The 53,812-nt window shown below is 64.0% G+C and carries 51 protein-coding genes, 1 tRNA gene and 3 pseudogenes; 42 read left to right on the top strand and 13 right to left on the bottom strand.

What is annotated here, in order from left to right; all coding sequences use genetic code 11:
- The 4 genes from L610_RS20350 to L610_RS10285 all read left to right on the top strand — a co-directional run.
- Positions 1–198, top strand: a 198-nt coding sequence (locus tag L610_RS20350; RefSeq protein WP_210246009.1) for a hypothetical protein, incomplete at its 5' end; no start/stop codon positions are given.
- Between the two features lie 561 nt (positions 199–759).
- A complete protein-coding gene (locus tag L610_RS10295) occupies positions 760–1,104 on the top strand; it encodes a hypothetical protein (protein WP_144704736.1) in 345 nt (114 codons plus the stop codon).
- Between the two features lie 479 nt (positions 1,105–1,583).
- Entirely contained in the window at positions 1,584–1,904 is a 321-nt protein-coding gene (locus L610_RS10290; RefSeq protein WP_024847390.1) for a hypothetical protein, read from the top strand.
- Between the two features lie 373 nt (positions 1,905–2,277).
- A complete protein-coding gene (locus L610_RS10285; protein ID WP_024847389.1) occupies positions 2,278–3,483 on the top strand; it encodes an SRPBCC family protein in 1,206 nt (401 codons plus the stop codon).
- On the opposite strand, the gene L610_RS10280 is transcribed toward L610_RS10285, so the two are convergent.
- Positions 3,478–3,819 carry a YnfA family protein gene (locus L610_RS10280; protein ID WP_210246008.1) on the bottom strand — a complete coding sequence of 114 codons (342 nt, stop codon included), beginning with the start codon at positions 3,817–3,819 and terminating at the stop codon, positions 3,478–3,480. The genes L610_RS10285 and L610_RS10280 overlap by 6 nt on opposite strands.
- 89 nt (positions 3,820–3,908) lie before the next feature.
- Here L610_RS10280 and L610_RS10275 point away from each other — a divergent pair, with 89 nt between their 5' ends.
- Complete coding sequence (locus L610_RS10275) at positions 3,909–4,406, top strand: GNAT family N-acetyltransferase (RefSeq protein WP_024847387.1); 498 nt, start codon at positions 3,909–3,911, stop codon at positions 4,404–4,406.
- Here the strand turns inward: L610_RS10275 and L610_RS10270 are convergent.
- Positions 4,407–5,824 (bottom strand): annotated as a pseudogene (locus tag L610_RS10270) (aminotransferase).
- Positions 5,825–6,070: 246 nt separating this feature from the next.
- Between L610_RS10270 and L610_RS10265 the strand changes: the two are divergent.
- From L610_RS10265 to L610_RS10225, 9 genes are all read left to right on the top strand, one after another.
- Complete coding sequence (locus L610_RS10265) at positions 6,071–6,988, top strand: ABC transporter permease (protein WP_024847385.1); 918 nt, start codon at positions 6,071–6,073, stop codon at positions 6,986–6,988.
- Positions 6,985–7,797, top strand: coding sequence for an ABC transporter permease (locus L610_RS10260; RefSeq protein ID WP_024847384.1), 813 nt, complete (start codon positions 6,985–6,987; stop codon positions 7,795–7,797). The genes L610_RS10265 and L610_RS10260 overlap by 4 nt, the downstream gene beginning before the upstream one ends.
- 7 nt (positions 7,798–7,804) lie before the next feature.
- The gene (locus L610_RS10255; RefSeq protein WP_024847383.1) at positions 7,805–8,878 is read left to right on the top strand and encodes an ABC transporter ATP-binding protein; all 1,074 of its coding nucleotides are present in this window, start codon (positions 7,805–7,807) and stop codon (positions 8,876–8,878) included.
- A 57-nt stretch (positions 8,879–8,935) separates the two neighbouring features.
- Positions 8,936–9,517: a 5-formyltetrahydrofolate cyclo-ligase gene (locus L610_RS10250; RefSeq protein ID WP_024847382.1), complete on the top strand. Its 582-nt coding sequence runs from the start codon at positions 8,936–8,938 to the stop codon at positions 9,515–9,517.
- 8 nt (positions 9,518–9,525) lie between these two features.
- Positions 9,526–10,347 carry a YmdB family metallophosphoesterase gene (locus L610_RS10245; RefSeq protein WP_024847381.1) on the top strand — a complete coding sequence of 274 codons (822 nt, stop codon included), beginning with the start codon at positions 9,526–9,528 and terminating at the stop codon, positions 10,345–10,347.
- Positions 10,348–10,482: 135 nt separating this feature from the next.
- The gene (locus L610_RS10240) at positions 10,483–11,505 is read left to right on the top strand and encodes a MotA/TolQ/ExbB proton channel family protein (RefSeq protein ID WP_144704730.1); all 1,023 of its coding nucleotides are present in this window, start codon (positions 10,483–10,485) and stop codon (positions 11,503–11,505) included.
- A gap of 1 nt (position 11,506) precedes the next feature.
- Positions 11,507–12,538, top strand: coding sequence for a peptidoglycan -binding protein (locus L610_RS10235; RefSeq protein ID WP_024847379.1), 1,032 nt, complete (start codon positions 11,507–11,509; stop codon positions 12,536–12,538).
- Between the two features lie 94 nt (positions 12,539–12,632).
- On the top strand, positions 12,633–14,120 hold the full coding sequence (locus L610_RS10230) for a carboxypeptidase M32 (RefSeq protein ID WP_144704727.1): 1,488 nt from the start codon (positions 12,633–12,635) through the stop codon (positions 14,118–14,120).
- 82 nt (positions 14,121–14,202) lie between these two features.
- Positions 14,203–15,351: an amidohydrolase gene (locus tag L610_RS10225; RefSeq protein ID WP_144704724.1), complete on the top strand. Its 1,149-nt coding sequence runs from the start codon at positions 14,203–14,205 to the stop codon at positions 15,349–15,351.
- 3 nt (positions 15,352–15,354) lie between these two features.
- Here L610_RS10225 and L610_RS10220 read toward each other — a convergent pair whose 3' ends face one another.
- Positions 15,355–17,157: an ABC transporter transmembrane domain-containing protein gene (locus L610_RS10220; protein ID WP_144704721.1), complete on the bottom strand. Its 1,803-nt coding sequence runs from the start codon at positions 17,155–17,157 to the stop codon at positions 15,355–15,357.
- Between the two features lie 190 nt (positions 17,158–17,347).
- Here L610_RS10220 and rpmE point away from each other — a divergent pair, with 190 nt between their 5' ends.
- Positions 17,348–17,569, top strand: coding sequence for a 50S ribosomal protein L31 (gene rpmE / locus L610_RS10215; protein ID WP_024847375.1), 222 nt, complete (start codon positions 17,348–17,350; stop codon positions 17,567–17,569).
- 120 nt (positions 17,570–17,689) lie between these two features.
- A complete protein-coding gene (locus L610_RS20205; RefSeq protein ID WP_156941751.1) occupies positions 17,690–17,845 on the top strand; it encodes a glycine zipper domain-containing protein in 156 nt (51 codons plus the stop codon).
- Between the two features lie 84 nt (positions 17,846–17,929).
- Here L610_RS20205 and L610_RS10210 read toward each other — a convergent pair whose 3' ends face one another.
- Entirely contained in the window at positions 17,930–18,676 is a 747-nt protein-coding gene (locus tag L610_RS10210; protein ID WP_024847374.1) for a YebC/PmpR family DNA-binding transcriptional regulator, read from the bottom strand.
- A 190-nt stretch (positions 18,677–18,866) separates the two neighbouring features.
- On the opposite strand from L610_RS10210, the gene L610_RS10205 reads away from it, so the two are divergent.
- Together L610_RS10205 and L610_RS10200 are read left to right on the top strand one after the other, a co-directional pair.
- A complete protein-coding gene (locus tag L610_RS10205) occupies positions 18,867–19,691 on the top strand; it encodes an MBL fold metallo-hydrolase (RefSeq protein ID WP_024847373.1) in 825 nt (274 codons plus the stop codon).
- A gap of 2 nt (positions 19,692–19,693) precedes the next feature.
- A complete protein-coding gene (locus tag L610_RS10200) occupies positions 19,694–20,263 on the top strand; it encodes a hypothetical protein (protein WP_144704718.1) in 570 nt (189 codons plus the stop codon).
- A gap of 5 nt (positions 20,264–20,268) precedes the next feature.
- Here the strand turns inward: L610_RS10200 and L610_RS10195 are convergent, their stop codons facing one another.
- From L610_RS10195 to L610_RS10175, 5 genes are all read right to left on the bottom strand, one after another.
- Complete coding sequence (locus tag L610_RS10195) at positions 20,269–21,042, bottom strand: TerC family protein (RefSeq protein WP_034329479.1); 774 nt, start codon at positions 21,040–21,042, stop codon at positions 20,269–20,271.
- A 104-nt stretch (positions 21,043–21,146) separates the two neighbouring features.
- The gene (locus L610_RS10190) at positions 21,147–21,938 is read right to left on the bottom strand and encodes an inositol monophosphatase family protein (RefSeq protein ID WP_144704715.1); all 792 of its coding nucleotides are present in this window, start codon (positions 21,936–21,938) and stop codon (positions 21,147–21,149) included.
- Between the two features lie 107 nt (positions 21,939–22,045).
- Complete coding sequence (gene efp, locus L610_RS10185) at positions 22,046–22,609, bottom strand: elongation factor P (RefSeq protein ID WP_024847369.1); 564 nt, start codon at positions 22,607–22,609, stop codon at positions 22,046–22,048.
- A 100-nt stretch (positions 22,610–22,709) separates the two neighbouring features.
- Positions 22,710–23,672 (bottom strand): SEL1-like repeat protein, encoded by a 963-nt coding sequence (locus tag L610_RS10180; RefSeq protein WP_186441419.1) that lies wholly within the window; start codon positions 23,670–23,672, stop codon positions 22,710–22,712.
- Position 23,673: 1 nt separating this feature from the next.
- The gene (locus L610_RS10175; RefSeq protein WP_024847367.1) at positions 23,674–24,327 is read right to left on the bottom strand and encodes a thiamine phosphate synthase; all 654 of its coding nucleotides are present in this window, start codon (positions 24,325–24,327) and stop codon (positions 23,674–23,676) included.
- 200 nt (positions 24,328–24,527) lie between these two features.
- Here L610_RS10175 and L610_RS10170 point away from each other — a divergent pair, with 200 nt between their 5' ends.
- The 20 genes and pseudogenes from L610_RS10170 (at position 24,528) to serA (ending at position 46,262) form a co-directional block, all read left to right on the top strand.
- Positions 24,528–25,298 (top strand): sulfite exporter TauE/SafE family protein, encoded by a 771-nt coding sequence (locus L610_RS10170; RefSeq protein ID WP_024847366.1) that lies wholly within the window; start codon positions 24,528–24,530, stop codon positions 25,296–25,298.
- A 50-nt stretch (positions 25,299–25,348) separates the two neighbouring features.
- The gene (locus L610_RS10165; RefSeq protein ID WP_024847365.1) at positions 25,349–26,989 is read left to right on the top strand and encodes an acyl-CoA synthetase; all 1,641 of its coding nucleotides are present in this window, start codon (positions 25,349–25,351) and stop codon (positions 26,987–26,989) included.
- A 348-nt stretch (positions 26,990–27,337) separates the two neighbouring features.
- On the top strand, positions 27,338–27,868 hold the full coding sequence (locus L610_RS10160) for a DUF1465 family protein (RefSeq protein ID WP_024847364.1): 531 nt from the start codon (positions 27,338–27,340) through the stop codon (positions 27,866–27,868).
- Between the two features lie 71 nt (positions 27,869–27,939).
- Positions 27,940–28,461: a crossover junction endodeoxyribonuclease RuvC gene (gene ruvC / locus L610_RS10155; RefSeq protein ID WP_024847363.1), complete on the top strand. Its 522-nt coding sequence runs from the start codon at positions 27,940–27,942 to the stop codon at positions 28,459–28,461.
- Between the two features lie 14 nt (positions 28,462–28,475).
- Positions 28,476–29,093: a Holliday junction branch migration protein RuvA gene (ruvA, locus tag L610_RS10150; RefSeq protein WP_024847362.1), complete on the top strand. Its 618-nt coding sequence runs from the start codon at positions 28,476–28,478 to the stop codon at positions 29,091–29,093.
- Positions 29,094–29,160: 67 nt separating this feature from the next.
- On the top strand, positions 29,161–30,198 hold the full coding sequence (gene ruvB / locus L610_RS10145; RefSeq protein WP_144704708.1) for a Holliday junction branch migration DNA helicase RuvB: 1,038 nt from the start codon (positions 29,161–29,163) through the stop codon (positions 30,196–30,198).
- The gene (ybgC, locus tag L610_RS10140) at positions 30,195–30,656 is read left to right on the top strand and encodes a tol-pal system-associated acyl-CoA thioesterase (RefSeq protein ID WP_024847360.1); all 462 of its coding nucleotides are present in this window, start codon (positions 30,195–30,197) and stop codon (positions 30,654–30,656) included. The genes ruvB and ybgC overlap by 4 nt, the downstream gene beginning before the upstream one ends.
- A gap of 263 nt (positions 30,657–30,919) precedes the next feature.
- A complete protein-coding gene (gene tolQ, locus L610_RS10135; RefSeq protein WP_024847359.1) occupies positions 30,920–31,636 on the top strand; it encodes a protein TolQ in 717 nt (238 codons plus the stop codon).
- An 11-nt stretch (positions 31,637–31,647) separates the two neighbouring features.
- On the top strand, positions 31,648–32,094 hold the full coding sequence (gene tolR, locus L610_RS10130; protein WP_024847358.1) for a protein TolR: 447 nt from the start codon (positions 31,648–31,650) through the stop codon (positions 32,092–32,094).
- Between the two features lie 5 nt (positions 32,095–32,099).
- Entirely contained in the window at positions 32,100–33,161 is a 1,062-nt protein-coding gene (locus L610_RS10125; protein ID WP_024847357.1) for a hypothetical protein, read from the top strand.
- Between the two features lie 43 nt (positions 33,162–33,204).
- On the top strand, positions 33,205–34,515 hold the full coding sequence (gene tolB / locus L610_RS10120; RefSeq protein ID WP_144704705.1) for a Tol-Pal system beta propeller repeat protein TolB: 1,311 nt from the start codon (positions 33,205–33,207) through the stop codon (positions 34,513–34,515).
- Positions 34,516–34,770: 255 nt separating this feature from the next.
- Positions 34,771–35,283, top strand: coding sequence for a peptidoglycan-associated lipoprotein Pal (pal, locus tag L610_RS10115; protein WP_024847355.1), 513 nt, complete (start codon positions 34,771–34,773; stop codon positions 35,281–35,283).
- Between the two features lie 171 nt (positions 35,284–35,454).
- Positions 35,455–36,357, top strand: coding sequence for a tol-pal system protein YbgF (gene ybgF, locus L610_RS10110; protein ID WP_024847354.1), 903 nt, complete (start codon positions 35,455–35,457; stop codon positions 36,355–36,357).
- An 8-nt stretch (positions 36,358–36,365) separates the two neighbouring features.
- A complete protein-coding gene (gene tilS / locus L610_RS10105; protein WP_144704701.1) occupies positions 36,366–37,709 on the top strand; it encodes a tRNA lysidine(34) synthetase TilS in 1,344 nt (447 codons plus the stop codon).
- A 67-nt stretch (positions 37,710–37,776) separates the two neighbouring features.
- Positions 37,777–39,767, top strand: a pseudogene (locus tag L610_RS10100) (ATP-dependent metallopeptidase FtsH/Yme1/Tma family protein).
- 287 nt (positions 39,768–40,054) lie between these two features.
- Complete coding sequence (glmM, locus tag L610_RS10095) at positions 40,055–41,407, top strand: phosphoglucosamine mutase (RefSeq protein ID WP_024847351.1); 1,353 nt, start codon at positions 40,055–40,057, stop codon at positions 41,405–41,407.
- 150 nt (positions 41,408–41,557) lie between these two features.
- A complete protein-coding gene (locus tag L610_RS10090) occupies positions 41,558–42,349 on the top strand; it encodes an outer membrane protein (protein WP_024847350.1) in 792 nt (263 codons plus the stop codon).
- 191 nt (positions 42,350–42,540) lie between these two features.
- The gene (locus L610_RS10085; RefSeq protein ID WP_024847349.1) at positions 42,541–43,230 is read left to right on the top strand and encodes an outer membrane protein; all 690 of its coding nucleotides are present in this window, start codon (positions 42,541–42,543) and stop codon (positions 43,228–43,230) included.
- Between the two features lie 175 nt (positions 43,231–43,405).
- Entirely contained in the window at positions 43,406–44,581 is a 1,176-nt protein-coding gene (locus L610_RS10080) for a phosphoserine transaminase (RefSeq protein WP_144704698.1), read from the top strand.
- A 79-nt stretch (positions 44,582–44,660) separates the two neighbouring features.
- The gene (gene serA, locus L610_RS10075) at positions 44,661–46,262 is read left to right on the top strand and encodes a phosphoglycerate dehydrogenase (RefSeq protein WP_144704695.1); all 1,602 of its coding nucleotides are present in this window, start codon (positions 44,661–44,663) and stop codon (positions 46,260–46,262) included.
- 66 nt (positions 46,263–46,328) lie between these two features.
- Here serA and L610_RS10070 read toward each other — a convergent pair whose 3' ends face one another.
- A complete protein-coding gene (locus tag L610_RS10070) occupies positions 46,329–47,231 on the bottom strand; it encodes a DMT family transporter (protein WP_144704692.1) in 903 nt (300 codons plus the stop codon).
- 228 nt (positions 47,232–47,459) lie between these two features.
- On the opposite strand from L610_RS10070, the gene L610_RS10065 reads away from it, so the two are divergent.
- Positions 47,460–48,758, top strand: a complete 1,299-nt coding sequence (locus L610_RS10065) for an adenylosuccinate synthase (protein WP_024847345.1) — start codon at positions 47,460–47,462, stop codon at positions 48,756–48,758.
- Between the two features lie 69 nt (positions 48,759–48,827).
- The gene (locus tag L610_RS10060) at positions 48,828–50,369 is read left to right on the top strand and encodes a hypothetical protein (protein WP_144704689.1); all 1,542 of its coding nucleotides are present in this window, start codon (positions 48,828–48,830) and stop codon (positions 50,367–50,369) included.
- 89 nt (positions 50,370–50,458) lie between these two features.
- Here L610_RS10060 and rpoH read toward each other — a convergent pair whose 3' ends face one another.
- Together rpoH and L610_RS10050 are read right to left on the bottom strand one after the other, a co-directional pair.
- Entirely contained in the window at positions 50,459–51,367 is a 909-nt protein-coding gene (gene rpoH / locus L610_RS10055; RefSeq protein WP_024847343.1) for an RNA polymerase sigma factor RpoH, read from the bottom strand.
- Positions 51,368–51,546: 179 nt separating this feature from the next.
- A complete protein-coding gene (locus tag L610_RS10050; protein WP_024847342.1) occupies positions 51,547–52,578 on the bottom strand; it encodes an RluA family pseudouridine synthase in 1,032 nt (343 codons plus the stop codon).
- Positions 52,579–52,603: 25 nt separating this feature from the next.
- Here L610_RS10050 and L610_RS10045 point away from each other — a divergent pair, with 25 nt between their 5' ends.
- Positions 52,604–52,984, top strand: a complete 381-nt coding sequence (locus L610_RS10045) for a hypothetical protein (RefSeq protein ID WP_024847341.1) — start codon at positions 52,604–52,606, stop codon at positions 52,982–52,984.
- Between the two features lie 136 nt (positions 52,985–53,120).
- Positions 53,121–53,195, top strand: a tRNA-Glu gene (locus tag L610_RS10040).
- Positions 53,196–53,705: 510 nt separating this feature from the next.
- Here the strand turns inward: L610_RS10040 and L610_RS20515 are convergent.
- A pseudogene (locus L610_RS20515) lies at positions 53,706–53,812 on the bottom strand (recombinase zinc beta ribbon domain-containing protein); the annotation flags it as partial.

The raw sequence follows: 53,812 nt of genomic DNA, 5'->3' as shown, positions 1-53,812 counted from the left end.
GAGCCTCTGCCGCCCACGTTTCTCTTTCTTCGCTATTCAGTTGTCAAAGATCAGACACAAAACAGTGTCCCGGGCTCCATCACCATCGGCTTCAGCCCGACGAGGTTCGCTCACGCGGCTCGCTTGAATGTCGTCCAACTCGCGGATCACAAGAGCGAAGCTCTTCGCCGCCAGCAGCGCCGCCGCCGTCGTTGGTGAGGCGTATATAGGCTCCACTCCCCAACCATGTCAACGACATTCTGCAGGATTTTTTCGTCCCAACGCACTTTTTCCCGCATGCCCAAACCTTGCGCAAAATCAAGGCTATGGTCGAAAAATGGGCGGACGGGGAACCGGGTCGAAAGCTGCCTCTAGGGAAGCCAAAAGCTCCCCCGCAGTGAAGGGCTTCTAAGGCGCCTTCCCAGCCCTGAAACTGCGACGGGAGCAGGACGACCCCAGCTCAGATGCGATACCTCGAGCATGGAGACGCACGCCTAGGTGCGGGATGGATCTTTAGCGAGGACGCCGTGAGACCGCCTCCCGCGACTTCACAACCCGTCTGAGACCGCCCCACATATATAGGGAGAGCGATGATGAGGACCTTTTACCGGAGGCGCTTGACGGTGCCACCACTGTTCGCGAGCGTTCAGCTACCCCACCTTCCAGCGACCACACGAAACGCTATTCATCGCCTGTTGGGCATCGGGTTCCCGCGAGGAACCATGCCAACTGCTTCTGGTTTTGATCAGGACCTGCTGATAAAAGGCCGGTGGAGACCTTTTGAAGATGCGACACACGGCAACTCTCTTCGCCACCTTTCTCGCGTTCGGCCTTGCCGGCTGCGTGCGCACGCCGGACGGTAGCCTCGAGCCGCGCTACGTCCCGGAAGTGAAATCGGTCGGCAAGGTGCCTGTGGTTGCGCTGAAGCCGAACCGCCAGGAGCCGGAACAGATCTTCCCGCGCCGCCCGGCATCCGCTCCGCCACCGCAGCTGGTGGAGGTGCCGGATGCTGTAGTGCGACGCAGGCCGGTGAGCCGTGTCATGCCACCGCCACCACGCGAGGAAACCGTGACCTGCCGCCAGGTGCAGAGTGCCGACGGCCGCGTGCGCATGGACTGCAGCTGATCCGTCAGGCATGCAGTTGATGCATGCCTCGCATGACAAATGTTGCGTTGCACAATCGTCAGCCACGGACTACATAAGGGTCATCAACGTTCCTCCTCCTCCCAGAACGTTGATGACGAATGCAGCGATCCTCCTCCCTCGTTGCATTTCAGATTGAGCCCGCCGATCCTCCTCCCTCGGCGGGCTTTATCTTTTTTTCTGGCGCCGCTTAACGCGCCTGAGAAAAAATTCCTCCCGGCCCTTTCATAATTCGTTAACCCTACCCATATAGGGTTCAACACATCGCCGCCGGCCTGACCACGGATGTACTGGCAGGTCGTCGAGGCGCTGGGACTGGCAATGAGCCGGTCGATGAGAAGGTCGGGTCTTTCCCGGCCTTTTTCTTTGCGCCCCGCTCAGGCCTGCGACCCTCGCGGAACCAAGCCATTCCCCGCCCGTTCCTGCCTCATCTTGCCAACCATGATGACACGGAGCCTGCCATGGCATTTTTCTCGCACGACCAAACGCCCGGTGACGTCCATGAAGAGATTGCGGCCCTGCGGCGGGACCTGGCGCGACTCGGTGCCGCCCTGTCGAAGCAGGGCGCGGCAACGCTGAGGGATACCGGCGAGCGCACCTATGATTTCGGCAGTGAGCTCGCCGAGCGCGCCGTTGCCGCGCTGCCCTCGCTGCGCCGGCGCGCCAGCATGCTGGAAGATTCCATCCGGGAAAATCCAGGCCGTTCGGCAGCCATTTTGGGACTTGCTGCGCTTACGGTTGCAGCTGCGGTGCTTTTCTCGGGAAGCAGCTCGCGACGGTAAGCATCCTGTTGCGGCAGAAGGGCGTTCTACTTGCGCTTCCGGCGGGACCATACTGGCAAACTGCGACAAATTGGACGCCTCACTTGCGCGGCGACTTAGCCGATCCCAGATACAGCACATCAGCTTTCTTTCCTCCTCCGGATTGCTGATTTGGACGGCTGTCCCTCCCCGGCCGTTTCCCGCAAAAAACCCGCTGCTTCCCCCGGCAGCGGGTTTTTCTTTGCCTCGGCCAAGTGCCGGAAATCGCGGAGGATTCTCTGCGCCGGCCCCGGTCGTATACAGGCGTCAAAGAATCACAGTCTCCACAACACGTTGCCTTTAATAGGAAAAAATGATCTGATTGAATGATCATTCAACAAATTCGGATGCCGCCATGAGCCACCCGCTGCGTGACGTACGGATTCCGAGGAACTGGGACCGCAGGGGCCTGTCAGCCTGGAGCTATCACAGCCAGGCCCTGTTCGAGCTTGAGCTCGAGCATGTGTTCCGCCGCCACTGGCAGATTGCCGGGCACATCTCCGACATTCCCCAAAGTGGCCACTACTTCACCTTCGACATCGCCGGCGAGCGGGCGCTGATCCTGCGCGGCAGGGATGGCGTCGTGCGCGCCTTTCACAACATGTGCCGGCACCGCGGCAGCCGGGTGGTGGCGGACGAGCGCGGCCATTGCCGCAACGCCCTCGTCTGTCCGTTCCATGGCTGGGTCTACAATCTAGACGGGACATTGCGCGGCGCCGCGCAACCCGCGACCTTCCCGGACCTCGCCCATGAGGCATTCCGCTTGAGGCCGCTCGATCTCGAAATCTGGATGGGCTTCATCTTCGTCCGTTTCAAGGAAGGGCCGCAGCCTGCGGTGCGCGAGCTGATGCAGCCCTTCGCCGAGGAGTTTTCGCACTACCGGCCGGAGACGGTTGTGCCAGCAAACGGCTTCTGGACGCAGGTAAGCCCCGTCAACTGGAAGTCGGTGCGCGACGTCGACAATGAGGGCTACCACGTCGCCATGGCGCATCCCGCGCTGCAGGATCTCTACGGCACGACCTACTATGACGAGCCGTTCGTCAACGGCGTCTCGCGCTCCTATGCGAGCTACAATCCGCATGCGGGCCGGCGCTGGAGCGTGCGCCACTATGTGCGCATCGCCGAGGAACCGGAGCACCTGCCGCCTGACCTGAAGAAGGCCTGGGTCTATTACGGGCTGTTTCCCAACGCGGTGATCGCGACGACGCCGGAGTCGATCCAGTTCTACCAGGAAGTGCCGCTGTCGCCGTCACGGACGATGCTGCGCGGGGCGATCTACCATTATCCGAACGAGACGCGGCGGGCGCGCGCGGCGCGCTATCTTGCCTCACGCATCGACCGCGACACCACGGCCGAGGACGTGCAGCTCACCATCTGGTCGAACGAGTCGATGCTGTCACGCGCCTTCGAAGGGTTTTTCCTCTCCGACCTCGAATATGGCGTACGCACCCACCACGACCACCTGCGCAAGGTCCTGCCGGTGCTGGATCAGGAAACCGCACCGCCGGAGGAGGAAATGGCAGCGCTCAATGCCGCGCTGCTGGCCGCCACCGCGTCATGATCCGGCCGCGCGCGGCGCAAACAGGATGATACCGGCGGCCATGATCGCCAGCGCACCGCCGGCAAGATCCCAGCCGTCCGGCCTCTGCCCCTCCGCCAGCCACAGCCACAACAGCGACGCGCCGATATAAACGCCGCCATAGGCGGCGTAGGCACGTCCGGCATGATCGCTTGGCGCGAGCGTCAGCAGCCAGGCAAAGGCAGCAAGCGAGACCAGCCCCGGCACCAGCCACAATGGCGACTGGCCGTTGCGCAGCCAGGCCCAGAACGCGAAGCAGCCGGCGATCTCCGCCAGCGCGGCGCCGAAGTAGATCGCATAGGCGGCAAGCGTGGTCATGCGCATGTCCATGGAAGTTGCGGGCAGGAACGCGCATGCTTGCGCGAGCCGGCCGAAATGGTCAACGCTGGCGCAAAGCGGAGGCGCACATGCTGATACGTGAAGAAAACAAGGGAGACGTCGCCGCGATCCGCGCGATCACCGAGGCGGCGTTCGAGAACCATCCCCACAGCATTCAGACGGAGGGCCGCATCATCGGCGCCCTGCGCGAGGCGGGCGCGCTTGCGCTGTCGCTGGTTGCCGAGGACGGGGGCAAGGTGATGGGGCACGTCGCCTTCTCTCAGGTGACGATCGAGGATGTGGCAGGCGACTGGTATGCGCTTGGCCCCGTCTCGGTCGCACCCGCCCTGCAGCGCATGGGCATCGGGGGTGCGCTGATCCGCCAGGGGCTTGAGCGGCTGAAGCAGGCGGGCGCGGCAGGCTGCATTCTCGTGGGGGATCCGGCCTATTACCGCCGCTTCGGCTTCGTCGCGGACAACGACCTTACCTGGCGCGACCTGCCAAAAGGCTACCTGCAATATTTGTCGTTCTCGGGCGACGTGCCGCGCGGCGAGGTCCGGTTTCATCCGGCCTTCGATGTCGCGTGATCAGCCCTGCCAGAGCCCTTCGCGGCGCAGGTCTTCCATCGTCCGGCTGATTCCCTCGCGCAGAATCGCGACCATGTCGTCGACCTGGCTGCGGTTAATGATCAGCGGCGGCGACATCACGCACATGTGGATCAGCGGCCGCACCAGCAGGCCGAGTTCATGACTGTGGGCATCGATCCGCTTGCCGACCTCCATGTCGAGCGCGAGCGGATTGCGGCTTTCGCGATCTGCGGCGCATTCGACGCAGGCCATCAGACCGACCCCGCGCACCTCGCCGACCAGGGGCAGTTCCTCCAGCGTCTTCAGCTGCGCCTGGAAGTAGGGACCGACGGCACGAACATGCTCGAGCAGACCATCCTCGAGCAGGTCGAGGTTCTTGAGGGCCGCCGCGCAGCCGATCGGATGGCTGGAATAGGTCAGGCCATGCGCGAACATCGCATCTGCATGATCGGAGCTGCGGATCGCCTCCATCAGGGCCGATGAAATGACGACACCTCCAAGAGGAAAGTAGCCGGAGGTCACGCCCTTGGCGAAAGTGATCATGTCGGGCTCGATGCCGAACACATCCTTTGACGCGAAGACGTGGCCAAGGCGGCCGAAGGCGGTCACCACCTCGTCGGCGATGAACAGGATGTCGTTCTGCCGGCAGAGCTCGCGGACACGCGGCAGATAGCCCTCAGGCGGGAGAATCACACCGCCCGATGCCATCACGGGCTCGGCAACAAAGGCGCCGATCCGCTCGGCCCCGACGCGTTCGACAGTACGGGCAAGCTCGTCCACCAGCTGGTCGCAGAAGGCTTCGACGCTCATGCAGGCGGCCCGGCGAAACGGGTTGGGACAGGAGAGCTTGATGACGAGGTCATCGGCACCATCCATCCAGTCGCGGTCGCGCGGCCGTCCGTTGAGCGAGGCAGAGAGATATGTCGAGCCGTGATAGGCGTCCTCGCGGCTGAGGATCAGCTTCTTCTCCGGCTTGCCGCGGACATTGTTGCAGAATTGCATGAAACGCAGCGCCGTCTCGACCGCCGACGAGCCGCCGGTCGTGAAGAAGACATGGTTGAGGTCGCCCGGCGCATGTTCGGCGATCCGTTGCGCCAGCCTCGCGGACTGCTCGTTCATCGTGTACCAGGGCGAGTTGTAGGAAAGGCTCATCGCCTGCTCGTACATCGCCTCGGCAATCTCGCGCCGGCGATGTCCGACATTGGTGCACCACATGCCGGCCGGCCCGTCGATCAGCCGACGGCCCTCGCCGTCGGTGATGTAGATGCCGTCACCCTCGCCAATCAGGCCGCGCGCTTCCGCACCGATCGAGCCTGCACCGGCCAGGGCTGGATGAGATGATCGCGCGCCGCGAGCCCCACATCCGGCCGTTCGTTGGTAACCGGTCTCTGCTGCAACTGCCTCCGGATCGCTGCCATCGCCGTCTCCGTCTGCAAGATTCTGCGCCTTGACCTACAAGTGACGGATTAGGCGCGTCTTTCTGCCAACAAATTGAATGTCCGTTCAGCCAATATCCCAGAGAAAATGCTTGATTTCAACCGCCGACTTCAAGCAACATGCAGAGGACGGAGCGGGCGGCTCCTGCTAGAATGCACAAAAAGAGGAACTCGGGCCATGGCCAGTATGCATACGCCTGCCACCCATCCAGCGCCGGGCGCACTGTAATGACAGTCGCCGCCGAACGCATTGATGCCATTGTGCACGAGCGGGCGAGGCGGCAGTCATTTCACCAGTCCGAGCAGTTCCGTGGGCTGGCGCTCATCAGCCCGACCTTTCTCTACGCATTCATCTTGTTGCTGCTGCCGATCGTCGTCGTGATCGCGCACTCGTTCTGGACCCAGAACTATCTCACCATCGACCGCACGCTGACGCTGGCGAACTACCGCACGGCGCTGACCGACCCGATGTATCTCGACCATTTGATGCGCTCGCTCGGCATATCGCTGGCCGTCAGCATCGCCACGGTCGTCCTCGCCTATCCCATCGCCTACTACATCTCGTTCCACGGCGGCCGGCACAAGAACCTGTGGCTGTTCGTGATCATGGTGCCGTTCTGGACGAGCTACCTGCTGCGCGTCATGGCGTGGAAGGTGATCCTCGGCTACCAAGGCGTGCTCAATACCGGTTTGATCGGCCTTGGGCTGATCAGCGAGCCGTCGAGCGCGCTGCTCTACAACACGCCGGCGGTGGTCATCGCATTGACCCACGCCTGGGCCGCTTTCGCGATCCTGCCGATCTTCGTTTCGCTGGAAAAGGTCGACCGCTCGCTGCTGGAGGCCGCGCGCGACCTCGGCGACGGGCCCGTCCGCGCCTTCGTGCGCGTGACGCTGCCGCTGTCTATGCCAGGCGTCATTTCGGCGCTGCTAATCGTGATGATCCCGACCGTCGGCGATTACATCACGCCGCGCCTCGTCGGCGGCACCGAAGGCGTAATGATCGCCAACGCCATCCAGACCCAGTTCGGTCGCGCCGCCAACTGGCCGTTGGGCGCGGCGCTCTCCGTCACCACCATGGTCGCCGTCACCGCCGTGGCCGGCCTTGCCGTCCTTGCGCTGCGCGCTCTTGCGAGGGCGATGCGATGACGAGGCGTCCTGCCAGCTGGCTTCCGATTTACGCGGCGCTCTACGTCGCCTTCCTCTACGCCCCGGTGCTGCTGCTGCCGCTGTTCTCGGTCAACAATTCGGCGACGCCAACCCTGCCGCTCGCCGGCTTTACCTGGAAATGGTACCAGCAGCTCGCCGGCAATCGCGAGCTCGTCAGCGCCGCCTGGAACAGCCTTGCGGTCGGCCTCGCAACTGCCGTGCTGGCCACCCTTCTCGGCATCTGCGGCGCGCGTGCCGTCACCCGTTACCGCTTCCGCGGCAAGCGGCCGATGAGCGGACTGATCATGGCGCCGCTGGTTCTGCCTGAGATCATCGTCGCCATCTCGCTGTTGCTGGTCATGCTGGCGTTCGGGCTGAACCTGTCGCTTGTCACCGTCACGCTCGGCCACGTCCTCATCTGTCTGCCCTATTCGATGGTGGTGCTGATGTCCGGCTTTGACGGTTTTGGCCTAAGCCTCGAGGAAGCCTCCGCCGACCTCGGCGAAACGGCGTTCGGCACCTTCCGGCGCGTGACGCTGCCGATGGTGGCGCCCGCAATCCTGTCTAGCCTGCTCGTTTCCTTCACCATCTCGTTCGACGAGTTCATCGTCGCCTTCTTCCTGTCGGGCACCGACCCCACGCTGCCGATCTACATCTGGGGGCAGCTGCGCTTTGCCTCCCGTCTTCCTGCGGTTCTCGCCCTCGGTACGATCATGCTGATCGGCTCGTTCATCTTGGTCACGATCGCTGAAATTCTGCGCCGCCGCGCCGTTCGCCGCACTCAAACCGATGGATGTCTCTTTGTCTGAACGGCCGATGATCGAGCTTCGCAACGTCACGCGCAGCTACGGTGCCTTCAAGGCGCTCGACGCCGCGCAGCTGACGATCCAGGAGGGAGAATTCTTCTCGCTGCTGGGCCCCTCAGGCTGCGGCAAGACCACGCTGCTGCGCATGATTGCCGGCTTCGACACCCCGACCGAGGGCTCGATCCTCATCGACGGGCAGGACATGGTCGGCACCCCGGCCAACCGCCGCCCCACCAACATGGTGTTCCAGAGCTACGCCATCTTCCCGCATCTCAACGTCGAGCAGAACGTCGCCTACGGCCTCAAGCGCCTGAAGCTCAGTCAGACGGAAGAAAAGCGCCGCGTGGATGAAGCGCTCGCAATGGTCGAGCTCCGCGGACTTGGCAAGCGCGCGGCGCACGAGCTTTCCGGCGGCCAGCGCCAGCGTGTTGCACTCGCCCGCGCGCTCGTCATGCGGCCGAAGGTGCTTCTCCTCGACGAGCCGCTGTCGGCGCTCGACAAGAAGCTGCGCGAGCAGATGCAGGTGGAGCTGCGCCACCTGCAGAAGTCGGTCGGCATCACTTTCGTGTTGGTCACCCACGACCAGTACGAGGCGCTCGCCATGTCCGACCGCATCGCGGTCATGTTCGGCGGCAAAATCGCGCAGGTGGACACGCCGCAACACATCTACCAGCACCCGGTGAACCGGCAGGTCGCCGATTTCCTCGGCGGCATGAACTTCATCCGCGCAAAAATCGTCGGCGAGGACGAGCGCGCAATTCTTGTCGAGACTGCCGGCTTCGGCCGCGTGAAGACCGACAAGCCTGGGCATTTCCGCTCCAACGGTGGTTCGGCAACGCTCGGCATCCGCCCCGAGCGCCTGCGCGTCCTTTGGGACGACGAGCAGTCCCGGCACGAAGTCGCCGGCACCGTCGTCGACCGGCACTATTTCGGGGAGGTAACGCATCTCGTTGTCGAAATCCCCGGCTTCGAGGCGCCGCTCTCCGTCATCGAGACCAACAATTTCGGCGCTGACGACATTCCGGTCGGCGCGCCGATCCGCCTTGCCTACGATCCGGATGCGCTGGTCGCGCTCGCCGACTGAACCTTGCGGCGGGGGGCGCTGTTGTGCGAATGACATGCCCCGCACAGGACCTGCCGCATGACCTCACGAGAACTCAAAAAGCAGCTGCGCCTCGAGGCGCTTGCCCGCCGCGACGCGCTTCCCGTTGAATGGCGCATCGAAAAGTCGCTCGACATGGCCGCCATTGCCGACGAACTCGCCATCGAGCCCGGCACCGTCGTATCCGGCTTCTGGCCCATCCGCTCCGAGGTCGACGTGCGCCCAATAATGTACGCGCTGATGGATCGCGGCGCGCGGCTCTGCCTGCCGGCCATCATCGACAAGACCACCATCGTCTTCCGCGAGCTGGTGCGCGGCGCGCCTATGGTCGACATGGGCTTTGGCACCTACGGCCCGGACGAGAGCGCGGAGGTGCTCGACCCAACCGTCATGCTGGTGCCGCTCGCAGCCTTCGACCATCTCGGCGACCGCATCGGCTATGGCGCCGGCTTCTACGACCGCGCGATCAGCAAGCTGCACGCCCGCGGCCTCTACCCGCGCCTCATCGGCATCGCCTTTGACTGTCAGCTGATCGAGGACGTTCCCGACGAGGATCACGACGTAAGGTTGCACGAACTCCTGTCGGAAAGCGGCTTGCGTCGCTTCCCGCTGTCTTTATAGAAAGCTCCATGAGGCTCTTGTTTCTTGGCGATATGGTCGGTCGCGCCGGCCGCACAGCGGTTTGGGAAAAACTTCCCGGCCTGATTTCGGATTTCCGGCTCGACTTCGTCATCGTCAATGGCGAGAACGCGGCGGGCGGCTTCGGCATCACCGAAGAGATTTTTCAGGCAACGATCGCCGCGGGAGCCGACGTCGTCACCACCGGCAACCACGTCTGGGACCAGCGCGAGGCGCTGACCTTCGCGCCGCGTGAGCACCGCTTCATTCGTCCCGCCAACTTCCCGATCGGCACGCCCGGCCGCGGCACCGGCCTGTTCGAGGCCCGCAATGGTGCCCGCGTGTTCGTCACCAACATCATGGGCCGCGTCTTCATGCATCCGGAGCTGGACGATCCGTTCCAGGCCGCCGAGCGCGAACTGTCGGATTGTCCGCTGGGCGAGGTCGCCGACGCCGTCGTGATCGACTTCCACGCCGAGGCCACCTCCGAGAAAATGTGCATGGGCCACTTCGTCGATGGCCGCGCCAGCCTGCTCGTCGGCACCCATACGCACCAGCCGACCGCCGATCACCAGATACTCAATGGCGGCACCGGCTACATGTCGGATGCAGGCATGTGCGGCGACTACGACTCCTCGCTCGGCATGGAAAAGGAAGAGCCGCTTAACCGCTTCCTGTCGAAGGTTCCGAAGGGCCGCTTCGAGGCAGCGAGCGGCCCGGCCACCATCTGTGGCGTCGGCGTCGATATTTCGGACCGTACCGGTTTGTGCGAGCGCATCGCGCCGCTGCGCATCGGCCCACGGCTCGAAGAGACTGTGCCGTCGTTCTGGTAAGCGGACGGGGCACTCCAATGGCCACCTCCACCCGAAACAACTGCCTGTTCCGGCTCACTCATCCTTTCAATTTCGTCACAATTCCGTTTAGAGTCGCGTCCAACGTCATGACGATAGGGAATCCGGGGCGCGCAGATGGCATTTCTGAAATCGCTGGGAGCTGACGAACTCGTCGCCGACGAGGGATACGATCCCCGAAAGCTCTCCAGCCCGCAGGTTTTCCTGCTTTCGATGCTGATCTTCCTGGCGATTGCAGGCTTTGTTGCGGCAATACTTTACCGACAGATTTCCACCGCCTTCCAGACCAATCCGGGCCTCAACGGCCTGATCATCGGTGTGATGCTGGTCGGCATCCTGCTCGCCTTCGGCCAGGTGCTGCGCCTGTTTCGCGAAGTCCGCTGGGTCAATTCCTTCCGCGCCGGCAACCCAGCCAAGGACCCGATCCTGCTGGCGCCGATGCAGGCGATGATCGCCCGCTCGTCGACCCGGATGCTGTCGACCTCGTCGATGCGCTCGATCCTTGAATCGATTGCCAACCGCCTCGACGAAACCCGCGACATCTCGCGCTACCTCACTGGCCTGCTGGTCTTCCTCGGCCTGCTCGGCACCTTCTGGGGCCTGCTGCAGMCCATCGGCTCGATTGGCGACACCATCCGGTCGCTCGATCCGGGCACCGGCGAAACCAACGACGTGCTCGCCATGCTGAAGTCGGGCCTGTCGACGCCGCTCGCCGGCATGGGCACGGCGTTCTCGTCGTCGCTGTTCGGCCTGTCAGGGTCGCTGATCCTCGGCTTCCTCGACCTTCAGGCCGGCCGTGCGCAAACGCGCTTCTACACCGAGCTCGAAAACTGGCTCTCTTCCGTCACCGATCCCGACTCGGACTTCGCCCGCGGCCCCAAGGGCGATACCTCGGAGGAGCTGAAGGCGATCTCCGAGCGCATGCGCGCGCTGCAGGAGCACGAGGGCGCCACCAACCCGCGCATTGCCGCCTCGATGGCATCGCTCGCCGACGGAATCGCCGGCCTCGTCAAGAACATGCGCTCCGAGCAGCAGCTGATGCGCGACTGGGTCGAGGCGCAGGCCAACGAGCAGAAGCAAATACGCATCACGCTCGACAAGCTGGCCGAGGCCCTGCGCCAGCAGCAGGAGAAGAACTGACATGGCACTGTCGCGCGGAAGGCGCGGGCAGCGCAGCGTCGATTACTGGCCGGGCTTCGTCGACGCCCTGTCGTCGCTGCTGCTCGCCTTCATGTTCCTCTTGTCGGTGTTCGTCATCGCCCAGTTCGTGCTGTCGCAGGAAGTGTCGAGCCGCGACGAGGTGCTGAACCGCCTGAATTCCCAAATCAACGAGCTCACGCAGCTGCTCTCTCTCGAGCGCTCCAACACTCAGGACCTCGAGGACGCGCTTGCCAACATGCAGGCCTCGCTCGCCGTCGCCGAAAACGAAAAGTCGCGGCTCGAGCAGCTGCTCGCGGCGGGCTCAGGCGCAGGTGCCGAAGCCACCGCCCGCGCAAATGCGCTTGCGGGAGAACTCGACACCGAACGCCAGATCAGCCAGCGGGCGCTGAGCCAGGTCGAGCTCCTCAACCAGCAGATCGCGGCGCTGCGCAGCCAGATCGCGGCCCTCGAGGACGCACTTGAAGCCTCCGAACAGCGCGACCGCGAATCCAACACCAAGATCGCCGACCTCGGCCGGCGCCTGAACGTCGCGCTCGCCCAGCGCGTGCAGGAGCTGAACCGTTATCGATCCGACTTCTTCGGCCGCCTGCGCGAAATCCTCTCCGATCGCGAGAACATCCGCATCGTCGGTGACCGCTTCGTGTTCCAGTCGGAAGTGCTGTTCCCGTCCGGGTCCGACATCATCAACGAGGCCGGGCAGGAAGAGATGCGCAAGCTTGCAGGCGCGATCCTCGAGCTGCAGCGCGAGATCCCGCCGGAGATCAACTGGGTGCTGCGCGTCGACGGCCATACCGACAACGTGCAACTTTCGGGCTCCGGCCGCTACCGCGACAACTGGGAGCTGTCGGCTGCGCGCGCGATCTCGGTTGTGAAGTTCCTGATCGCAAACGGTGTGCCGTCCAACCGTCTGGTGGCCGCGGGCTTCGGCGAATACCAGCCGCTCGACAATGCGGATACGCCCGAAGCCCGCAACCGCAATCGCCGCATCGAGCTGAAGCTCACCGAGCGCTAGGGCCATCGCTACCCGCGACGAGGATTTATACGCCGACATGGCCGAAGGCCTGATCTATTGGCAGGACGCATTCAAGCACCGGAACCGTTGAATCATGTCATTTGAAAAGCTCGATTCCCTTGGCCGCCGGCTCCAAGCGCTCGAACACGCGCTCGCAATTCTTGGCGCCGACGAGGCAACGCACATGGCTGTTGGCGGCGGCGAACAGCGCGCCGAGGCAATGGCGACGCTCGCCGGCATGGCCCACCGCATGGCAACCGCCTCTGAAGTCGCGGACTGGATCGAGGCAGCCTCCAACGAGGCGCTGAACGAGGATCAGGCAGCGGCGCTGCGCGAGTTCCGCCGCGTGCACACCAACCTCACCTGCCTGCCGCCGGAGTTCGTCGAGCGCCAGACGCGCACCCGAATGCGCTGCGAGCAGCTGTGGCGCGACGCCCGCGCGAAGAACGACTGGGCGACGTTCCAGCCGGCGCTCGAAGGCGTCGTCGCCATGGTCCGCGAGGAGGCGCAGATGCGCGCCGACGTCCTCGGCCTCGCGCCCTACGACGCGCTGATGGAGCAGTACGATCCCGGCAATCGCGTGGCCGACATCGCGCCGGTGCTGGGGGAGCTGAAGACCTTCCTCGTCGACTTCGTGCCGAAGGCGCTTGCCGTGCAGGAAGAGCGCCTGGCACAGCGGCCCCTGCGCCCGCTCTCCGGCTCCTACCCCGTCGAGAAGCAGCGCGAGCTCGGCCTTGCGATGATGGCCGCCGTTGGCTTCGACATCACCCGCGGCAGCCTGTCTGTTTCGCACCATCCGTTCTGCGGCGGCGTGCCGACCGACGTGCGAATCACCACCCGCTACCGCACCGACGAGTTCCTGTCGTCGCTGATGGGGATCCTGCACGAGACCGGCCACGCGCTCTACGAGCAGGGCCTGCCGCAGGAATGGGCGCACTGGCCGCTCGGCAAGGCGCGCGGCATGGCGATCCATGAAAGCCAGAGCCTGTTCGTGGAGAAGCAGATTGGCCGCAACCCCGCCTTCTGGCGCTGGGCACTACCCGTCGTAGAACGCCATCTCGGCGAGGCCTGGAGGCTGGACGACATTCTTCCGCACGTCCACCGCGTCGAACGCGGCCTGATTCGCGTTGACGCCGACGAGGTCACCTATCCGCTGCACGTCATCCTGCGTTTCGAACTCGAGCAGGAGCTGATCGCCGGCAAGCTGGAAGTCGCCGACCTGCCTGATGCGTGGGACGCGCGCATGCAGAGCTATCTGGGCCTCTCGACCATCGACAACCCGGCCGACGGCCCGATGCAGGACGTCCACTGGCCGAGTGCCGCGTTCGGCTATTTCCCGTCCTACACGCTCGGCGCCATGATCGCCGCGCAGCAATGGGCGGCGATCGAACGCGAGCATCCGGGCGTCGAGGAAGAGTTCGCCAAAGGCAACTTCGAGACCGTCAACGCATGGCGGCGTGGGCGCATCTGGTCGCAGGGCTCGCGCTTGTCTACGCCAGAGCTGATCGAGAAGGCGACCGGGGAGCCGCTCAACGCGGCGCACTTCCGCCGCCATCTCGAGCGCCGCTACGGCACGGCCTGAGTTCTGGACCAGCACCATTCCCTTGATGCCGGCGCCCATCCGGCCAACAGTGGCAAAACGCCGGCATCAAGGGAGAAGCTTTGTGACGCTGACCAACCAGGACATCGAGGATCTTGTCGCCTTCCGCCGCGAGCTTCACCGGCACCCGGAAATCTCCGGCGAGGAGGAACAGACGGCAAAGCGCGTCGTCGCCTTTGTCAGCGAAACGAAACCCGACCAGATCCTGACGGGTCTCGGCGGTCACGGCGTCGCCACAGTCTATGACAGCGGCAAAGAAGGCCCGACGCTGCTTTTCCGCTCGGAAACGGATGCTCTGCCGATCGAGGAAATCTCGTCCGCGCCGCATCGTTCGACCGTTCCAGGCAAGTCGCACATGTGCGGCCATGACGGCCACACCGCGATCCTTGCGGCACTCGGGAGACAGTTCGGCCGCGAGCGCCCGGCGCGCGGCCGGGTCGTGCTGATGTTCCAGCCGGCGGAGGAAACCGGAGCCGGTGCCGCTGGCGTCGTCGCCGACCCGCGCTACGACTCGATACGGCCGGACTTTGCCTTCTCGCTGCACAACCTGCCCGGCACGCCGCTTGGTCACGTGCGGATCAAAGAAGGCGTCGTCAACTGCGCCTCGCGCGGCATCCGCATCGTCCTCGATGGAAAGACCGCTCACTCATCCATGCCGGAAACCGGCACCTCACCGATGCTGGCGATCAGCCGGCTTATGCCGGAACTGGCGAAGCTCGGCGGCGGCAGTTTCACCGAGGACGATTTTGCGATGGTGACCCTCACCCATGCGGAGATGGGCGAGGCCGTGTTCGGCATCGCACCTGGCCACGCGGAGGTCTGGGCGACGCTGCGCACCCGCCTCGATGACCGGATGGCGGCACTCTGCTCTGCCGCCGAGGAACTTGCGATCGGCATTTCCCGCGAGCACGGGCTGCAGCTGTCGATCGATTATCACGAGATCTTCGTCGCCAGCATGAATGCGCCGGAAGCGGTCGCGCATCTGCGCGCAGCGCTCGATGCCGAAGGCATCACCCATGACGAGGAAGAACTGCCTATGCGCGCATCGGAGGATTTCGGCATCTTCGGACATAGCGCGAAGTCAGCGATGCTGTTCCTGGGCGCTGGCGTGGACACCCCTGCCCTGCACAATCCCGACTACGACTTTCCGGACGACCTGATTCCGATCGGCTCGCGCATCTTCATGCGCACCGCTCGCAATATCCTGGGCTGACGCCTATTCCGCGGCGCTGTCGAGGAACTCGGCGCCGCGGTCGAACTGCAAGCGAGCAAGGCGCGCATAGACGCCGTCCTGCCGCACCAGGGTCTGGTGTGTACCTTCCTCGACGATCCGCCCCTCGTCCATGACCAGGATCCGGTCGGCCTTCAGCACGGTCGCCAGCCGGTGGGCGATGACGATGGTGGTGCGGCCCTTCATCAGCCGCTCCAGCGCGGTCTGCACCAGCGTCTCGCTTTCCGCGTCGAGGGCCGAGGTCGCTTCGTCGAGCAGCAGGATAGGCGCGTCGCGCAGGATCGCACGGGCAATCGCCACGCGCTGGCGCTGGCCACCGGAGAGGGTCACACCACGCTCGCCGAGCTGCGTGTCGTACCCGTCCTCAAGCTGTGAAATGAACTCGTGGGCATGCGCATCCTTTGCTGCCCGCTCGATCGCCGCGCGGTCTGCACCGGGACGGCCAAAGGCGATGTTCTCGGCAGCCGAGGCGGCAAAGATCGTCACGTCCTGCGGCACGATCGCGATTCGCTCGCGCACATCCTCCGGGTCCGCCTGCTTCACATCGACGCCATCCACCAGCACCGCGCCGGTGGTCGGGTCGTAGAAGCGCAGGAGCATCGAGAACACGGTGCTCTTGCCAGCGCCCGACGGGCCGACAATCGCGACCGTCTCGCCGGGCTTGATGGAGAAGGAAAGTCCCTGCAGCGTCTGCTGCCCCGGCCGTGTCGGGTAGATGAAGGAAACGTCGCGGAACTCGACCGCGCCGCGCGCGGGCTTCGGCAGCGGGATCGGATTGGCGGGCGCGCGGATCGCCGGCTCCTCATCGAGGAGTTCACCCAGCCGCTCGGCAGCACCGGCAGCCTGCGAGAGCTCGCCCCACACTTCCGAAAGCGCGCCGAGCGCACCGGCGGCAAACACCGCATAGAGCAGGAACTGACCAAGCGTGCCGGCCGAAATCGCGCCCGACAGCACGTCGTGCGAGCCGATCCACAGCACGGCGACAACCGAGCTGAACACGGTGACGATCGCAAAGAAGGTCAGGAACGACCGCGCGAGCACCGACGACTTCGCCGCATTGAATGCGGCCTCGACGGCATTCGCAAATCGCTCGGTGACCAGCACCTCGTTGGTGAAGGCCTGCAGCGTGCGGGKCGAGCCGATCTGCTCGGCCGCATAGGCGGTCGCTTCTGCAAGGGTATCCTGCGCATAGCGCGAGCGGCGGCGCACCGAACGCCCGAAGGCAACCAGCGGCAGCACGACGATGGGAATGACTGCAATGACGATGCCGGAGAGCTTCGGGCTCGTGACGACCATCATCGCCATCGCGCCAAGGCCCATGATGAGGTTGCGCAGCGCCACCGACGCGGTTGCCCCCACGGTGGACTTGATCTGGGTGGTGTCGGCCGTCAGCCGCGAGACGATCTCGCCCGACTGGGTGCGATCGAAGAACGCCGGCGACAACCGCGTCACATGCGCGAAGACGTCGCTGCGGATGTCAGAAACGACGCGTTCGCCGAGCGTGATGACGAAGAAGTAGCGCATGGCCGATGCCGCCGCGAGCAGCACCGCCAGCACAATCAACATCGAGAAATAGCTGGTGATGAAGGCCGAGTTGGAATCGCTGAACCCGTGGTCGATCATGCGGCGCACGGCAAGCGGCAGCGTCAGCGTCGTCAGCGCCGCCATCAGCAGCGAGATGCCCGCGCCAATGACGAGACCGCGATAGCGGAACATATAGGGCAGGATGCGGCGCAGAGGGTTCAGCGTGCGTGTGCGCCGTGTGCCGTCTCGTCCGTTATCGGCCATTTCTTCATCCTGATTTCCGCTGGGCGCCGAATTTCCGGCGACTCCACTTGTGAATTCGTGCTGGCTCCTGTATAGGCCAGCCGACCGTTTTTGAAGCTGTGGCACTCAATAGCTGCGGCTTCAGGTTTTGACAGTGGGCGCATCGCCGCAGCGTAGCGCCGCAGAACGCCCATAAGCCAGGACGACACCGATGAAAGCTGATATCCATCCCGATTACCACACCATCAAGGTCGTCATGACCAATGGGACCGAATACTTCACCCGCTCCACCTGGGGCAACGACGGTGACACGATGAACCTCGACATCGACCCGAGCACGCATCCGGCGTGGACGGGCGGCACGCAGACGCTCGTCGACCGTGGCGGCCGCGTCTCGAAGTTCAAGAAGCGTTACGAAGGCCTCGGCATCTAAGCCAGCGCCTGTTCAGGACGAAACGAAGAGCCCGCCTCTCGGCGGGTTTTTTGTTGTCGAGCTCTGGCGGAACCCTTGCACGCTCCTCGCCGTTCGACTCCCGGTGAAAGGAGTTTCGCCATGAACTATCCGGACATGGCTGCCGGTATGGTCTGCGGGATCGTGGTGGGGATGGCGATCGGAATCTCGATCGGGAACATCGCGGTCGGCATTGCGATCGGTATCGCACTTGGCGCCGCGCTTGGCCGATGCTGGGGCCACTACCACGATCACTGAGCCCAGACACAGCCTGAAAAAGAAAATGCACGCGGAAGCCGGGCTCCCGCGTGCATTGTCAGATGAATTTCGTCGCTCTGCAGCTTAGGCGCTGAGCTTTGCCATGGTCGCGTCGTCGACCTCGAAGTTCGCGTAGACGTTCTGCACGTCGTCATCATCCTCGAGGGTGGCGATCAGCTTCAGGATCGAACGTGCGCGATCCTCGTCCACCGCGGTGTTGGTCTGCGGCTTCCAGATCGTCTTCACCGACTCGGGCTCGCCAAGCGAGGCTTCGAGCGCCGAGGTAACCTCGCCGATGCTCTCGAAGGCGCAGATGATGACGTGGCCATCCTCGTCCGACTGGACGTCGTCGGCGCCAGCCTCGATCGCTGCTTCCATGACCTTGTCCGCATCGCCGGCGGACGCGGGGTAGACGATCTCGCCGACACGGTCCCACAGGAATGACACCGAGCCGGTTTCACCGAGCGAACCGCCGGCCTTGGTGAAGGCGGCGCGGACGTTCGACGCAGTGCGGTTGCGGTTGTCGGTCAGTGCCTCGACGATGACGGCGACGCCGCCCGGGCCGTAACCCTCGTAGCGGACCTCTTCGTAGTTCTCGCCGTCATTGCCAGCCGCCTTGTTGATGGCGCGCTGGATGTTGTCCTTCGGCATGGACTGCGCCTTGGCGTTCTGGATCGCCAGACGCAGGCGTGGGTTCATGGCAGGGTCAGGAACGCCGAGCTTCGCAGCGACGGTGATTTCGCGCGCGAGCTTGGAAAACATCTTCGAGCGCACAGCATCCTGGCGCCCCTTGCGATGCATGATGTTCTTGAATTGTGAATGACCGGCCATGGAACCCCTGTCGACAGCTTTCGCGATGTTTCTGGATGCCGCGCCTTATAGAGAAAAGCCTCGTTGCCGTCCAGACGAGCGCATGAGGCGCCAACTCGCGAAATCGTGACGTTGCGTCAGATTTTTCCCGGTGGTTGCGAATACTCCCGCATGTACCATCACGCTGAATGCAGCCGACCGGAGACCGCTCATGCGCCTCTTGCTTGCAGCAGCATTGTTCATCAGCCTTCACTGCCTGCCGGCAGACGCGCAGGAGGCCGACGTGCCGCCGCCCAGTCGCTGCCTCGCGATCGCTGAGGAGCTTCCCCGCGTCATCTACGCCAACTACTCCGGCTCGCGCGTCCTGAAGGCTGAGGCTCCCGCCGAAGAGGCGGTCACGATCACCTATGCCGGCCACTCGACCTATGTGATCGAAAGCCCCGCCGACGTGCGCGTCGCGACCGACTTCTCCGGCGTCTACGGTAGTGAGCTGTTGCCCCGCGTGGTGACGATGAACCGCGCCCACCGCACCCACTACACGGAAGTTCCGGACGCCCGCATCGAGCACGTCCTGCGCGGCTGGAACCCGGAGGGCGGCCCTGCCCGCCACGCTCTCACCGTCGATGACGTCTACATCCGCAACGTGCCGACCGACATCCGCTCCTTTGGCGGCGGCATGATTCCGGACGGGAACTCGATCTTCATCTTCGAGATCGCCAACCTCTGCATCGGCCATCTCGGCCACCTGCACCATCACCTCGCGGACGAGCACTACGCCGCGATCGGCCGGCTCGACATCGTCATGGTGCCGATCGACGGGGGCATGACGCTCTCGGTTGAAGGCATGAGCGAGATCGCGCGGCGGCTGTTCTCCTCGATCATCCTGCCGATGCACCGGCATGCGACGCCGATCGGCGAGTTCACCAGCCTGATGGGCGAAAACTTTGACGTAAGATTCTTCGAAGAGCGCTCGTTCACGGTCTCACGGCGGGATCTGCCTCGCCGGCCGACCATTCTGGTCCTCAGCGGGGTGTGATCATGCTGACGCGCCGTGCCCTGCTCGCCGCGTTCCTGATCACCGCATTGCCGCTCCCGCTTTATGCCGAAGGAAAGCCGAACCTGGCGGACCGCGAAAAACTGTTCCGCGCCCTGCAAACAGCCACCACCGAGCGCGAGGGCCGCATGGCCGAGGACGCTGTCTGGCGCATGTGGATGGCGGAGGCGCCGACGCCCGCGATTACCGAAGCGATCTCCGAGGCAATGCGCCGGCGCGAGTCGTACGACTGGGACGGGGCGCTGGCGATCCTCGACAAGGTCGTGGCAGAGGCGCCGGACTATGCCGAAGGCTGGAACCAGCGCGCCTTCATCCGTTTCCTCAAGCGCGATTTCGAGGGCTCCCTCCAGGACATCGAGCGCACGCTTGCGCTGGAGCCCCTCCATTTCGCCGCCCTGTCCGGCCAGGCGCTGATCCTGATGCAGCAGGGGCGGATCGAGGCAGGACAGGCTGCACTCAGGCGTGCCGTCGAGATCCATCCCTGGCTCAAGGAGCGGACCATGCTGATCCCCGTGCCCGGCGAGGACATGCCAGCCACCGGGCGGGGCATCTGAAAACCTCAGTGGTGCGTGTCTGTCCCGCTTGCCTTGTCGAGCCGCTTCTTACGCCGCGCCAGCATGTTAAGGCCCTCGACCAGCGCCGAAAAACCCATTGCCGCGTAGATGTAGCCCTTCGGCACATGGAAGCCCATGCCGTCCGCAATCAGCGTCGTGCCGATCATCAGGAGGAAGCCGAGCGCCAGCATAACGATCGTCGGGTTCTGCTCGATGAAGCGCGACAGCGGGTTGACGGCAATCAACATGGTGATCACCGCGACGATCACGGCAATGTACATAAGGGCCAGCTCGTCGGTCATGCCAACGGCGGTGATGATCGAGTCGATCGAAAAGACAAGGTCGAGCAGCAGGATCTGAAACACCGCCCCGCCCAGCGATAAGGCGACCTTCTCGCCAAGCATCTGGTCCTTGGTGTCAGTCGGGTCGACCGAGTGATGGATCTCCTTGGTCGCCTTCCAGACCAGGAACAGGCCGCCGGCGATCAGGATCAGGTCGCGCCACGAGAACGGATGACCGAACAGCTCGAACAGCGGCTCGGTGAGGTGAACGATGTAGGCGACGGTCGCCAGCAGCAGCAGCCGCATGATCAGCGCGGCACCAATGCCGAGCCGGCGTGCCATCACCCGATTTTCTTCGGGAAGCTTGTTGGTGAGGATGGAGATGAAGATGAGGTTGTCGATGCCGAGGACAACCTCGAGGACGATCAGGGTAACCAGGGCAACCCACGCGGTGGGGTCCCCCACCCAGTAAAAATGTTCGCCGACGAATTCGAGCATGGGCCGCAATGTCCTCCATCCCTTGCAAAAGTCTGCAAGAGGTAGGGCTGCGGCCCAGCTTCTTCAATGAAGGAGAGCGCGCAGATCGCGCTCCGGGAGCCTGATCAGGCCTTCTTGGCCAGCTGCTGCAGCAGCTGGCGGTGGATCGGCTCGTTGGCGGCGACGATGGTGCCATCCTCGAGCATGTTCTGACCGCCCGAAATGTCGGACGAGAAGCCGCCCGCCTCGCGCACCATCAGGATGCCCGCAGCGATGTCCCACGGCGACAGCCAGCGCTCCCAGTAGCCATCAACGCGGCCGGCAGCGACATAGGCAAGGTCGAGCGATGCGGCGCCGAAGCGGCGGATGCCGGCGGCCTCGTCCATGATGTTCTTGAGCTCGATCAGCGCGACGCCGTGATGGCCGCGGCCGAGATGCGGAATGCCGGTGGTGATGACCGCGTCCGACAGCTTCGCACGCGCGGCAACGCGCAGGCGGCGGTCGTTCATGAACGCGCCGCCACCGCGCTCCGCGGTATAGAGCTCGTCCATTGCCGGGTTGTAGATGACGCCGGCGACGATCTGACCCTGGCGCTCCAGCGCGATCGAGATCGCGAAGATCGGAATGCCGTGCAGGAAGTTGGTGGTGCCGTCGAGCGGATCGACGATCCAGCGGTGCTGGTCATCGTCGCCAGCGACCGTGCCGCGCTCTTCCATCAGGAAGGAATAGCCGGGACGCGCCCGCGACAGTTCCGAGTAGATGATCTCTTCCGCCCTGCGGTCCGCCTGGCTGACGTAATCGCCGGGACCCTTCAGCGAAACCTGGAGGTTCTGAACCTCACCGAAGTCGCGTGCCAGCGACTTGCCGGCCTTCATGGCTGCTTGCACCATGACGTTGATGATCGCCGAACGCGCCATGAACTTTCTCCGAAACCGTCTGTTGCTCGTTCAAAGAGCTGGCGCTCAGCCGTGCGCCGCGGTCATGCCGCGGCGCCAGGCGTGAGCAGTAATCGTATCACCAACGATCAGGCGCGGCTGACGTAGGTGATTTCGTTGGTGTCGATGATGACCTTCTCGCCCGCCGAGATGAACGGCGGAACCAAAACGCGGATGCCGTTCTCAAGCACGGCCGGCTTGTAGGACGACGCAGCCGTCTGGCCCTTAACGACCGGGTCGGCATCGGTGATGGTAAGCGTGACCTGATCCGGCAGCTTGATGCCGATCGGACGGTCCTCGTGCAGTTCGACGGTCACCTTCATGCCGTCCTGCAGGAACGCGGCGCGCTCGCCAACGAAGTCCTTTTCGAGCTCGAGCTGCTCGTAGCTCTCGTCGTCCATGAACACCAGCGCATCGCCCTGCTCATAGAGGAACGTGAAGTCCTTCTGCTCGAGACGGACGCGCTCGACGGTCTCCGCAGCGCGGAAACGCTCGTTCAGCTTGGTGCCGTTGATGAGGTTCTTCAGCTCGACCTGGTTATAGGCGCCGCCTTTGCCAGGCTTCACCGCATTGGTCTTCACCGCCACCCAGAGGCCGCCATCGTGCTCGATGACGTTGCCCGGACGGATTTCGTTGCCGTTGATCTTAGCCATTGCTCGGTTCCGGAATATTGGAGGGGCGCGCCGACGTGCGGGCACGCATCATCGGGTTTCCAAGAACACAAAACGCCCTCAGAGGCAAGAGTAGCCCGATTCAGTTGAGCCTGTTGGCGTCGAGAGTAGCCAGCCGGATTTCCTCCTCGGTCATGCCGTCGAGCTGGTCTTCCATGATCGGGTCGATCAGCCCTGCGCGGCGCGCGCGCAGGTACCACTTCGCTGCCTGGATGCGGTCGGGCTCGACGCCGACGCCGGCACGATAGAGCTTGGCGACACGGTTTTGGGCGGCGGGATTACCCGCGCTTGCCGCGCGCATCAGCCAGCCAAAACCTTCCGCCTGGCCGGCCGCCGTGCCGCTGTGGTCTACCAGCCAGGTGCCGAGCTCGATCTGTGCTGTGTCAAAGCCCTGCTGCGCTGCCTTCTCCAGCCACTCGCGCGCTTCCTTGCCGTTGATCGACTTGCCGTCCAGTCCCTCCGTGCGCACCTGCGCCATCGCATACTGCGCTTCGGGAAGGCCGGCGGTTGCCGCCTTTTCGAGATAGGGTACAGCCTCCGCATAGCCGCGCTGGCCGGGAATGCGCGCAATCGCCATTTGCGCGTAGTTGAACTGCGCAAGGCGGTGGCCCTGATCGGCCGCCTTCTTCATCAGCGTGTAGGCGCGCTCGCGGTCGCGGATCTCCGGCCCGCCATCCAGCAGGATCATCGCCAGCTGGAAGGTTGCCTCCGGCACGTTACGCTCGGATGCCTTCTCGTACCATTCCATCGCCTTGGCGATGTCCGGCTTCACGCCGAGCCCACGCGAATAGATTTCGGCTACGAGCGTTTGCGATGCCGGGTTGCCCGCTTCCGCGAGCGGCGTCGCGAGCCGCAGCGCCGTGAGGTAGTAGCCTCGCTGGTAAGCGGCGTAGGCTACATCCGCCGGGCTCTCGCTGAAGCGGCCCGGATCGACATTCTCGAGCGACGGCGCGGTCACCCGGCCGCCATCAGGCATCTGGGCGGCAGCGGGCGATGCCGCCCATCCGGCCAGTCCCGTCAGAATGATAACGGCTAGACGCTTCAACTCACTCCCCATCCTCGAAACGAGGTGCGCGTTCATCCAGAAGTTCGTTTGCGCGCTTGACCGCCGCTGCCGGGTCGCCACCATCGCCGTAAACCGCGGCAGACAGGGCGACGAAGTCCGCGCCCGTCGCCGCGACCGCGATGACAGATTCAAGATCTGAACCGCCCAGCACGATGCAAGGCAGCTGCACCATCTCCGCCCACCAGCCACCGAGCTTGAGGTTGCGGGGATGCGGCTCTGGCTTGCTGTCGTAGCCGAACCGACCGAAGAACATGTAGTCGGGACGTGCCTCGCCGAGCTCCAGCGCGTCGTCGCGCGTGGTGACGCCCCCGGTGCCCACCATCAGCTTCGCCTGGTGCTTGTCGATCACCTCTTCGAGCGACTTGCGGTTCGTCTCGATATGGATGCCGTCTGCCTTGGCGCGTGCGGCGATGCGCGGATCGCCCGCCACCATCACGGCAACGCCGGCGGCCTGCGCGGCCGGGGCGATCGTCTCGGTGTATTTCTGCAGCGCGTCGTCATCCATGCCCCACTGCGGCAGGATGAGCGAGGCGACATCCCCGCCTTCCAGTGCCGCGAGCAGGCGCTCGGGTGCGGCACCCTCGGGCGCCACAAGGACGATACGGCAGCGATTCGGTATCTCGGTCGGGTTCATGAACTTCCTGCTTCTCGGCCTCAATGGATGGCGATCGTGGTTGGATTTGGGCAGTCACGCATGGGCAGGCAGACAATAGCCCAGCGGAAGGCCCGGCTGCTCCTCCAGTCGTCTTCTCCGGCTTTAGAGCAACGCAACGCCCTCGCCAAGCGTGCGCTTCCGGTCTATGGGTTCGCAAACAACGCAGCGCCCCGCCTCAAATGTATTCCCTGCTCGCTGATCCCTGGTTCTACGCCACCGCCGTTCCGGCCGTGGTGCTCGTTGGTCTGTCGAAGGGCGGTCTGGGCGGCGCGATGGCGCTGATCGGCGTACCGCTGATGACGCTCGTCATCTCGCCAGTGCAGGCGGCGGCGATCATGCTGCCGATCCTGATCGTCATGGACATCGTTTCGCTGTGGTCGTGGCGCGGTCATCGCGACGACCTAACCCTGAAGCTGATGCTGCCTGGTGCGCTGGCGGGCATCGGGATCGGCTGGCTGACGGCAGCGGTGGTGACGGCGGGAGCCGTCCGCCTCATCGTCGGTGTCGTTGCACTCGCCTTTGCGCTGCGCTGGCTATGGCAGAAGCTTCGCTCGATCGAGCACGTGGGCTCACACAGCGCGATCAGGGGCACGTTCTGGGGGGTAATTTCGGGCTTCACCAGCTTTGTTGCCCATGCGGGAGGCCCGCCCTACCAGGTCTACACCCTGCCGCTGCGGCAGACGCCGAGCCTGTTCGTCGGCACCAGCGTCACCTTCTTTGCGATCATGAACGCAGTAAAACTTATCCCCTATTTCGCCCTGGGACAGTTCGACGCAACTAACCTAGCGGCATCAGCTGTGCTCATGCCCCTCGCACCCCTTGCAACACTTGCGGGTGCCTGGATCGTGCGCCGGATCAAGCCCGAAATGTTCTATCCTTTCATGTACACTATGGTGATGATTGTTGGCGCAAAACTGATATGGGACGGTGTTTTCGAACTCTGGGGTTGATGACGGTCCTGTCGCCGTACGAGAATCCCCGGCGACAGGAGGGAATTCTGATGAGCAACCCCTACGAGATCGGGCTCGACAAAAATCCTGCGAACTATCAGCCGCTGACACCGCTCACCTATCTCGAGCGTGCAGCGAAGGTGTTCCCCAACCAGGTCGCGATTATCCATGGCAAGTCGCGCACGACCTACGCCGAGTTCTGGCGCCGTTCACTGAAGCTTGCTTCGGCGCTCGCCAAACGCGGCATCGGCAAGGGCGATACGGTCAGCGTCATGCTGTCGAACACGCCGCCGATGCTCGAGGCGCATTTTGGCGTACCGATGGTGAAGGCAGTACTGCATTCCCTCAACACGCGCCTTGATGCCGCGATCATCGCCTTCCAGCTCGACCACTCGAATTCGAAGCTGCTCATCGTCGACCGCGAGTTCTCGGGCGTCGTCAGGGAAGCGCTGCAGATCGCCACCGTGAAGCCGCTCATCATCGACTTCGATGATCCGGAATTTGGCGACGACGCTCCTTATGCGAAGGGCGACCGTATCGGCGAGCTCGACTATGAGGAATTCGTCTCCAGCGGCGACGAGGACTTCGCCTGGTCGATGCCGGACGACGAATGGGACGCGATCGCGCTCAACTACACCTCGGGCACGACCGGCAATCCGAAGGGTGTCGTCTACCATCACCGCGGCGCGGCGCTGATGGCCTACACCAACACGATCCACGCCGGCATGGGCCGCAACCCGGTCTATCTGTGGACGCTGCCGATGTTCCACTGCAACGGCTGGTGCTTCCCGTGGACCCTGGCGCTGACTGCCGGCACGCATGTCTGCTTGCGCTGGGTGCGCGCCAAGGCAATGTACGACGCGATCGCCGATTTTGGCGTCACCCATCTGTGCGGCGCACCGATCGTCATGTCCGCCCTCCTCAATGCCCCGGAAGGCGAGAAGCGCGACTTCCCGCAGATCGTCACCTTCAACACCGCGGCCGCCCCTCCGCCCGAGACGGTTCTCGCCGCGATGCAGGAAGCCGGCTTTGCCGTCGTCCACCTCTATGGCCTTACCGAAACTTACGGCCCGGCAGTGGTCAACGAGTGGCACGCCGAGTGGGATGAACTGCCGAAGGATCAGCGAGCGGCCAAGAAAGCTCGCCAGGGCGTCCGCTACGCTGCGCTCGAGGGCCTGTCAGTGCGCGATCCGGAGACGATGGAAGAGACTCCTGCCGATGGCGAGACCATCGGCGAGGTCATGTTCCGCGGCAACATCGTCATGAAGGGCTACCTGAAGAACCTGCCCGCTACCGAGGAAGCGTTCGCCGGCGGCTGGTTCCACTCGGGCGACCTCGGCGTGATGCATCCGGACGGCTACATCCAGCTCAAGGACCGCTCGAAGGACATCATCATCTCCGGCGGCGAGAACATTTCCTCGATCGAGGTTGAGGATGCGCTCTACAAGCACCCGGCGGTGGCGTCCTGCGGCGTTGTCGCCAAGCCTGACGAGAAGTGGGGCGAGACGCCCGTCGCCTTCGTCGAGCTGAAGCCCGGCGCGGTCGTCACCGAAGAGGAGATGATCGAGCACTGCCGTTCGCTTCTGGCGCGCTTCAAGTGCCCGCGCAAGATCATCTTCACCGAGATCCCGAAGACCTCCACCGGCAAGATCCAAAAATTCCGCCTGCGCGACCTAGCCAAGGAGGCGTGATTCGCCAGCGCGAACCCGGTAACCGGACGTTAAGCTTAACGTCCGGTTGGCGCGTTAAGGTTCGGTTAAGCATTCCGTGTCATAGCTGTGGGTATCCAGACTTCTGGATTCTTACTGAGTGGCTCGGCCACTTCGTTTGACGCCTCCCTGTTTAACTCCTGAGAGCCGCCTTCCGCGGCTCTTTTTTTGTCTTGAGCCAGGCTCTTGCGCCACCTTTTCGCCGTTAACCCTTCGTTAAACATGTGCTTGCGTTGCGGTGGGTAACGGACCAAATTCGACTTCATATCGTTCCCCACCGGGACGATATGCACGAGCGTCGATTTTCCAGTGTGCGTAGGGAAGCGGTTAATGTTTGGACAGATTTGCGAGGAAACGAACACGATCAAGCTCGCCGAGCGTCGCGTGTTCTCGAATTCGTTCAAGCCGCTTTATGACGAGGGCATGAGCCTCGTCGAGCAGGCTGCGGAGTACCTCGACGGCGACGGTCGCGCCGAAGCCAAGAAGCTCTCGCGCGTTGCCGCCACCCTCTATGCGGCTGAATCCATGCGCCTGACCACCCGCCTGATGCAGATCGCATCGTGGCTGCTGCTGCAGCGCGCCGCCAATTCCGGCGAGATGACCCGCGACCAGGTCGCGGCCGAGAAGTCGAAGGTCCGTCTAGACACGGCGTCCGCGCACACGGACACGCCGGGCTGGAACGAGCTGCCGCCGGCATTCCTCGCCATCGTTGACCACTCGTTGCGCCTGCAGGCCCGCGTACGCCGCATGGACGAGCAGATCTACGGCGACTCGCTGCCGGGCTTTCCCGGCATGGGCCGCAGCATCAACCCGGTCAATGAACAGCTGAACCTCTTGCAGACCGCTTTCGGCCGCAGCTGATTCCTCACTTCACGTTTCTGTTTTGTTCACTTTGTGATGGCATTCATATGCCATCTGCATAGAGTGAGCAAATGCACGAAACGATTCGCATCATCGGCATCGATCCGGGCCTCAGGCGCACCGGCTGGGGCATCGTCGACGCGCTGGGCAACTCCCTGCGCTTCGTTGCCTCCGGCACGGTGCGTTCCGATCAGGACGCCGACCTCGCCTCCCGCCTGCGCCAGCTGCATGACGGGCTTGCAGCGATCGTTCACAACTTCATGCCGCACGAGGCTGCCGTCGAGCAAACGTTCGTCAATAAGGACGCGACGGCGACGCTGAAGCTAGGCCAGGCGCGCGGCATCGCCATGCTGGTGCCCGCGCTCGCCGGCCTTCCCGTCGCCGAATACGCCCCCAACGCCGTCAAGAAGACGGTGATCGGCGTCGGCCACGGCGACAAGAAGCAGATTCACATGATGGTGAATGTGCTGATGCCGAAGGCGACCTTCGATACGGACGATTCGGCCGACGCGCTTGCGATCGCCATCTGCCATGCCCATCATCGCCAGAGCGTCAGCGGAAGAATGGCCGCGGCCCTCGCCGCTGCCGGATAGGTCGGGGGAACGGCATGATCGGGAAGCTGAAGGGAACCGTCGACGAGATCGCCGAGGACCACTGCGTCATCGACGTCCACGGTGTCGGCTATCTTGTCTATTGCTCGGCCCGCACCCTTGGCTCCCTTGGCGGCACAGGCGTTGCAGCCGTCCTCTTCATCGAGACCTATGTCCGCGAGGACATGATCCGGCTCTATGGTTTCGCCTCGGCACTGGAGCGTGAGTGGTTCCGCCTGCTGCAGAACGTGCAGGGCGTCGGCGCCAAGGTCGCGCTTGCGGTTCTTTCGACCCTCTCTCCGTCCGAACTCGCTAACGCGATCGCGCTGCGCGACATCGCCATGGTTTCGCGCGCTCCGGGCGTCGGAAAGAAGGTCGCCGAGCGCATCGTCACTGAACTGAAGAGCAAGGCCCCGGCCTTTGCCGGCGAGGCAACCGGCACGATCGGGCTCAAGCAGGAACTCGGCGAGGGCGTCGCCCCGGCCCCGGTCGCGGATGCCGTCTCCGCGCTCACCAATCTCGGCTACTCGCGCGACATTGCCGCGAATGCGATAGCCGCCGCGGTTAAGGTCGCTGGCGAGGACGCCGACTCGGCCAAACTCATCCGCCTTGGCCTCAAGGAGCTGGCGCGGTGAGCACCTGCCGTTCAAACTTGAGGCTTGAGATGAGACAGGCTGAGTCTCCTCTGCTAAGGAAGCGCTCATGAGCCTCGCCCCACGATTGATCACTCCGGAAAAGCGCGGCGAAGACCTCGATGTCTCGCTGCGGCCGCAGACGCTTGACGATTTCGTCGGGCAGGCGGCGGCGCGCGCCAACCTGAAGATCTTCATCGAGGCCGCGAAGAACCGCGGCGAAGCGCTCGACCACGTCCTGTTCGTCGGCCCGCCCGGTCTCGGCAAGACGACGCTGGCGCAGATCATGGCGCGCGAGCTCGGCGTCAACTTTCGCTCGACCTCGGGCCCGGTCATCGCCAAGGCAGGCGATCTCGCAGCGCTGCTGACCAATCTCGAGGAACGCGACGTCCTCTTCATCGACGAGATTCACCGCCTCAATCCGGCGGTCGAGGAAATCCTCTATCCCGCGATGGAGGATTTTCAGCTCGACCTCATCATTGGCGAGGGCCCGGCCGCGCGCTCGGTCAAGATCGACCTTGCCCGCTTTACGCTGGTGGCCGCAACGACGCGCCTTGGCCTGCTGACCAACCCGCTCCGCGACCGTTTCGGCATTCCGACCCGGCTTGAGTTCTATACGGTTGAGGAGCTGGAGCAGATCGTCAGCCGTGGCGCGCGCATCCTCGGCCTGCCGATGAGCAAGGACGGCGCAATCGAGGTTGCCCGCCGTGCCCGCGGCACGCCGCGTATCGCCGGCCGCCTGCTGCGCCGCGTCCGTGACTTCGCCACCGTCGCCGGCGCAGAAATCGTAGACCGCAAGGTGGCCGACGCGGCACTCACCCGCCTCGAGGTCGATGCGCTTGGCCTCGACAGCCTCGACCGCCGCTATCTCGGCATGATCGCCCGCAACTTCGGTGGCGGCCCTGTTGGCATCGAGACGATCGCGGCGGGCCTTTCCGAGCCGCGCGACGCGATCGAGGATATAATCGAGCCCTATCTGATCCAGCAGGGCTTCATCCAGCGCACGCCGCGGGGGCGCGTGCTGACGCGCATCGCCTGGGAACACCTCGGCCTCAACGCGCCGGAAAACGTGACCGCGAGCCAGATCAACCTGTTCGACGACGAATGAGCAATCCTGAAAACCCTTCGGTCGGCCTCGCCGGCGAGCTGACGGACTTCGGCCACCGGATCGTCGCCCGCGTCTACTATGCCGACACCGACTTCTCCGGTGTCGTGTATCACGCGCGCTATCTCGAGTTCCTGGAGCGCGGCCGCTCTGATTTCCTGCGGCTTGCGGGCGTCCACCACACCGACCTTGCCGACGGCGTGCATGGTGAAAAGCTCGCCTGGGTCGTGCGCCGCATGGAGATCGACTTCAAGGCCCCTGCCCGCATCGACGACATTCTGACGGTCGAAACCCGCACCGAAAGCGTTTCGGGTGCCCGCATCCACATGGCGCAGGTACTGAAGCGCGGTGAAGAGGTGCTGGTGGAAGCCAAGGTCGAGGCCGCAATCATCAGTCAATCCGGCCGCCCGCGGCGTTTCCCGAAGGAATGGATAGCGGCGTTCATGCTCAAGTGCGGCTGAGTAATCAGTCGTCACTCCCTCCGACAGCCTCGCCGCCCTACATCACATCTGCGCCACTCCTAACCCATCATTAACCTTAACCCTCCATCAAGAAGACAGTGAAAGTTGTGCCGTTTCCGCGCGCCTTCCTTTCACCAAAATTGGACCCGAAAAGGCCGGGCAACAGCGCACTTTGGCGCGTTCCGGCTTTCAGGGAGCGAAACGTCGAGTGATGGGTGCGCTTGGCCGGCACTGCCGACCCGAGATCTTAGGGACTAGGTTTCATGGAACAAATGGCACTAACCGCACCTGGCGGTGACCATTCTTTGTGGGCGCTGTTCTGGCAGGCGAGCTGGGTGGTCAAGCTAGTGATGCTGGGCCTGCTTGGAGCGTCCGTCTGGACCTGGGCCATCATCATCGACAAGACGCTCGCCTTCAATCGCATGCGCGCGGCGCTCAACCGCTTTGAGGAAGTGTTCTGGTCCGGCCAGTCGCTGGAAGAACTCTATCGCTCGCTGTCGGAGCGCAAGACTGCCGGCATGGGCTCAATCTTCGTTGCCGCCATGCGCGAGTGGAAGAAGAGCTTTGAAAAGGGCGTGAAGTCGCCCATCAGCCTGCAGAACCGCATCGACAAGGCGATGGACCTCGCGCTGACCCGCGAGATGGAAGCGCTGGAAAGCCGGATGGGCTTCCTTGCCACCGTTGGTTCCGCCGGCCCGTTCATCGGCCTGTTCGGCACGGTCGTCGGCATCATGACTTCGTTCCAGTCGATTGCGGCCTCCGGTCAGACCAACCTTGCGGTTGTGGCACCCGGTATCGCCGAGGCGCTGCTTGCCACCGCGATTGGTCTTCTCGCCGCTATCCCGGCCACCATTGCTTACAACAAGCTGACCGCCGATGCGGCCAAGCTCGGCCTTCGCATGGAAGGCTTCGCCGACGAGTTCTCGGCCATCCTTTCGCGCCAAATCGATGAAAAGGTGCCCGTCCGGGCAGCGGCCTAGGAGTTAGTCGGATGGGTATGTCCTTTGGACAGAATGGCGGTGGACGATCGCGGCGTGGCCGGCGCTCGAAGGCGCTTGTCTCCGAGATCAACGTCACGCCGCTCGTCGACGTGATGCTCGTGCTGCTCATCATCTTCATGGTGGCCGCGCCCCTGATGACGGCGGGCGTGCCGATCGACCTGCCGGAGTCGAGCGCCAAGGCGCTCAACGCCGACAAGCAGCCGATCACCGTGTCGGTCAATTCCCAGGGCCAGATCTTCCTTCAGGAAACCGAGATCACCTTCGACGAGATCGTCCCACGCCTGCAGGCGATCGCCGAGACCGGTTATGACGAGCGCGTGTTCGTGCGCGCCGATGGTGCTGCGGACTACGCCAGCGTCATGCGCGTGCTTGGCCGGATCAATGCCGGCGGCTTCCGCAATGTCGGTCTCGTGACCCTTCCTGAACAGGGCAGCTAGGATAAATGAAGGCCGGCCTGTCCACATCGCTGGCACTGCATGCCCTCGCTCTCGCAGCGGGTCTTTTCACGCTGTCGTCGCCGCGGCCGCTCGAGCTGACGAATGCCGAGTCGTTCCCGGTCGACATCGTGCCGATCGAGGAGATCGCGCAGAGCGTGAAGGGCGACAAGAAGGCGCCCGTGGCCGAGAAGCCTGCGCCGGTTCCCACCTCCAAGCCCGACATTGTCGAGGACGCGCAGGAGGTAGGCGACAACAAGATCGACCTGCCGACCCCGCCGACGCCCGAGCCCAAGCCGCGTCCGGTCGAGACGGCGGAGGCCCCTCCGCCGGCTCCCGATCCAAAGCCGACGCCAACTCCCGAGCCCGAGCCTGAGGCAGCCCCCGCTCCGGAACCGCAGCCGGTCCCGGCGACCGAGGTCGCGCCCAAGCCTGAGCCCAAGCAGGAAGTGAAGCCGGACCCCGCGCCTGAGCCGGTACAGCCGGAACAGCCGAAGCAGGACATGGCAGCGCTGCCGGACGTCGCGCCGGTGCCGCAGAGCAAGCCGCAGCCGCCCAAGGCGCAGACCGCGCGCACGCCTGACCGCAAGGAGCCTGAAAAACCGCGCGAGGAGAAGCGTCGCGAGACCGCGTCCAGCAGCGATTCGAACGAAAAGAGCGTCGAGGACCAGGTCGCCGCGCTGCTCAATCGCGAGAAGGCATCGGGTGGCGGCGCCAAGCGTTCGGAGCAGCAGGCTGCGCTCGGCGGACGCCAGACCACGGGCGCCAAGCTCAGCCAGAGCGAGATGGACGCGCTGCGCGGCCAGATCCAGCGCTGCTGGAACGTTCCGGCCGGTGCGGCGGATGCCGAGAACCTGAAGGTGTCGGTGCAGTTCAGGCTTTCCCCGTCGGGCGAGCTTGAAGGTGACCCGCGCATCGTCGCCGGCGGCGGCTCGGGCGGCATCGAACGCACGGCGGCTGAATCGGCCCGCCGCGCGGTGATCCGCTGCGCGCCCTACAACCTTCCATCTGAGAAATACGAAGCCTGGGCAGACGTGATTGTCCACTTCGATCCGCGGGACATGTTCTGAACGTACATTCCATGAGCCCATCCGGACCCATGAGGCCAAAAGAATGAAAAACACACTGACTGCATTCTTCTCCATCGGACTGATGGCCGCCGGCATCGCGCTGGCCGCTGTCCAACCGGCTCGGGCGCAATTGGAAATCGACATCACGCAGGGCGTGGTCGAGCCGATGCCGATTGCGATCACCGATTTCGTCTCTTCTGGCTCGCAGGGTGCGGAAATCGCCGCCGTCGTGGCCGCTGACCTGAAGCGTTCCGGCCTGTTCAAGCCGATCGACAAGGGTGCCTTCATCGAGAAGGTCAGCAACCCGGATGTGGCCCCCCGCTTCAACGACTGGACCGTCATCAACGCGCAGGCGCTGGTCACCGGCCGCGTCAGCCAGGAGGCCGATGGTCGCCTGCGCGCCGAGTTCCGTCTTTGGGACACTTTTGCCGGCCAGCAGCTGATTGGCGAGCAGTTCTTCGCCAACCCGACGAACTGGCGCCGGGTCGCTCACATCATCGCCGACGCGATCTACGAGCGCCTCACCGGTGAGAAGGGCTACTTCGACACCCGCATCGTCTATGTCGACGAGAGTGGCCCGAAGAACGGCCGCGTCAAGCGTCTCGCCATCATGGACCAGGACGGCGCCAACCAGCGAACCCTGACCGATGGCCGTTCGATCGTGATGACGCCGCGCTTCTCGCCGAACCGGCAGGAAATCACCTACATGTCCTACGAAGGCTCGCAGCCGCAGGTCTACCTGCTGCAGATCGAGACCGGCCAGCGCGAGCTCGTCGGCAACTTCCCCGGCATGACGTTCGCGCCGCGTTTCTCGCCGGATGGCCAGAAGGTCATCATGAGCCTGATGCGCGAGGACGGTAATTCCAACATCTACACAATGGACCTGCGCAGCCGTAACACCACCCGGCTGACCAACTCGAACTCGATCGACACTTCGCCGTCCTATTCGCCGGACGGCAGCCGCATCGTCTTCACCTCTGACCGCGGCGGCCGCCCGCACATCTACACGATGGGCGCGGATGGCTCGAACCCGCAGCGCATCTCCTTCGGCGACGGCACCTATTCGACGCCGGTCTGGTCCCCGCGCGGCGACCTCATCGCCTTCACCAAGCAGACCGCCGGCGAGTTCCAGATCGGCGTGATGCGCACCGACGGCTCGGGCGAGCGCATCCTCTCCTCCGGCCGCCTGCAGGAAGGCCCGACCTGGGCGCCAAATGGCCGCGTGCTGATGTTCTTCCGCGAGACCGGCGGCGGACCGAAGCTGTTCTCGATCGACCTGACCGGCCGTAACGAGCAGCCGATCCCGACGCCGAACTTCGCTTCGGACCCGGCGTGGTCGCCGCTGCTCGACTAAACCCGGGGCCTCCGTCTGTTAACGATTGCTCGAACCGCCCGCCTACAAGCGGGCGGTTTGGTTTTGCCGCCACAGCAATGTCATTTTCGCCGCATTTCGGCCCAAAGTTGCGTCGAGAAGCGCAGAATCGCTGAGTCCGGAGGAACTTCGAACGCGCGTTCGGGATTCGTTAACCCTGTTTCTTGAATGAAATTTAACCGCAACATGGTTACTGGACGCTCAATCAATTCACTCAAATGCGAAGGAGAGGCGGCAATGCGCCGTATCGCAGCCATCACCCGCAACCCGGTCGCCATCGCGCTCGTTGCCATGCTCGCAGTCGCGGGCTGTGCGGGCAAGAACACCCCCAACAACGCCGCTGACCTTGGCCTCGGCGGTGCGGGGGCTGGTGCCGCAACACCCGGATCGACGCAGGACTTCACGGTCAACGTTGGTGACCGCATCTTCTTCGATACCGACTCGTCGCTGATCCGCGCCGACGCCCAGCAGACGCTGGCCCGTCAGGCCCAGTGGCTGAACCGCTACGCCCAGTACTCGATCACCGTCGAGGGTCATGCCGACGAACGCGGTACCCGCGAGTACAACCTGGCGCTCGGTGCTCGCCGCGCCGCCGCTGCCCGCGACTTCCTCGTCTCGCAGGGCGTTGCGGCCAACCGCATCCGCACCATTTCCTACGGCAAGGAGCGCCCGGTTGCTGTCTGCGACGACATCTCGTGCTGGTCGCAGAACCGCCGCGCTGTCACCGTACTGGGTGGCGCCGGCAGCTAAGCCGGTCGGCATCGAAAGAGATGAAGAGGCGGTCCTTGCGGGCCGCCTTTTTTTCATGGGCCGCAGCAATCACAATTTGGCCGAACTGAGCTGTGCTGATAAGTAACGGCCCGTCGGTCCACTGGGGTGGCCGGCAGCAACTCAAGGTCACGCAACCGAGGTAAGGGATCCATGTTTCTGCGAACCTTGTTCAGCGGTCTCGTCGCGCTGACGCTGACACTGTCTCTTGCGGCTCCCGCCACCGCCCAGATCGCCGATCCGCGCGTGGCTCAGCTGGAAGAGCAGATCCGTCAGCTCACCGGCACGGTCGAGGAACTCAACTTCCAGATCCTGCAGATGCAGGATCAGCTTCGCCGCATGCAGGAAGACAATGAGCAGCGCTTCCAGGAACTGGAAGAGCGGCGCTCTGACGCCGGGCCGGCATCCACCCAGGATGCCGCGCCGCGCGACCTCGCGGCCACGCAGGACACCGGCAGCGGCGACGACGAGTTCTACCGCAGCGTTCCGCAGGTCGAGAACGGCGCGCAGGTTCTCGGCACCCCGCCGCGCACACTCGGCAGCATCACCTTCGACGCTCAGGGCAACCCGATCGCCGCCGATGCCGCGCCGCAGCCGCTTGAACCTGCCGCGCCTGCCGCCCAGGCAGCTCCGGCTGACGGTACCGCCGTCGCAGCGCTGCCCACCGGCGGCGATGCCGATGACGAAATCTACCGCACCGCCTACCAGTTCGTTCTTTCCGGCGACTACGCCACAGCCGAGGCCGGTTTCCGCGACCTGATCGCCCGCTTCCCCGAGAGCGAGCACGCCGCGGACGCCCACTTCTGGCTTGGCGAAGCGCTGCTTGGACAGAAGAAGCCGCGCGAGGCGGCCGAAATCTTCCTCGCCGCCAACCGCAATTTCCCTAAGGCTCGTAAGGCACCCGAAATGCTGTTCAAGCTCGGTGTCTCGCTCGCAGCCATGAACCAGCGCGACCTTGCCTGCGCGACCTTCGGCGAGGTGCTGCAGCGCTATCCGCAGGCGACCGACGCCCTGCGTGACCGCGTTAAGCAGGAACAGGCTACAGCCTCCTGCTGATCAGCCCGATGGGCCCGGATCCCCGCCAGCTCTTTGCCCGGCTTGATGCGCTATCGGGCGCCGTCTTGGCCGTCTCCGGCGGCAGCGACTCCCTCGCCCTCCTTCTTCTGGCTCACCACCATTTTCGCGAGCACGGCCTGCCGATGCTTGCCGTGACAGTCGACCATTGCCTGCGCCCGGAGGCAGCCGACGAAGCCGAAACCGTCGCCGCCTTCTGCCGCGAGCGCGGCATTTCCCACCGCATCATGGTCTGGGATGGCGAAAAGCCGTCGACCGGCATCAGCGAGGCGGCGCGTGAGGCGCGCTACCAGCTACTGGCCCAAGCGGCAGGGGAAGCCGGCACCAACATCATCCTCGTCGGCCACACCATGGACGATCAGGCCGAGACCGTTGCGATGCGCCTTGCGCGTGGAGAAGGTTCTGGCCTCGCCGGAATGGCCGACGCCACGCTCTATGACGAGCGTTTCTGGATCCTTCGCCCTCTCCTTTCCGTTCGCCGCAAGCAGCTGCGCGCCTATTTGTCAGCGCAAGACGTCCGCTGGATCGACGATCCCTCGAACGAAAGCGACAAGTATGAACGCGTGCGCGTGCGCCAGTCGCTTGATGACCACCAGGTCCTCGCTCTTACAGAACGCGCCAGAATTGAGGGCGAACAGCGCCACACGCTCGCCGAAGCGGCAGCCGCCGAGATCAAGCGACACGTGACGATGCCGCTACCCGGCCTCTTCCGCGTCGCCCCACAGATGTTCGCGGGTCCCAGGCCTTCGTCAGTTCTTGCGCTGCGAGCCCTCCTCGCCACCGCCGGCGGGTCCCCTCGCCTGCCAGATCTCGGGCGCGCTGAAGCGCTTTATCGACGACTTGAAGCAGGCGAAAAGATGCGCGCCACATTGTCGCGCGCGGTGATCGACCGGCGCCGCGACGCTGTCTTCATCTGGCGCGAGAACCGCGACGTCCCCACGGTTGCGCTCAATAGCGACGAGGCCATCTGGGATGGGCGTTGGCGCATCCGTGGTGGGAGGGGGCTTGTCGTCTCGCCGACGTGTCCCGATCTTCCGGAAAATCAAGCCATTGAAGATGTTCCAAACAGCATCGCCCGCGCCGCCCGATCTGTGCTGCCGGCGCTGTCGCCAGCAGAGGTCACTGCAACCGCAGGTTCAGCGACGATTGAGCCGGCTGCGGCGCCCTTCTCCCGCTTCCTGCCTGAGTTCGACTTGGCGTTGGCGCAGGCAGTCGCAAAGTTGCTCGACAGTGCGGCGTTGCCGCCCTTGCCATGGAAGCAACAAATTGACACGCAACCCTTAACCGAACGCGGTGCTTCTGCTTGGCAAGGCCCGGCACGCTGCCTATGTTAAGCTCAGCACCCACCGAGATGGCACCTGTGTCCGCTCTCTGCTGCGGTGGACACCAACGGGAAGCACGATGAATCCGAATTACCGCAACCTCGCGCTCTGGGCGATAATCGCCGTTTTGCTGATCGCGCTCTTCAACCTGTTCCAGGCCCCGCAGCAGCGTGGCATGGCGCGTGAGATTCCGTATTCAGAGTTTCTGAGCGAGGTTGAATCCGGACGCGTTAGCTCGGTCACGATTTCCGGCAGCCGCATTACCGGCTCCTATGGTGACTCCGCATCCGGATTCCAGACCTACTCGCCTGGCGACAACACGCTGGTCGAGCGCCTTGCCTCGAAGGGCGTCACCATCAACGCCCGTCCCGAAACGGACGGCTCGAACTCCATCCTTGGCTACCTGATCTCCTGGCTGCCGATGATCCTGATCCTCGGTGTCTGGATCTTTTTCATGCGCCAGATGCAGTCCGGCTCGGGCCGCGCCATGGGCTTCGGCAAGTCGAAGGCAAAGCTGCTGACTGAAGCGCATGGCCGCGTCACCTTTGCTGACGTCGCCGGTGTCGACGAAGCCAAGCAGGACCTCGAGGAGATCGTCGAATTCCTGCGCGATCCGCAGAAGTTCCAGCGCCTCGGCGGCAAGATCCCGCGCGGCGTGCTGCTCGTCGGCCCTCCCGGAACCGGTAAGACGCTGACCGCGCGCGCCGTTGCCGGCGAAGCGAACGTGCCCTTCTTCACCATTTCCGGTTCGGACTTCGTCGAAATGTTCGTCGGCGTCGGCGCTTCCCGTGTGCGCGACATGTTCGAACAGGCCAAGAAGAACGCGCCGTGCATCATCTTCATCGATGAGATCGACGCGGTCGGCCGTCACCGTGGCGCAGGCCTTGGCGGCGGCAATGACGAGCGCGAGCAGACGCTGAACCAGCTGCTGGTCGAGATGGATGGCTTCGAGGCCAACGAGGGCATCATCCTGATCGCCGCGACCAACCGTCCGGACGTCCTCGACCCGGCGCTGCTGCGCCCGGGCCGCTTCGACCGCCAGGTCGTCGTCCCAAACCCGGATGTCATCGGCCGCGAGAAGATCCTCAAGGTCCACGTCCGCAACGTCCCCCTGGCACCGAATGTCGACCTCAAGGTTCTTGCACGTGGCACGCCTGGCTTCTCGGGCGCTGACCTTGCCAACCTCGTCAACGAGGCTGCGCTGATGGCTGCCCGCCCCAACGCCGACGAGGTGACGATGGAGGACTTCACCAACGCCTTCGAGCGCATCGTAGCCGCAACAAGCGGCTTGTGACCATGGCCGAGTTCGAGGACGCCAAGGACAAGATCATGATGGGCGCCGAGCGCCGGTCGAACGCCATGACCCAGGCGGAGAAGGAGCTGACGGCCTATCACGAGGCCGGCCACGCCATCACCGCGCTGCACGTTCCGGCTGCCGACCCGCTCCACAAGGCGACCATCATCCCGCGGGGCCGCGCGCTTGGCATGGTCATGCAGCTCCCGGAGGGCGATCGCTACTCCATGAGCTACAAGTACATGACCTCGCGCCTGGTCATCATGATGGGCGGCCGCGTCGCGGAAGAGATCAAGTTCGGCAAGGAGAATATCACCTCGGGCGCCGCCTCGGATATCGACCAGGCGACCAAACTCGCCCGTGCGATGGTCACCCGCTGGGGCTTCTCCGACAAGCTCGGCCACGTCGCCTACGGCGACAATCAGGAAGAGGTCTTCCTCGGCCATTCGGTCGCGCGTCAGCAGAACGTCTCCGAGGAGACCGCCCAGCTGATCGACACCGAAGTGCGCCGCCTGATCGACGAGGCGTATCGCGAGGCGCATCGGATCCTGACGGAGTATCGCGACGAGTGGCTGGCGATCGCAGAAGGGCTGCTCGAGTACGAGACGCTGACCGGCGAAGAGATCCAGCAGATCATCCGCGGCGAAAAGCCGGCGCGTGACCTTGGCGACGACACTCCGCCGACCCGCGGCACGACCGTGCCGAAGGCGGGCGCGCGCAAGGAGCCGCGGAAGGGCGACGAGCCTGACACCGGCATGGAGCCCCAGCCGCAATAAGGCTCTCGGAAAATCCTGAAAACCCCGGTTCGCCGCGCCCAGCGCGGCGAACTTGCTATTTATGGGGACGTTGTTCCTCACCTGAATGCGGCTGTTGCACGCGACCAAAAGGGTTATGTCGCCTCTCAATCGTGGACTCGACGTCCCGCCGCGTCAGGCAATACGTTCCTCGATGTTTACCAGTTGCGGAACGAGATTCGTAACGGTTGCTCACATATTGTGATGCCATGGGTCCGGGTTGCTGTGGCAAATCTCGGCTCGATTCAGGCGGAAACGCAGGTCAAAACATGACGAAACGCTACTTCGGTACAGACGGCATTCGCGGGCGGGCTAACCGGTCGCCCATGACTCCGGAAATCGCGATGCGCGTGGGCATGGCCGTGGGCATGTCTTTTCAGCGCGGCAGCTACCGTCACCGCGTCGTCGTTGGCAAGGACACCCGTCTTTCGGGCTACATGATCGAGAACGCGATGGTCGCCGGCTTCTGTGCCGCGGGCATGGACGTGTTCCTGCTCGGCCCGATTCCGACGCCGGGTGTTGCGATGCTGGTGCGCTCGCTGCGCGCCGACATCGGCGTGATGATCTCCGCCTCGCACAACCCGTACTACGACAACGGCATCAAGCTGTTCGGCCCGGACGGTTACAAGCTGTCCGACGAGATTGAGTCCCGCATCGAGCAGCTGCTTGACCAGGACGTCGAGATCGCGCTCGCCGACGCTGACGCGCTCGGCCGCGCCAAGCGCATCGACGGCGTCCATGACCGCTACATCGAATTCGCCAAGCGCACGCTCCCCCGCTCCATGTCGCTGTCGGGCCTGCGCATCGTCATCGACTGCGCCAATGGCGCCGGTTACAAGGTTGCGCCTGCAGCCCTCTGGGAGCTCGGCGCCGAGGTCATCGCCATCAACGATGAGCCGAACGGCCTCAACATCAACGAGAACTGCGGCTCGACCCATCCGCTCGGCCTGTCGAAAAAGGTCCACGAGCTGCGCGCCGACGTCGGCATCGCGCTCGACGGTGACGCCGACCGCGTCGTCATGGTCGACGAGACCGGCGCCGTGATCGACGGCGACCAGCTGATGGCGCTGATTGCCGAGTCCTGGCACCAGAACGGCCGCCTCGCCGGCGGCGGCGTGGTGGCGACCGTCATGTCCAACCTCGGCCTCGAGCGTTATCTCGAGAGCCTGGGGCTTTCGCTCCACCGCACCAAGGTCGGTGACCGCTATGTGGTCGAGCACATGCGTGCCCACGGCTTCAACGTTGGCGGCGAGCAGTCGGGCCACGTTGTCCTCTCCGACTTCTCCACCACCGGCGATGGCCTCGTCTCGGCGCTGCAGGTGCTTGCCTGCATCAAGCGCGCTGGTAAGCCTGCCAGCGAGGTCTGCCGCAAGTTCGAGCCGGTGCCGCAGCTGCTCAAGAACGTCCGCTTCTCCGGCGGCGCGCCGCTCGAGAGCAAGCTGGTCAAGTCGGCGATCGAAGATGCGCGCGCAAGGCTTGGCAAGTCCGGCCGCCTCGTCATCCGCCCGTCGGGCACCGAGCCGCTGATTCGTGTCATGGCCGAGGCCGACGATTCGACACTCGTTGAGCAGGTGGTGAACGAGATCGTTGAGGTCATCGCCAGCACCCGCAGCGCGGCCTGATCGCAACTATTTCCAAGTATCCAGGGCGGACGACCTGTCCGCCTTGGTTAATCGTTACAGTTAATCGTGATTTAACCATTCTCGTTCACCTTGCCGCCAAGCGAACTTGGCAACCCGTAGTCATGGGCTACGGCAAGAGCGGGATGTACGATGCGAAGCACTGTGACGAGATCTGGGGTAGTCGCCGCCCTGGTAACGGCGGGCATTCTTCCAGCTCACGCCGCGGATCTGATTGATCCTCCGGTCATCGAATATGAGGATCCCGCGCCAGCCATCGGCGGCTGGTATCTGCGCGGCTACCTCGGCATGACCAACCAGAACTTCAAGGGACTCGACTACGAGTACTTCGATGCTCCGGGCTGGGAGCAGACTTGGCCGGACAAGGGCGGCTTCGGCTCGTCGCCGCTGTTCGGTGCAGGCGTCGGCTACCAGGTCAACCACTGGCTGCGCGGCGAACTCACCGCTGAATATCGCGGTAAGGCCTCGTTCAGCGCGCTCGACCGCGTCACCGAGATCGCCGATCCGACCAACGTGATGACCAACGAGTACAGCGCCAAGAAATCCGAGTGGCTGCTGCTCGCCAGCGTCTACGCCGACCTCGGCAACTTCCACGGCATCGTTCCCTACGTCGGTGCAGGTATTGGTGCCTCGCGGAACACGATCTCGCACTTCAACGACGCAAACGTCATGGCGGGTGGTGGCGGTTATGCCGGCACTGGCTCGCAGTGGGATCTGGCCTGGGCGTTGCACGCTGGTCTCGGTTACGAGCTCAACGAACGCGCTACGGTCGACTTCGGCTACAGCTTCGTCCACCTCGGCGACGGCAAGACCGGCCAGGCCCACAACTACGATCCTGCCTTCAGCCGCCCGAATAGCGGCTTCAAGTTCAAGGACCTTTACTCGCACGACGTGAAGGTCGGCCTGCGCTACAAGCTGAATTAGGAAGCTTCGTTTCCCTCTCGAAAGGCCCGGCATCTGCCGGGTTTTTTTCGTTTGCGGGCCGCGCACACAGGCGGAGCGCGACGTCAAAATCCCATTATGCTTAACCGCGACTTAACCATCATGGTTAACAATCCGGTCGATTAAGGCGGCCCGATCAGGTGACGGTGCGGCCGTGGGCTTGGAGACTCATGATGCGATCCTGCTACAAGATTCTCGCCGCATCTGCGGCACTCGTCCTTGCAGCCACCCCGACGCTTGCAGCCGATTACGATCCTCCGGTCTACGTGGAGGAAGCGCCGGAATTCGTTCCGGTCGAAGTTGGCAGCGGCTGGTACCTGCGCGGCGACGTTGGCTACGACTTTGCCCGGCCGCTCTATCGCTGGGTGGCCGGCAACAGGGTCGACAACAATCGCTGGTCCGGCTCGCTCGGCTTCGGCTACCACTTCACTGACGAGCTGCGTGGCGACATCACGGTCTCCTATCTCGGCAAGGACGATGTCCGAGGCCCGATCGTCGGCCCGAATGACTACGCCTCGCACAGCGTGTGGAGCGGCCTCATCAATGGCTACTACGACATCGCTACCATCGTCGGCATCACGCCTTACGTGGGCGCCGGCGTCGGCTTCACCTATTCGCGTCACGAACTCTCGTTTGATCCGGCCCTCGTCGGCGCGGCCGACGTGCCCGACCGCCAGTACAACTTTGCCTACGCGCTGATGGCGGGSGCGAGCTACAAGGTCACCGACAACGTCTCGATCGATGCGGGCTACCAGTTCCTGCATACGCCGAAGATGGACTACTTTGACACCGAGCGCGGCGAGTTGCGCGAGGGCCAGACCCAGCACTTGCTGAAGGTCGGCCTGCGCTACGACCTGTGGTAAGCCACTAACACATAATGGTTTGGAACGGCGGGCTCTGACCCGCCGTTTTACTTTCTCCAAAATTATTTAGCGTCTCCTCAGATTTTCGCTTGCGATCAAGAGCGCTCAGGCGTAATGCCCGCCGTGGGCCACCTCTCCCCAACGAGAGGCGTGCTATCTGAAAGGGTAGAACCACATGACAGTTGCTCCGAAGCCGGACCTTCGTCCGGCCAATCCCAATTTTTCTTCTGGTCCTTGCGCCAAGCGTCCCGGATGGTCGCTTGAAGCTCTCGCTGATGCCCCGCTCGGTCGCTCGCACCGCGCGAAGATCGGCAAGACGAAGCTGCAGTACGCAATCGACGTTACCCGCGAAATTCTTCAGGTTCCCGCCGACTGGCGCATCGGCATCGTGCCGGCGTCGGACACCGGCGCGGTCGAGATGGCGCTGTGGTCGCTGCTCGGCCAGCGCGGCGTCGACATGGTCGCCTGGGAATCCTTCGGCTCCGGCTGGGTCACCGACGTCGTCAAGCAGCTGAAGCTGCAGGACGTCCGCAAGTTCGAAGCCGACTACGGCAAGCTGCCCGACCTTTCTCAGATCGATTTCAACCGCGACGTCGTCTTCACCTGGAACGGCACCACTTCCGGTGTCCGCGTTCCGAACGCCGACTTCATCCCGGCCGACCGTGAAGGCCTAACCATCTGCGACGCCACTTCGGCCGCATTTGCCCAGCGCCTCGACTTCCAGAAGCTCGATGTCGTCACCTTCTCCTGGCAGAAGGTTCTCGGCGGTGAAGCTGCCCACGGCATGCTGATCCTGTCGCCCCGCGCTGTCGAGCGCCTCGAGACCTACACCCCGACCTGGCCGCTGCCGAAGATCTTCCGCATGACCAAGGGCGGCAAGCTGATCGAAGGCATCTTCAAGGGCGAGACCATCAACACTCCGTCGATGCTCTGCGTCGAGGACTACATCGACGCCCTCGAGTGGGCGAAGTCGATTGGCGGTCTCGACGGCCTGATCGCACGCGCCGACGCGAACTTTGCGGTCATTGACGCCTTCGTCCAGAAGACGCCGTGGATCGACAACCTTGCCGTCGATCCGGCAACCCGTTCGAACACCTCTGTGTGCCTGACGATCGTCGATCCGGAAGTCACCGCGCTCGATGCCGATGCCCAGGCTGCATTCGCCAAGGGCATTGCGACGCTGCTCGACAAGGAAGGCGTCGCCTACGACATCGGTGCCTACCGCGACGCTCCGGCTGGCCTGCGCATCTGGGCTGGCGCGACCGTTGAAACGGCCGACCTCGAGAAGCTGATGCCCTGGCTGGACTGGGCGTTCGCTCAGCAGAAGGCTGCTCTTAAGGCTGCCGCCTGATTAGTTTCGGGGTCGCGGTTGGGAGCGACCCCATTCTCTCCTGCATCTGAACTCAAGTGACCTGACGAAGGAGGCCGCAATGGCACCTCGCGTACTCGTATCCGACAAGCTTTCGCCCACCGCCGTCCAGATCTTCAAGGATCGCGGCGTTGAAGTCGACTACCTGCCCGACCTCGGCAAGGACAAGGAAAAGCTCCTTGAGGTGATCGGCCAGTATGACGGTCTTGCCATCCGCTCGGCCACCAAGGTCACGGAAAAGCTGATCGCCGCCGCCACCAACCTCAAGGTCATCGGCCGCGCCGGTATCGGCGTCGACAATGTCGACATCCCGGCTGCATCGCGCCGCGGTATCATCGTGATGAACACGCCATTCGGCAATTCGATCACGACCGCCGAGCATGCGATCGCCCTGATGTTTGCCGTCGCCCGCCAGCTGCCGGAGGCCAACGCCTCCACCCACGCCGGCAAGTGGGAAAAGAACCGCTTCATGGGTGTCGAGATCACCGGCAAGACGCTGGGCGTCATCGGCTGCGGCAATATCGGCTCAATCGTTGCTACGCGCGGCGTCGGCCTCAAGATGAAGGTCATCGCCTTCGACCCGTTCCTGTCGGAGCAGCGCGCCGAGGAGCTTGGTGTCGAGAAGGTCGAGCTCGACGAGCTCCTGACCCGTTCGGACTTCATCACCCTGCACACGCCGATGACCGACAAGACGCGCGGCATCATCAACAAGGACGCCTTCGCCAAGATGAAGGACGGCGTGCGCATCATCAACTGCGCCCGCGGCGGCCTGGTCGTTGAGGCTGACCTTGTAGAAGCGCTCAAGAGCGGCAAGGTTGCCGGCGCCGGCATCGACGTGTTCGAAGTCGAGCCCGCCACCGAAAGCCCGCTCTTCGGCATGGAGAACGTCGTCTGCACGCCGCACCTCGGCGCGTCGACCACTGAAGCGCAGGAGAACGTCGCGCTGCAGGTCGCCGAGCAGATGTCGGACTACCTGATCAAGGGTGCCGTCTCGAACGCGATCAACATGCCGTCGATCACGGCCGAGGAAGCTCCGCGCCTCAAGCCGTTCATCAAGCTCGCCGAAGTACTTGGCGCTTTCGTCGGTCAGGCGACCGAGGATCCGGTCAAGGAGGTCGAGGTGCTGTTCGACGGTTCGACCGCGACCATGAACACCCGCGCCCTGATTAGCGCCGCGCTCGCCGGCCTGATCCGTCCGATGGTTGCCGACGTCAACATGGTCTCAGCGCCGATCATGTCCAAGGAGCGCGGCATCATCCTGTCCGAGATCAAGCGCGACAAGTCGGGCGTCTTCGACGGCTACATCAAGCTGACCGTCAAGACCGACTCCATGACCCGCTCGATTGCCGGCACCTGCTTCTCTGACGGCAAGCCGCGCTTCATCCAGATAAAGGGCATCAACCTCGACGCCGAGGTGGGCCAGCACATGCTGTACACCACCAACGACGACGTTCCGGGCATCATCGGTCTGCTCGGCTCGCTCTGCGGCAAGCATGGCGTCAACATCGCAAACTTCGCCCTCGGCCGCGACCGTCCGGGTGGCGACGCGATCGCGCTGCTCTATCTCGACGCTCCGTTCCCGGAACACGTCCTCACCGAGCTGCTCGCCGATGTCCGCATCAACTCGGCAAAGCCGCTCGTTTTCGACGTCGCGGCGAACTGAACCTGAAAGCCTCCTCCCAAGGCTGACCGAACCGCCGGCTCTCGAGCCGGCGGTTTTCTTTTGTGCCTATTGCCGGGTTTCCAGTGCGCGGCGGTGGCCGCTGCGCTCGGCAAGCCAGATGCCCCCGAATACCAGTGCCAGCGCGGCTGCGTGGTAGAGCTGAAAGGCTTCGCCAAGCAGCAACACCGAAAGCAGCGTGCCGAAGACCGGGATCATGTTGATGAACAGCCCGGCGCGGTTGCCACCGATCAACTCGACGCCGCGAATATAGAAGATCTGGCTGAGGATCGAAGGGAACAGCGACGTATAGGCCATGATCGCGTAGCCACGCAGGGTTGGCATGATCGCTTCCCCTGCCGCCACCTCCCAGATCGTGAAGGGAATCGAGGCCACGAAGGCAGACACGCACATCGCCAGCATCAGGCTCTTCCAGTGCACGTCCGGCTTGTTGCGCAGAGCGACCGTGTATCCGGAATAAGAGATCACTGCGATCAGCATCAGCGCGTCGCCGAAGTTCATCTGCAGCTGCGCGAGCGTGGAGAGGTCGCCATGCGAGGCCGTCAGCGCAACGCCCGCCACCGACATCAGGAAGCCCACGATCTGCCCGACGCCAACCCCGGTGCGGAACAGCACGAAGTTCAGCGCGAAGATGAACATCGGCATCGCCGCCTGCTCGATCGACACGTTGATGACGGTCGTGTAGCGCACCGCGTTGTAGAGGACGATGTTGAAGAGCGAGAAGCCGATGGCGCCAAGCAGGAAGATGAACACCAGCCTCTTCTTCAGCACCGGCCAGTCCTTGCGGAAATGCGGCAGGCCAATCGCGGCGATGACAAGCGAAGCGATGATCCAGCGGGCGCTGTTCAGAACCATCGGCGAGACATGCCCGAGTGCCAGCTTGCCGCTGACGGCATTTCCTGCCCAGAAGAATGACGCCAGCAGAAGCAGCGTATAGGCGTGGCGTAACATCGCGTCCCTTGCCAAAGGTCTTTTGATGAATATGAGCACAAGGTGCAAAAACGGAGGGACGAGCCTTAATCCCTCCCTGTTTCGCTGTAAATGAGCCAGATGTGGCCGCTAGAATCTGGGTTGGCCCTGGTATTGCAACCGGGGGGTCGCGTTGCGCGCGACTTGCGGTTATAGAGGCCTGTCATTTTCTGGGCATGAACGCCCGGCTTTAGTGAAGAGGATGTTTCCATGGCCAATGTGGTGGTCGTCGGCTCGCAGTGGGGCGACGAAGGCAAAGGCAAGATCGTCGACTGGCTTTCGGAACGCGCGGACGTCGTCGTGCGCTTCCAGGGCGGCCACAACGCCGGCCACACCCTCGTGGTCGACGGCAAGGTCTACAAGCTGTCGCTACTGCCTTCCGGCGTCGTGCGTCCGGGCAAGCTCTCGGTGATCGGCAACGGCGTCGTCTTCGACCCGCATGCCTTCGTCGCCGAGCTGCAGCGCCTGCGCGACCTCGGCGTCGAGATTGGTCCGGACCGCCTCAAGATCGCCGAGAACACGCCGCTCATCCTTTCCATCCACCGCGACCTCGACGGCTACCGCGAGGATGCCGCTTCCAGCAGTGGCACCAAGATCGGCACCACCCGCCGCGGCATCGGTCCTGCCTATGAGGACAAGGTTGGCCGCCGCGCGATCAAGGTCATGGACCTTGCCGACCTCGACACTCTTCCCGCCAAGATCGACCGCCTGCTGTCGCACCACAATCCGCTGCGCGTCGGCCTCGGCTTCCCGGAAGTGAAGCCGGAAACGCTGCTCGAAGAGCTGACCTCGATTGCCGACAAGGTCCTGCCATACATGGACCGCGTCTGGAAGGTGCTCGACGAGAAGCGCCGCGCCGGCGAGCGCATCCTGTTCGAGGGTGCTCAAGGCACCCTGCTCGACGTCGACCACGGCACCTATCCCTTCGTGACCTCGTCGAACGTAGTTGCCGGCCAGGCCGCCGCCGGTTCGGGCGTCGGTCCGGGCTCGATCGACTATGTCCTCGGCATCACCAAGGCTTACACGACCCGCGTCGGCGAAGGCCCGTTCCCGACCGAGCAGGACAATGATGTCGGCGAGTTCCTCGGCACCCGCGGCCACGAGTTCGGCACCGTCACGGGGCGCAAGCGCCGCTGCGGCTGGTTCGACGCCGTGCTGGTCCGCCAGGCCGTTGCCGTCAACGGCATCAACGGCATCGCGCTCACCAAGCTCGACGTGCTCGACGGCCTCGACGAGATCAAGGTCTGCACCGGCTACAAGCTCGACGGCCAGGTCATCGACTACCTGCCGGCGAGTCAGGGCGCCCAGGCCCGCGTCGAGCCGATCTACGAGACGCTCGAAGGCTGGAAGGGCACCACGGCGGGCGCACGCAGCTGGGCCGATCTCCCGGCGCAGGCGGTCAAGTATGTCCGCTACATCGAGGAGCTGATCGGCGCCCCGGTTGCGCTGCTTTCGACCAGCCCCGAGCGGGAAGACACGATTCTTGTGACCGATCCGTTTCAAGACTAGGTTCCAACGTAAAGTCGCGGCGTGGCACTAGGGGCCGCGCCGAACCGGCACAGGCAAAGGCAAACAGGAATGGCCGATTTCGTAGCGGTTCTGAGAAAGGCGATCAGCAATCTCGGCGAGAACACGCCCGAGATGCGCGAGAAGGTCTACGATAAAGCCAGGGCCACGATCGAAGCCAAGCTGGCTGCCATCAACCCGCCGCCGCCAGCGTCCGTCGCCGACCGCCAGCGCAAGGCGCTCGAGGACGCGATCGCCGTCGTCCGCGCCGACTATGCGGAGAAGGAAGCGACGGTCGAGGACGACGAGCTCGAGGACATTTTCGCGAGCCTGCATCAGGCCCCGGACATTGCGCCGCCTCCTCCGGCTGCGCCGCAGCCTGCTCCTCGCCCGGCACCAGCGCCCGTCGCGGAGCCGCGCGTCGAACCTGCTCCGGCGGCTCCCGCCGAGGCTCCGACGCCAAGCGCCTTTGCACCCGAGGCGCCTGAACCCGCCCCCGATCAGGATGAACCGCGTCCGCCCATTACCGACGGTATCGACACGCTGCTCGAAAGCGCCCCTTCGCATGACCGCGAGCCGCGCGAGCGTCGCGCCGCAGCCCCGGCCGCACGCGGCGGCTCCGGCAAGCGCGTCGGCCTTGCCGCCGCCATTGTCGTGCTTCTCGCCGCACTCGCCGGCGCCGGCTATTTCCTCCTGTCGGATGATGGCTCCAAGGTTGCCACCGAGACGCCTACTCCCGAGGCACAGCCTGCGCCTGAGGAGCCCGCATCCACCGCGGAGGATCTGACCGAGGAAGAGCCGCAGGAACAGGCGGCCGCGACGCCAGAGCAGCCGGCAACCCCGGCACAGCCAGGCACCGACAAGTTCACGCAGCGCCTTCTGCCTGATGGCAGCGAGGTCGATGAAGGTCCGGCCGGCGAAAAGCCGAGCATCGGCGAAGGCACTTCGGTCGCGACGCTGCAGCAGCCGGCGAACGCACAGCCTGCCCAAAACGGCAACGGCGCAGCGCCCGCGAACACTGCCGAGCAGCAGCCAGCCACCCAGCAGCAGTCGGGCGTTGCCGTCGGCCAGCGCGCGATCTTCTACGAAGAGCGCACCAGCTCGGCGCAGGGCTCGGCCGAGCTTGGCAACATCGTCTGGTCGATCGTCCAGGAATCGCCCGGCGGCGACCTGCCGCCTGAGCCGGCGATCCGCGCAGAGGCGACCATTCCGGGCAAGGACGTGCAGCTGCGCATGACCATCCGGCGCAATGGCGATGCCACGCTGCCTGCAAGCCACATCGTCGAGATGATCTTCCTGACGCCGGAAGGTTTTGAGGGCGGTGCGATATCCAACGTCTCGCGCATGTCGTTCAAGGAGACGGAACAGGCTGCGGGCAGCCCGCTGATCGGCATCCCGGCAAAGATCGCTGACGGCTTCTTCCTGATCGCGCTGGGCGACGCCCCGGCAGAGATCCAGACCAACATGAACCTGCTGCGCCAGCAGAGCTGGATCGACATTCCGATCGTCTACCAGACCGGCCGCCGCGCGCTGCTGTCGCTGGAAAAGGGCATACCGGGCGACAAGGTCTTCCAGGAAGCCCTGCAGGCCTGGGAACAGGCAAACGCCGGCTAAGACAGCGCGACATCGAAATCACGGACAAAAAGAAAAGCCGCCGGCGGGAATCCGCAGGCGGCTTTTTCGTAGGTCCCGAGGAACGCGGCTTACGCCGGCTCGGCCTCGATGGTGCGCAGGGCCTGTGCTTGGCGGCGAGCCGCCGCCTGGACTGCATCCTGCACCTTCTCGAAGGCGCGAACCTCGATCTGGCGCACGCGCTCGCGGCTGATGTCGAACTCAGCCGAAAGCTCCTCGAGCGTCATCGGCTCGTCGGCAAGGCGGCGCGCCTCGAAGATGCGGCGCTCGCGCTCATTGAGGACGGACAGGGCATCCGAAAGCATCGCGCGCCGGTTCTCGAGCTCGTCCTGCTCGATCAGCATGGCTTCCTGGCTTTCCGAATCGTCGACCAGCCAGTCCTGCCACTCGCCCGACTCGCCTTCCGAGGCGCGAATCGGCGCGTTCAGCGAAGCGTCGCCCGACAGGCGACGGTTCATCGATACGACCTCTTCCTCGCTAACGTTCAAGCGCGTCGCGATTTCGGTGATCTGCTCCGGCTTGAGGTCGCCCTCGTCCAGAGCCTGGATCTTGCCCTTCACCTTGCGCAGATTGAAGAACAGGCGCTTCTGGTTCGCCGTGGTGCCCATCTTCACGAGGCTCCACGAGCGCAGGATGTATTCCTGGATCGCGGCCTTGATCCACCACATCGCGTAGGTCGCGAGGCGGAAACCGCGTTCAGGTTCGAACTTCTTGACCGCCTGCATCAGGCCGACATTGCCCTCGGAGATTACTTCCCCTATCGGCAGGCCGTAGCCGCGATAGCCCATCGCGATCTTGGCGACGAGGCGGAGATGGCTCGTTACGAGCTTGTGTGCAGCATCCGTGTCCCCGTGCTCAATGTACCGCTTGGCGAGCATGTACTCTTCCTGCGGCTGGAGCATCGGAAAGCGCCGGATTTCCTCAAGATAGCGGGCAAGGCCGCCTTCCCCGGAAACGATGCTAGGTAGTGTCTGGGCCATATAGCACCCTCCCTCTATTTTTGCCCCCGTTCATCGGCGAGCTTACGGGCGCGGTCGCGCGCAGCGCGCACCACGCCGTAGGTCATATATAGGTACGTTTGCGGCAAAAACACGTAGCGTGACGCACTGAAACAGTCCGTCACGTAAAAATGAACGGGCGGCGTGCTGCCGTTTTGGGCTTATAAACCTCGGAACCCGTCCAACAGTTCCGCGAAATCTTCAGGCAGCGGTGCCTCGAACTTCATCAGCTCGTCCGTTACCGGATGGCGGAAGGCAAGCAGCCGCGCATGCAGCGCCTGGCGCGGAAAATTGCGGACCAGATCTCCGAGCTCAGCCGGCAACACGTTCACCTTGGTGAAGAAGGCGCGGCCGTACTCGCGGTCGCCGACCAGCGGATGGCCGATATGTGCCATGTGGACACGGATCTGGTGGGTGCGGCCCGTTTCCAGACGGCATTCGACCAGCGAGGCCATTGCGGTCGCATCGGGCTTTTCGCCGAACCGCTCCTGCACCTGGAAATGTGTCACCGCATAGCGCGCGTCCTCACGTTCCTCACGCACCACGGCCTGCTTCGTGCGGTCGGTGGTCGAGCGGCCAAGATAGGTCTCGATCGTGCCGCCCATGCGCGCCGGCGTTCCCCACACCAGCGCATCATAGGCACGCTGGAGGTCGCCGGTTCGGCCATGGTCGGCAAAGGCTTCCGACAGGCTGCGGTGCGCGCGATCGGTCTTGGCGACCACCAGCACGCCGCTGGTGTCCTTGTCGAGACGGTGCACGATCCCCGGCCGCCGCACACCGCCGATGCCCGAAAGCGAGGAGCCGCAATGATGGATCAGCGCGTTGACGAGCGTGCCGGTCCAGTTGCCGGCGCCCGGATGAACGACAAGACCCGCCGGCTTGTCGATCACGATCAGCTCGTCGTCCTCGTAGAGGATCGACAGCGGAATGTCCTCGCCTTCGGGCTCGGCCGGCTCCGGCTCGGGCATGACGAGCGTGATCCGGTCGCCTTCGATGAGCTTCTTCTTCGGCTCGGTAATGACGGCGCCGTTCAGCGTCACCTGCCCGTCGCGGATCAGCCCCTGGACGCGGCTGCGCGACAGTTCAGGCGCCGTCTGGGCCGCTAGCCACTGGTCCATACGCGTGCCATGCGCGTCCTTGTCGGCAAGGAACTCTTTCAATGCGGCTTCCGCTTCGCTATCAGGGGCGCTCATCTACCGGACCGGAGTGGATTTCTCGATGATGCAGGATGACGACGACCAGGTTGAGGAAAAGCCGCTCGACCCCGCCGTGGAACGGGTCCGGCGCAAGCTCGTCCGCTTTATCGCCATCAATCTGGGAATTCTGTTCCTGGCCCTTATGGCTGTCGTCGGCGCTCTTGTCTACCGCGCAACACGCGTCGAGACACCCGCAGCACCCATTCGCGAAGTTCCGGGCCCGGCCGACACGGCAGCCTATGGCGAGATTTCTATCCCGCAGGGCGCGCGTATCACCAGCCACGCTCTCTCCGGCAACCGACTCAGCCTGTCGCTCGACCTCGCGGACGGCACGCGCTCGATCTACATATATGACATGGCCGAGGCGCGGCTGATCGCCCGTTTCGACATCAAGGAAGAGTAGTCCCTTCCCATCGCCGGCTGCCGAGGCAGCCGGCTAAAGCTTCTTCCCCCAAGAAAAATCACGCTTTTGGGAAGAACCTGCAACGACCCGGGTTGCATTCTCCGCGAATCGAATCTATATGCCCGATCACTGGTCAGCGCCCATCGTCTAGCGGTCAGGACGGCGCCCTCTCACGGCGCAAACAGGGGTTCGATTCCCCTTGGGCGTACCATTTCCGTGCAAAACTGCGAACACCGGACGCAGCAGAGCTTTTTCCGTCGATTGCCTGCTCCAGGGTAGTCTTGTCACCGACAATCCTGACGACATCATCATCGACCTCGATCCGGTCGATCACGGATCGCAGGTAGGCTTTCCGAAACGGGATCTCCCCACTTGTGATGTTTTCGCGCATGGCGCGGCCGAACCGTTCGATGACATCCGGCGTTATTTCGGTCGCGGGAGCAGCGTTTGCCCTGATGCGATCGAGAGCGGCCTGATTGCGTTCGCGGTCAAGCTTGAGCGTGTCGATGCGTTCTTTGAGGAGATCGTCCAACTCGGCGATGCCGTCCTCGACCATCTTGTAGAGCCGTTTCAGCTTGTCCTCGGCATTGGAGACTTCTCTCTGCAATGTAACAATCCGGCCATCAATCTCGGCAACCCGGCTGGCGCGCCGTGCAGAGAGAGAGGCAAGGACCGCAGTCAGGCGCTCCGACGTGAACAACTGCGCCGAGAGTTCATCAACCACCATAGTGTCGAGCCGCTCCATCGGGATGGAGCGGCCCTTGCAGGCGGTTTTGCCCTTTCGGCTGCAGGTGGAGCAGGTGTAGTAGCGATGGACCGTCCCGTTCT

The organism is Aminobacter sp. J44, assembly GCF_007829415.1.
Taxonomy (GTDB): domain Bacteria; phylum Pseudomonadota; class Alphaproteobacteria; order Rhizobiales; family Rhizobiaceae; genus Aerobium.
Note: the sequence above shows the minus strand (reverse complement) of the source record. Positions and strands in the feature narration are given on the sequence as shown.

Excerpts from the sequence above, each read along its gene's own strand:
- L610_RS10290 (WP_024847390.1), top strand. The coding sequence starts at position 1,584 with ATGGCATTTTTCTCGCACGACCAAACGCCCGGTGACGTCCATGAAGAG.
- L610_RS10285 (WP_024847389.1), top strand. The coding sequence starts at position 2,278 with ATGAGCCACCCGCTGCGTGACGTACGGATTCCGAGGAACTGGGACCGC.
- L610_RS10280 (WP_210246008.1), bottom strand. The coding sequence starts at position 3,819 with ATGACCACGCTTGCCGCCTATGCGATCTACTTCGGCGCCGCGCTGGCG.
- L610_RS10275 (WP_024847387.1), top strand. The coding sequence starts at position 3,909 with ATGCTGATACGTGAAGAAAACAAGGGAGACGTCGCCGCGATCCGCGCG.
- L610_RS10265 (WP_024847385.1), top strand. The coding sequence starts at position 6,071 with ATGACAGTCGCCGCCGAACGCATTGATGCCATTGTGCACGAGCGGGCG.
- L610_RS10260 (WP_024847384.1), top strand. The coding sequence starts at position 6,985 with ATGACGAGGCGTCCTGCCAGCTGGCTTCCGATTTACGCGGCGCTCTAC.
- L610_RS10255 (WP_024847383.1), top strand. The coding sequence starts at position 7,805 with ATGATCGAGCTTCGCAACGTCACGCGCAGCTACGGTGCCTTCAAGGCG.
- L610_RS10250 (WP_024847382.1), top strand. The coding sequence starts at position 8,936 with ATGACCTCACGAGAACTCAAAAAGCAGCTGCGCCTCGAGGCGCTTGCC.
- L610_RS10245 (WP_024847381.1), top strand. The coding sequence starts at position 9,526 with ATGAGGCTCTTGTTTCTTGGCGATATGGTCGGTCGCGCCGGCCGCACA.
- L610_RS10235 (WP_024847379.1), top strand. The coding sequence starts at position 11,507 with ATGGCACTGTCGCGCGGAAGGCGCGGGCAGCGCAGCGTCGATTACTGG.
- L610_RS10230 (WP_144704727.1), top strand. The coding sequence starts at position 12,633 with ATGTCATTTGAAAAGCTCGATTCCCTTGGCCGCCGGCTCCAAGCGCTC.
- rpmE (WP_024847375.1), top strand. The coding sequence starts at position 17,348 with ATGAAAGCTGATATCCATCCCGATTACCACACCATCAAGGTCGTCATG.
- L610_RS20205 (WP_156941751.1), top strand. The coding sequence starts at position 17,690 with ATGAACTATCCGGACATGGCTGCCGGTATGGTCTGCGGGATCGTGGTG.
- L610_RS10210 (WP_024847374.1), bottom strand. The coding sequence starts at position 18,676 with ATGGCCGGTCATTCACAATTCAAGAACATCATGCATCGCAAGGGGCGC.
- L610_RS10205 (WP_024847373.1), top strand. The coding sequence starts at position 18,867 with ATGCGCCTCTTGCTTGCAGCAGCATTGTTCATCAGCCTTCACTGCCTG.
- L610_RS10200 (WP_144704718.1), top strand. The coding sequence starts at position 19,694 with ATGCTGACGCGCCGTGCCCTGCTCGCCGCGTTCCTGATCACCGCATTG.
- L610_RS10195 (WP_034329479.1), bottom strand. The coding sequence starts at position 21,042 with ATGCTCGAATTCGTCGGCGAACATTTTTACTGGGTGGGGGACCCCACC.
- L610_RS10190 (WP_144704715.1), bottom strand. The coding sequence starts at position 21,938 with ATGGCGCGTTCGGCGATCATCAACGTCATGGTGCAAGCAGCCATGAAG.
- efp (WP_024847369.1), bottom strand. The coding sequence starts at position 22,609 with ATGGCTAAGATCAACGGCAACGAAATCCGTCCGGGCAACGTCATCGAG.
- L610_RS10175 (WP_024847367.1), bottom strand. The coding sequence starts at position 24,327 with ATGAACCCGACCGAGATACCGAATCGCTGCCGTATCGTCCTTGTGGCG.
- L610_RS10170 (WP_024847366.1), top strand. The coding sequence starts at position 24,528 with ATGTATTCCCTGCTCGCTGATCCCTGGTTCTACGCCACCGCCGTTCCG.
- L610_RS10165 (WP_024847365.1), top strand. The coding sequence starts at position 25,349 with ATGAGCAACCCCTACGAGATCGGGCTCGACAAAAATCCTGCGAACTAT.
- L610_RS10160 (WP_024847364.1), top strand. The coding sequence starts at position 27,338 with ATGTTTGGACAGATTTGCGAGGAAACGAACACGATCAAGCTCGCCGAG.
- ruvC (WP_024847363.1), top strand. The coding sequence starts at position 27,940 with ATGCACGAAACGATTCGCATCATCGGCATCGATCCGGGCCTCAGGCGC.
- ruvA (WP_024847362.1), top strand. The coding sequence starts at position 28,476 with ATGATCGGGAAGCTGAAGGGAACCGTCGACGAGATCGCCGAGGACCAC.
- ruvB (WP_144704708.1), top strand. The coding sequence starts at position 29,161 with ATGAGCCTCGCCCCACGATTGATCACTCCGGAAAAGCGCGGCGAAGAC.
- ybgC (WP_024847360.1), top strand. The coding sequence starts at position 30,195 with ATGAGCAATCCTGAAAACCCTTCGGTCGGCCTCGCCGGCGAGCTGACG.
- tolQ (WP_024847359.1), top strand. The coding sequence starts at position 30,920 with ATGGAACAAATGGCACTAACCGCACCTGGCGGTGACCATTCTTTGTGG.
- tolR (WP_024847358.1), top strand. The coding sequence starts at position 31,648 with ATGGGTATGTCCTTTGGACAGAATGGCGGTGGACGATCGCGGCGTGGC.
- L610_RS10125 (WP_024847357.1), top strand. The coding sequence starts at position 32,100 with ATGAAGGCCGGCCTGTCCACATCGCTGGCACTGCATGCCCTCGCTCTC.
- tolB (WP_144704705.1), top strand. The coding sequence starts at position 33,205 with ATGAAAAACACACTGACTGCATTCTTCTCCATCGGACTGATGGCCGCC.
- pal (WP_024847355.1), top strand. The coding sequence starts at position 34,771 with ATGCGCCGTATCGCAGCCATCACCCGCAACCCGGTCGCCATCGCGCTC.
- ybgF (WP_024847354.1), top strand. The coding sequence starts at position 35,455 with ATGTTTCTGCGAACCTTGTTCAGCGGTCTCGTCGCGCTGACGCTGACA.
- tilS (WP_144704701.1), top strand. The coding sequence starts at position 36,366 with ATGGGCCCGGATCCCCGCCAGCTCTTTGCCCGGCTTGATGCGCTATCG.
- glmM (WP_024847351.1), top strand. The coding sequence starts at position 40,055 with ATGACGAAACGCTACTTCGGTACAGACGGCATTCGCGGGCGGGCTAAC.
- L610_RS10090 (WP_024847350.1), top strand. The coding sequence starts at position 41,558 with ATGCGAAGCACTGTGACGAGATCTGGGGTAGTCGCCGCCCTGGTAACG.
- L610_RS10080 (WP_144704698.1), top strand. The coding sequence starts at position 43,406 with ATGACAGTTGCTCCGAAGCCGGACCTTCGTCCGGCCAATCCCAATTTT.
- serA (WP_144704695.1), top strand. The coding sequence starts at position 44,661 with ATGGCACCTCGCGTACTCGTATCCGACAAGCTTTCGCCCACCGCCGTC.
- L610_RS10070 (WP_144704692.1), bottom strand. The coding sequence starts at position 47,231 with ATGTTACGCCACGCCTATACGCTGCTTCTGCTGGCGTCATTCTTCTGG.
- L610_RS10065 (WP_024847345.1), top strand. The coding sequence starts at position 47,460 with ATGGCCAATGTGGTGGTCGTCGGCTCGCAGTGGGGCGACGAAGGCAAA.
- L610_RS10060 (WP_144704689.1), top strand. The coding sequence starts at position 48,828 with ATGGCCGATTTCGTAGCGGTTCTGAGAAAGGCGATCAGCAATCTCGGC.
- rpoH (WP_024847343.1), bottom strand. The coding sequence starts at position 51,367 with ATGGCCCAGACACTACCTAGCATCGTTTCCGGGGAAGGCGGCCTTGCC.
- L610_RS10050 (WP_024847342.1), bottom strand. The coding sequence starts at position 52,578 with ATGAGCGCCCCTGATAGCGAAGCGGAAGCCGCATTGAAAGAGTTCCTT.
- L610_RS10045 (WP_024847341.1), top strand. The coding sequence starts at position 52,604 with ATGATGCAGGATGACGACGACCAGGTTGAGGAAAAGCCGCTCGACCCC.